The organism is [Micrococcus luteus] ATCC 49442, assembly GCF_010367585.1.
GTDB classification, from domain to species: Bacteria; Actinomycetota; Actinomycetes; order Actinomycetales; family Micrococcaceae; genus Arthrobacter; species Arthrobacter luteus_A.
Genome location: NZ_JAAAXP010000002.1, coordinates 171,181 through 228,176, shown reverse-complemented (window position 1 = coordinate 228,176; position 56,996 = coordinate 171,181). Strand labels below are relative to the sequence as shown.

52 protein-coding genes and 3 pseudogenes (2 of these 55 only partly in view) are annotated in these 56,996 nt (G+C 61.7%); 30 read left to right on the top strand and 25 right to left on the bottom strand.

What is annotated here, in order from left to right; translation table 11 throughout:
- The 3 genes in view from GUV69_RS22785 to GUV69_RS22775 are tightly spaced (at most 36 nt apart) and all read left to right on the top strand, a layout consistent with a single transcriptional unit that may run on beyond the window.
- A protein-coding gene (locus GUV69_RS22785; protein ID WP_244292985.1) for a Y-family DNA polymerase crosses the window boundary here: on the top strand, positions 1-899 show its 3' portion. The gene continues 382 nt to the left of window position 1, outside the view; 899 of the gene's 1,281 nt are visible here — the last part of the coding sequence; the start codon falls outside the window, past its left edge; the stop codon is at positions 897-899.
- 36 nt (positions 900-935) lie between these two features.
- On the top strand, positions 936-1,250 hold the full coding sequence (locus tag GUV69_RS22780) for a hypothetical protein (protein WP_164206953.1): 315 nt from the start codon (positions 936-938) through the stop codon (positions 1,248-1,250).
- Positions 1,251-1,275: 25 nt separating this feature from the next.
- Complete coding sequence (locus GUV69_RS22775) at positions 1,276-2,298, top strand: ATP-dependent DNA ligase (RefSeq protein ID WP_164206951.1); 1,023 nt, start codon at positions 1,276-1,278, stop codon at positions 2,296-2,298.
- On the opposite strand, the gene GUV69_RS22770 is transcribed toward GUV69_RS22775, so the two are convergent.
- The 6 genes from GUV69_RS22770 to GUV69_RS22745 form a co-directional block, all read right to left on the bottom strand.
- Positions 2,295-2,441: a hypothetical protein gene (locus GUV69_RS22770; protein WP_156400164.1), complete on the bottom strand. Its 147-nt coding sequence runs from the start codon at positions 2,439-2,441 to the stop codon at positions 2,295-2,297. The two genes, GUV69_RS22775 and GUV69_RS22770, sit on opposite strands and share 4 nt — an antisense overlap.
- Positions 2,442-2,450: 9 nt before the next feature.
- The gene (locus tag GUV69_RS22765) at positions 2,451-3,167 is read right to left on the bottom strand and encodes an SOS response-associated peptidase (RefSeq protein WP_164206949.1); all 717 of its coding nucleotides are present in this window, start codon (positions 3,165-3,167) and stop codon (positions 2,451-2,453) included.
- A 122-nt stretch (positions 3,168-3,289) separates the two neighbouring features.
- Positions 3,290-4,324: an abortive infection family protein gene (locus GUV69_RS22760; protein WP_167525127.1), complete on the bottom strand. Its 1,035-nt coding sequence runs from the start codon at positions 4,322-4,324 to the stop codon at positions 3,290-3,292.
- 447 nt (positions 4,325-4,771) lie between these two features.
- The gene (locus tag GUV69_RS22755) at positions 4,772-7,849 is read right to left on the bottom strand and encodes a type I restriction endonuclease subunit R (protein ID WP_164206944.1); all 3,078 of its coding nucleotides are present in this window, start codon (positions 7,847-7,849) and stop codon (positions 4,772-4,774) included.
- 108 nt (positions 7,850-7,957) lie between these two features.
- The gene (locus GUV69_RS22750; RefSeq protein ID WP_164206942.1) at positions 7,958-9,277 is read right to left on the bottom strand and encodes a restriction endonuclease subunit S domain-containing protein; all 1,320 of its coding nucleotides are present in this window, start codon (positions 9,275-9,277) and stop codon (positions 7,958-7,960) included.
- Positions 9,274-11,244: a type I restriction-modification system subunit M gene (locus GUV69_RS22745; protein WP_164206940.1), complete on the bottom strand. Its 1,971-nt coding sequence runs from the start codon at positions 11,242-11,244 to the stop codon at positions 9,274-9,276. Before GUV69_RS22745 ends, GUV69_RS22750 begins: the two co-directional genes overlap by 4 nt.
- A gap of 440 nt (positions 11,245-11,684) precedes the next feature.
- Between GUV69_RS22745 and GUV69_RS23555 the strand changes: the two are divergent.
- Positions 11,685-12,206: pseudogene (locus GUV69_RS23555) on the top strand (hypothetical protein); the annotation flags it as partial.
- Positions 12,207-12,391: 185 nt separating this feature from the next.
- On the opposite strand, the gene GUV69_RS22735 reads toward GUV69_RS23555, so the two are convergent.
- Complete coding sequence (locus GUV69_RS22735; protein WP_164206938.1) at positions 12,392-12,979, bottom strand: TetR/AcrR family transcriptional regulator; 588 nt, start codon at positions 12,977-12,979, stop codon at positions 12,392-12,394.
- Positions 12,980-13,021: 42 nt separating this feature from the next.
- Between GUV69_RS22735 and GUV69_RS22730 the strand changes: the two genes are divergently transcribed.
- The 3 genes from GUV69_RS22730 to GUV69_RS22720 all read left to right on the top strand — a co-directional run bounded on the left by GUV69_RS22730 (position 13,022) and on the right by GUV69_RS22720 (position 16,350).
- Positions 13,022-13,825, top strand: a complete 804-nt coding sequence (locus tag GUV69_RS22730; protein ID WP_280113780.1) for an NADPH-dependent F420 reductase — start codon at positions 13,022-13,024, stop codon at positions 13,823-13,825.
- A gap of 17 nt (positions 13,826-13,842) precedes the next feature.
- Complete coding sequence (locus GUV69_RS22725) at positions 13,843-15,273, top strand: DHA2 family efflux MFS transporter permease subunit (protein ID WP_164206936.1); 1,431 nt, start codon at positions 13,843-13,845, stop codon at positions 15,271-15,273.
- Between the two features lie 90 nt (positions 15,274-15,363).
- On the top strand, positions 15,364-16,350 hold the full coding sequence (locus tag GUV69_RS22720; RefSeq protein WP_164206934.1) for an NADPH:quinone oxidoreductase family protein: 987 nt from the start codon (positions 15,364-15,366) through the stop codon (positions 16,348-16,350).
- A gap of 117 nt (positions 16,351-16,467) precedes the next feature.
- Here GUV69_RS22720 and GUV69_RS22715 read toward each other — a convergent pair.
- The 5 genes and pseudogenes from GUV69_RS22715 to GUV69_RS22695 form a co-directional block, all read right to left on the bottom strand.
- Positions 16,468-16,801 (bottom strand): annotated as a pseudogene (locus GUV69_RS22715) (enolase); the annotation flags it as partial.
- Positions 16,802-16,931: 130 nt separating this feature from the next.
- On the bottom strand, positions 16,932-17,774 hold the full coding sequence (gene catA, locus GUV69_RS22710) for a catechol 1,2-dioxygenase (protein ID WP_164206932.1): 843 nt from the start codon (positions 17,772-17,774) through the stop codon (positions 16,932-16,934).
- A gap of 35 nt (positions 17,775-17,809) precedes the next feature.
- The gene (locus tag GUV69_RS22705) at positions 17,810-18,784 is read right to left on the bottom strand and encodes an amidohydrolase family protein (RefSeq protein WP_164206930.1); all 975 of its coding nucleotides are present in this window, start codon (positions 18,782-18,784) and stop codon (positions 17,810-17,812) included.
- A gap of 67 nt (positions 18,785-18,851) precedes the next feature.
- The gene (locus tag GUV69_RS22700) at positions 18,852-20,138 is read right to left on the bottom strand and encodes an FAD-dependent oxidoreductase (RefSeq protein ID WP_164206928.1); all 1,287 of its coding nucleotides are present in this window, start codon (positions 20,136-20,138) and stop codon (positions 18,852-18,854) included.
- 39 nt (positions 20,139-20,177) lie between these two features.
- Positions 20,178-21,419 carry an MFS transporter gene (locus GUV69_RS22695; RefSeq protein WP_244292947.1) on the bottom strand — a complete coding sequence of 414 codons (1,242 nt, stop codon included), beginning with the start codon at positions 21,417-21,419 and terminating at the stop codon, positions 20,178-20,180.
- A gap of 223 nt (positions 21,420-21,642) precedes the next feature.
- On the opposite strand from GUV69_RS22695, the gene GUV69_RS22690 reads away from it, so the two are divergent.
- The gene (locus GUV69_RS22690; protein WP_164206926.1) at positions 21,643-22,554 is read left to right on the top strand and encodes a LysR family transcriptional regulator; all 912 of its coding nucleotides are present in this window, start codon (positions 21,643-21,645) and stop codon (positions 22,552-22,554) included.
- A gap of 395 nt (positions 22,555-22,949) precedes the next feature.
- Here the strand turns inward: GUV69_RS22690 and GUV69_RS22685 are convergent, their stop codons facing one another.
- From GUV69_RS22685 to GUV69_RS22670, 4 genes are all read right to left on the bottom strand, one after another.
- The gene (locus GUV69_RS22685; RefSeq protein WP_244292945.1) at positions 22,950-23,630 is read right to left on the bottom strand and encodes a hypothetical protein; all 681 of its coding nucleotides are present in this window, start codon (positions 23,628-23,630) and stop codon (positions 22,950-22,952) included.
- Positions 23,631-23,653: 23 nt separating this feature from the next.
- The gene (locus GUV69_RS22680; protein WP_164206922.1) at positions 23,654-24,625 is read right to left on the bottom strand and encodes a ParA family protein; all 972 of its coding nucleotides are present in this window, start codon (positions 24,623-24,625) and stop codon (positions 23,654-23,656) included.
- A gap of 1,705 nt (positions 24,626-26,330) precedes the next feature.
- On the bottom strand, positions 26,331-28,172 hold the full coding sequence (locus GUV69_RS22675; RefSeq protein WP_164206919.1) for a helix-turn-helix domain-containing protein: 1,842 nt from the start codon (positions 28,170-28,172) through the stop codon (positions 26,331-26,333).
- A 201-nt stretch (positions 28,173-28,373) separates the two neighbouring features.
- Positions 28,374-28,610, bottom strand: a complete 237-nt coding sequence (locus tag GUV69_RS22670) for a hypothetical protein (RefSeq protein ID WP_164206917.1) — start codon at positions 28,608-28,610, stop codon at positions 28,374-28,376.
- A 497-nt stretch (positions 28,611-29,107) separates the two neighbouring features.
- On the opposite strand from GUV69_RS22670, the gene GUV69_RS22665 reads away from it, so the two are divergent.
- The 4 genes from GUV69_RS22665 (at position 29,108) to GUV69_RS22650 (ending at position 31,833) form a co-directional block, all read left to right on the top strand.
- A complete protein-coding gene (locus tag GUV69_RS22665; RefSeq protein WP_244292943.1) occupies positions 29,108-29,608 on the top strand; it encodes a hypothetical protein in 501 nt (166 codons plus the stop codon).
- On the top strand, positions 29,605-30,606 hold the full coding sequence (locus GUV69_RS22660) for a hypothetical protein (RefSeq protein WP_164206915.1): 1,002 nt from the start codon (positions 29,605-29,607) through the stop codon (positions 30,604-30,606). Before GUV69_RS22665 ends, GUV69_RS22660 begins: the two co-directional genes overlap by 4 nt.
- The gene (locus tag GUV69_RS22655; protein ID WP_244292941.1) at positions 30,603-31,229 is read left to right on the top strand and encodes a phosphatase PAP2 family protein; all 627 of its coding nucleotides are present in this window, start codon (positions 30,603-30,605) and stop codon (positions 31,227-31,229) included. The genes GUV69_RS22660 and GUV69_RS22655 overlap by 4 nt, the downstream gene beginning before the upstream one ends.
- A gap of 148 nt (positions 31,230-31,377) precedes the next feature.
- Positions 31,378-31,833, top strand: coding sequence for a hypothetical protein (locus tag GUV69_RS22650; protein ID WP_164206913.1), 456 nt, complete (start codon positions 31,378-31,380; stop codon positions 31,831-31,833).
- A 264-nt stretch (positions 31,834-32,097) separates the two neighbouring features.
- Here GUV69_RS22650 and GUV69_RS22645 read toward each other — a convergent pair whose 3' ends face one another.
- The gene (locus tag GUV69_RS22645; RefSeq protein WP_164206910.1) at positions 32,098-32,424 is read right to left on the bottom strand and encodes an ArsR family transcriptional regulator; all 327 of its coding nucleotides are present in this window, start codon (positions 32,422-32,424) and stop codon (positions 32,098-32,100) included.
- Between the two features lie 128 nt (positions 32,425-32,552).
- Here GUV69_RS22645 and GUV69_RS22640 point away from each other — a divergent pair, with 128 nt between their 5' ends.
- The 11 genes and pseudogenes from GUV69_RS22640 (at position 32,553) to GUV69_RS22590 (ending at position 43,975) form a co-directional block, all read left to right on the top strand.
- Entirely contained in the window at positions 32,553-33,629 is a 1,077-nt protein-coding gene (locus GUV69_RS22640; protein WP_164206908.1) for a CHAP domain-containing protein, read from the top strand.
- Positions 33,626-34,141: a hypothetical protein gene (locus GUV69_RS22635; protein ID WP_164206906.1), complete on the top strand. Its 516-nt coding sequence runs from the start codon at positions 33,626-33,628 to the stop codon at positions 34,139-34,141. Before GUV69_RS22640 ends, GUV69_RS22635 begins: the two co-directional genes overlap by 4 nt.
- Positions 34,142-34,182: 41 nt before the next feature.
- A complete protein-coding gene (locus tag GUV69_RS22630; protein WP_164206904.1) occupies positions 34,183-35,688 on the top strand; it encodes a ParA family protein in 1,506 nt (501 codons plus the stop codon).
- Between the two features lie 33 nt (positions 35,689-35,721).
- A complete protein-coding gene (locus GUV69_RS22625) occupies positions 35,722-36,333 on the top strand; it encodes a DUF6668 family protein (protein WP_164206902.1) in 612 nt (203 codons plus the stop codon).
- Positions 36,334-36,344: 11 nt separating this feature from the next.
- Positions 36,345-36,611 carry a hypothetical protein gene (locus GUV69_RS22620; RefSeq protein WP_164206899.1) on the top strand — a complete coding sequence of 89 codons (267 nt, stop codon included), beginning with the start codon at positions 36,345-36,347 and terminating at the stop codon, positions 36,609-36,611.
- A 27-nt stretch (positions 36,612-36,638) separates the two neighbouring features.
- A pseudogene (locus GUV69_RS23730) lies at positions 36,639-37,393 on the top strand (DUF8175 domain-containg protein).
- 1 nt (position 37,394) lies between these two features.
- Entirely contained in the window at positions 37,395-38,666 is a 1,272-nt protein-coding gene (locus tag GUV69_RS22610) for a TrbL/VirB6 family protein (protein ID WP_164206897.1), read from the top strand.
- Complete coding sequence (locus GUV69_RS22605; RefSeq protein WP_164206895.1) at positions 38,653-40,161, top strand: SCO6880 family protein; 1,509 nt, start codon at positions 38,653-38,655, stop codon at positions 40,159-40,161. The genes GUV69_RS22610 and GUV69_RS22605 overlap by 14 nt, the downstream gene beginning before the upstream one ends.
- Before the next feature lie 27 nt (positions 40,162-40,188).
- Positions 40,189-41,757 (top strand): helicase HerA domain-containing protein, encoded by a 1,569-nt coding sequence (locus GUV69_RS22600; protein WP_431197136.1) that lies wholly within the window; start codon positions 40,189-40,191, stop codon positions 41,755-41,757.
- Positions 41,754-43,523, top strand: a complete 1,770-nt coding sequence (locus tag GUV69_RS22595) for a type IV secretory system conjugative DNA transfer family protein (RefSeq protein WP_164206891.1) — start codon at positions 41,754-41,756, stop codon at positions 43,521-43,523. Before GUV69_RS22600 ends, GUV69_RS22595 begins: the two co-directional genes overlap by 4 nt.
- An 11-nt stretch (positions 43,524-43,534) precedes the next feature.
- Positions 43,535-43,975 carry a DUF4913 domain-containing protein gene (locus GUV69_RS22590; RefSeq protein ID WP_164206889.1) on the top strand — a complete coding sequence of 147 codons (441 nt, stop codon included), beginning with the start codon at positions 43,535-43,537 and terminating at the stop codon, positions 43,973-43,975.
- Between the two features lie 90 nt (positions 43,976-44,065).
- Here GUV69_RS22590 and GUV69_RS22585 read toward each other — a convergent pair whose 3' ends face one another.
- The 6 genes from GUV69_RS22585 to GUV69_RS23495 form a co-directional block, all read right to left on the bottom strand.
- Positions 44,066-44,398, bottom strand: a complete 333-nt coding sequence (locus GUV69_RS22585) for a histone-like nucleoid-structuring protein Lsr2 (protein ID WP_164206887.1) — start codon at positions 44,396-44,398, stop codon at positions 44,066-44,068.
- Between the two features lie 320 nt (positions 44,399-44,718).
- On the bottom strand, positions 44,719-45,588 hold the full coding sequence (locus GUV69_RS22580; RefSeq protein ID WP_164206885.1) for a UvrD-helicase domain-containing protein: 870 nt from the start codon (positions 45,586-45,588) through the stop codon (positions 44,719-44,721).
- Positions 45,589-45,806: 218 nt separating this feature from the next.
- Complete coding sequence (locus GUV69_RS22575; protein ID WP_164207137.1) at positions 45,807-47,408, bottom strand: ATP-dependent nuclease; 1,602 nt, start codon at positions 47,406-47,408, stop codon at positions 45,807-45,809.
- Between the two features lie 737 nt (positions 47,409-48,145).
- Complete coding sequence (locus GUV69_RS22570; protein ID WP_244292933.1) at positions 48,146-48,775, bottom strand: hypothetical protein; 630 nt, start codon at positions 48,773-48,775, stop codon at positions 48,146-48,148.
- A 7-nt stretch (positions 48,776-48,782) separates the two neighbouring features.
- A complete protein-coding gene (locus GUV69_RS22565) occupies positions 48,783-49,337 on the bottom strand; it encodes a DNA-binding protein (protein WP_244292931.1) in 555 nt (184 codons plus the stop codon).
- Positions 49,334-49,456 (bottom strand): hypothetical protein, encoded by a 123-nt coding sequence (locus tag GUV69_RS23495; protein WP_280113779.1) that lies wholly within the window; start codon positions 49,454-49,456, stop codon positions 49,334-49,336. The genes GUV69_RS22565 and GUV69_RS23495 overlap by 4 nt, the downstream gene beginning before the upstream one ends.
- Positions 49,457-50,071: 615 nt before the next feature.
- Between GUV69_RS23495 and GUV69_RS22560 the strand changes: the two genes are divergently transcribed.
- From GUV69_RS22560 to GUV69_RS22535, 6 genes are all read left to right on the top strand, one after another.
- Positions 50,072-50,395 (top strand): 2Fe-2S iron-sulfur cluster-binding protein, encoded by a 324-nt coding sequence (locus tag GUV69_RS22560; protein ID WP_164206883.1) that lies wholly within the window; start codon positions 50,072-50,074, stop codon positions 50,393-50,395.
- 88 nt (positions 50,396-50,483) lie between these two features.
- Positions 50,484-51,764, top strand: a complete 1,281-nt coding sequence (locus tag GUV69_RS22555; RefSeq protein WP_164206881.1) for an aromatic ring-hydroxylating dioxygenase subunit alpha — start codon at positions 50,484-50,486, stop codon at positions 51,762-51,764.
- 3 nt (positions 51,765-51,767) lie between these two features.
- On the top strand, positions 51,768-52,289 hold the full coding sequence (locus tag GUV69_RS22550) for a 3-methyl-2-oxobutanoate hydroxymethyltransferase (RefSeq protein ID WP_164206879.1): 522 nt from the start codon (positions 51,768-51,770) through the stop codon (positions 52,287-52,289).
- Positions 52,286-53,092, top strand: a complete 807-nt coding sequence (locus tag GUV69_RS22545; protein WP_164206877.1) for a 3-methyl-2-oxobutanoate hydroxymethyltransferase — start codon at positions 52,286-52,288, stop codon at positions 53,090-53,092. The genes GUV69_RS22550 and GUV69_RS22545 overlap by 4 nt, the downstream gene beginning before the upstream one ends.
- Positions 53,093-53,104: 12 nt before the next feature.
- Positions 53,105-53,953: an alpha/beta fold hydrolase gene (locus tag GUV69_RS22540; protein ID WP_164206875.1), complete on the top strand. Its 849-nt coding sequence runs from the start codon at positions 53,105-53,107 to the stop codon at positions 53,951-53,953.
- Positions 53,953-54,609, top strand: a complete 657-nt coding sequence (locus tag GUV69_RS22535) for a 2,3-bisphosphoglycerate-dependent phosphoglycerate mutase (protein ID WP_164206873.1) — start codon at positions 53,953-53,955, stop codon at positions 54,607-54,609. The genes GUV69_RS22540 and GUV69_RS22535 overlap by 1 nt, the downstream gene beginning before the upstream one ends.
- 150 nt (positions 54,610-54,759) lie before the next feature.
- On the opposite strand, the gene GUV69_RS22530 is transcribed toward GUV69_RS22535, so the two are convergent.
- Positions 54,760-55,029, bottom strand: coding sequence for an RpiB/LacA/LacB family sugar-phosphate isomerase (locus GUV69_RS22530; protein ID WP_280113785.1), 270 nt, complete (start codon positions 55,027-55,029; stop codon positions 54,760-54,762).
- Between the two features lie 23 nt (positions 55,030-55,052).
- Positions 55,053-56,000, bottom strand: a complete 948-nt coding sequence (locus GUV69_RS22525) for a substrate-binding domain-containing protein (protein WP_164206869.1) — start codon at positions 55,998-56,000, stop codon at positions 55,053-55,055.
- 99 nt (positions 56,001-56,099) lie between these two features.
- Between GUV69_RS22525 and GUV69_RS22520 the strand changes: the two genes are divergently transcribed.
- Positions 56,100-56,996 carry the 5' portion of a zinc-dependent alcohol dehydrogenase gene (locus tag GUV69_RS22520; protein WP_164207135.1) on the top strand. The gene runs 252 nt beyond the window's last position, so only the first 897 of its 1,149 coding nucleotides appear in the window; its start codon is at positions 56,100-56,102; the stop codon falls past the right edge of the window.

Sequence of the window (56,996 nt, the reverse complement as noted above, 5' to 3'; positions counted from 1 at the left end):
CGGCCGTCCGGCGGAACGTCGGCGTGCCGGTCTGCGTCGGGATCGCACCGACGAAGACCCTGGCAAAGCTGGCCAATAAGTGGGCGAAGAACAACAAGGCCTTTGCGGGGGTGTGCCACTGGGACTCCGTCCCCGCATCGGAGCGGGAGGCACTGCTGGACCGGCTGTCGGTAGACGAGGTGTGGGGCATCGCCGGTCGGCTGACCAGGCGGTTGAACGTGATGGGCATCTTCACCATCGCTGACTTGGTCCGGGCCGATCCGGTCGCGATTCGGGACAAGTTCAACGTCGTGATGATGCGTACCGTCCTGGAACTGCAGGGAACCCCCTGTATCCCCATGGAAGAGGAACGGATCGGGCGGGACCAGTTGATCTTCTCCCGCTCGTTCGCCAAACCCATCACTACCGCCGCTGGGATTCGGCAGGTGATGAGTGTGTATGGGCAGCAGGCCTCGGCGCGGCTGGCTAAACACGCGCTGCAGGCCAAGGTCCTGACCGCGTTCGCCGGAACCTCGCATTTCAACCCCAAAGACACCTCGTACCCGTCGGTGTGCGTGCCGTTGCCGATGCCCACCGCTGATCCGGTGATCCTGACCAAAGCCGGCCACGCCCTGCTGCCCCGGGTTGTCGAAGGCGTCCGGTACGCCAGGGCGGGAATCATGGTCACCGACCTGCGCCCCAGCGGCAACCAGGCCCCGCTGTCACTGTTCGAGAACCCCCACGAGGAGCGGCACATCGGAACCCTGCTGGAGGACGTCACCCGCCGGTACGGCCGCGGGTCCATCGGCCTGGGCCACGGCGGGATCCGCGGCGGACCGGACTGGACCATGAAACGGGACATGCTCTCCCCCCGATACACCACCCACTGGGACGAACTCCCCCTCGTCAAAGCCTCCTAGCCAAACCTCTGCACCACCCAGGAAGACACCAAGCACATGACCATCACCCCGGAAGCCCCCACCCTCAACGCCCCGGTGGACGTCCGCTTCACTAAGGCCGGCACTCCCCTGGCCGTCCGCTACGACGGACGCATCTGGGCCGTCACCGAAGAACCTGTCCACTGGTTCACCAGGGACTCCTGGTGGGAGACCCGCCGCAGCGTCCCCGTAGGCGTCGGGAACGTCGTCGATATTGAACACTGGCGTGTTCAGGTTCGTCTCGGCGGCTCGGACTCGCAGCTGCGGACCTTTGAACTGCGCCGCGAACCCCTCGCTGAACAGTGGGTGCTGGAGGCCATCACTGACAGCTAAGCAAGGTCCTGCGTAGCGTAGGGCCATGGACCACATAGCCGGGCTGCCGGCTGGGCTCGCCCCGCCGGTGAAAGTCGCGCTGGCCCGCTCTATCGCCAAGATGCCACCCGGTGACGCATCACACGGAATTCTGCTGTTTGAGCCCAAGTGGGATGGGTATAGATGTGTTGCAGTCAGGGATGACCACGGCGCCACACTGTGGTCCCGGCAAGGGAAGGAACTTTCGGGGTACTTCCCTGAACTCTGCTCAGCGGTCGCTGCGGCCGTCCCACCGGGATGCGTGATCGACGGCGAAGCCGTGATCTGGAGCCAGGGCCGGCTGAACTTCGACGCCCTGCAGCAGCGCCTGGGGGCAGGACCAAAAACCGTGCCAGGGCTGGTCACGGCAGCGCCTGCCAACTACGTTGCCTTTGATGTCCTGGCCGTGGCCGGGCACGACGCAAGGGACCTGCCTCTGAGCGGCCGGCGGGCGCTCCTGGAAGAACTCGCCACGGGCTGGGAACCGCCGTTGTCCCTCTCCCCCACCACCACCGACCGCGAGGTAGCGGAGCAGTGGCTCGAAGAGCTGCCGCATACCGGGATCGAGGGGCTGGTCATTAAAAGCCTCAACCAGCCATACACGCCCGGCGTCCGTTCCTGGTTGAAGCTCAAGCACAGAGAAACATTGGACATCATCTGCGGTGCTGTGATCGGGCCGATCACCCAACCTTCAGAAGTCGTCGCCGGCCTGATCCTGGACGGCGAGCTGCGAATCGTCGGGCGGTCCACACCACTAAAGACGAGGGAAAGCCGGGAACTGGCGCGATGGCTGCAGCCACCGAAGGATCAGCATCCTTGGCCGGCCATCGTGAAAGGTACGGCCCTGGACAGGTTCAACCGGGACAAGGAACCCGTGGCCCTGACACTCGTGGAACCCATGGTGGTTGAGGTCTCCGCCGACACCGCATGGTCCGGGAGGTCCTTCCGCCACACCTTGCGCATACTCAGGGCTCGGCCGGAGCTATCCCCAGCCGACGTCGTCCTGCCGGACCGGCTTGACGCGGGTTAGCGGTCCGTGCGGATCACTATGAGGTTTTGCCCCTCCTCCAGAAGCGCGTAGAGGTTTTCCCGCGCTTCTTCGTAGGTGTCGCCTTCGGCCTCGATGTGGTTGTAGCTGCCATCCGGGTTGGTAATAGTGCCGGTGAGTATCACCGCATGAGTCTATTTGGCCGCAGGCTCGGCCGGCTCGATGAGCTCCGGGCCATTGTTGCGCACGCTGTTGACCCGAGGGCTGACAATCCGAGGTGTCAGGGTCGTTTCCGGCAAAGAGTCCAGCAAGTGCTGGATGTCGTCCTTGTCAGTAAGATCCGGGTCCAACCATTCCGCGAACCGGTCCCTCGGGATGATGACCGGGGAACGGTCATGGACATGACCCAGCGCGTCCTGCGTCGTCGTAGTAAGCAGGGTGCAGCTCAGCAGCCATCTTTCCGGGTCATCCTCCGGCAAGGACGGGTCAGCCCACCACTCGTACAGGCCGGCGAAGCCCAACAAGGGCTCCTTCTCCGAGTACAGGTAGTTTGGGATCTTCTTCCCATCCTCGGTCTTCTGCCACTCGTAGTAGCCCTCGGCCGGCACGATTGCCCGGCGCTTCACGGCAGCCTTCCGGAAGGATGGCTTCTCCAGGATTGACTCGCTGCGGGCGTTGATCAGCTTGGAGCCGATCTTGACGTCCTTTGCCCAGGACGGGACCAGACCCCAACGGGCAATGAGGAGATGCCGGTCAATTGTGCCCTCATTCAAACGCTCAGCAACAATGGGCACACTCTGGGTCGGCGCCACATTCCAGCTCGGCGGCGGCAAGCTCCCCTCCACCTCCTTCGCCTCAAAGTGGCTCAGAAGGTCCCCCGTGGCCTTGGACATCACGTATCTGCCGCACATGCAGCCCATTCTGCCGGAGAAGGGCCGATGAAGATGTCAACCCTATTTGGCCCCGGGGAGAAGGTTGTCGCTGGTCCCACTCATCCTCGCCGGTGCGCCCGCCCTTAAACGATTCATCACTTTCAATGGATCAGGACGCGGCGTTTTCCAATCCTTGGACCGAAGTCGACGCTTACGACTGTTCCATGGCGGGTGGCTTCGGAATTCAGGACTTGTCCCTCTCCATATGTTTCGTGTCGGATCGTCCCGCCGACTCTTGTGGCAATCACGGGTCCGCTGTCGGCCAGGGGCGGCTCGGACGGCATCGCCGCAAGAGCTTCCCAACTCTCAATGAGAAAGATCACCGCTGGCAGCACGACGCCGACAGCCATCCGAGCGACAGATGCATTAACGAGATCGGCCCCGCTGCGGCCGTGACCGGTTCCGCGTGCGTTTCGCAGCTCGGCAGCGCCGGTCAGGATGCTTGCAACCCCGCCAAGAAGGCGTTTTGCAGCCCGTTCATCTGGACCTGAGACAACTTGGCTCGGGTCCAGCCCAAGGTGCAGGAGAGTCTGTTTCACCAGGGCGGGGACGTCATGTTTTTCGTCACTGTCACCTGTGATATCGAGAATCGTTTTGCAGGTACTCTCGATCAACTCCTTGGCTTGGCCGATCGCCGCTTCCGGGTCGCTGGCATAGTCGCGTCTAATACGTTCGACTTGCCTTCGCATCTCTGCGACACCTAAACGCACAGCGATCGCTTCGGCCTCGGACAGTACCGTTCCGTCCGGCAGAGTTGCTTCATTGCCATCGTCAGAAAACAACCTCTCGTAGAGGTCGGACTCGTTGAGGGCTAGCCATGCTGGCAGGTCGAGGAAGTCGGTGACCATTGCGAGCCTTGGAAAGCGTGTCTGAACGTCCTGAGACGAATGTGGCTCGCCCCAGGTCACCTCAGCACCAAGGATTATGGGAACCATGTCGTAGACATGTCCGTCGTAGTCATCGTCACCGAAGCGCAGCGCTCGGAGCAGCCGGGGATGCGTGTAAATTTGGTCTTTTGTGCCCGTAAGCTGCGCGAGAGTAGTCCAGCGATCTTGGTCCATCTCCGCAATGAGGCACTTCCCGACAGCGAGTTCTACGAGGTTCGCGGGCGCGTCTGGTCGCCAATAAGATGTCATGCCTTAGCTTTCTGGGTTCGCGGCTTGACGCGTGCCGGCAGTCCGAGACCTAGACCTTTAGGTATCACAAGTCGACTCCTCATATTCTGTCCGCTCGAAGCTACCGCTCCCGATTCTAGGGCCACTGGTACGCCCGTAAGCCGGCGGGTATTCGGTAGAATTATCAATGGAAGGATGCCTCGACCTGTTCAGATCAGGTGCGGGGCATTCTTCTGTTGTCAGTCAACGCGAATCACCCATGGATCAGTGCGTCCGGTTTCCGCGGCCGTGGCCTGCTAGCTGCGGGGCCGGGTAGCCCGGCAGCCTCCGCGGCTGGCAGCGGTCAAAGGTGCAGGGTCGGAGTGACGCTCACGCTCGTGGTGGAAGTCGCGGCCGGGACGGCCTACTCCGGCCGCGACTTCCAGACAGGCACTTAAATTCCGAGGTGTCCGGCCAGTGCCGTCCGTCCTACCCCTGCAACTCCTCGTAAACTAACTCGCTTAGCATTTTGAGCAAGGCCTGCATCTTGGTCTTATCTCCCAGAGCTTGGAGACTCAGGTTGTAGTGGCTGTCCATGGAGTTGGTAACGGCGTCACTGACTGCCTTCTCCAGATGAGGGCTGCTGCCGAAGTGGCTGCGGGAGTTGTTCTGGGCTTGCTTTTGCAACGTCTCGTTCTTCACGAGCTCCCGGCGGACGCCCTCAACGAAGTGGGCTACGGCGTCGAGTTCCTCACCTTCGAAAGGAAGGTTTGCCTGCTGGATAACCTCCTCCCAGGTAACAAGAACGGGATCCTTTGCCTGGCCGGTTCCCGGGTCCGTCAGCGGCTTCAGCAGCTCGCCTTCGCCGGAAAGCTGGAGTTGCGCTTCGCCCTTGTCCTTCAGCGCGTACTTAGCCAGCACAACGCCAGAGAGGTCTAGCGCAACTTTGGCATCGTTTACCCGGAGCACCGGCAAGAGGTGCTTGTAGTAGATCGCGCGCTTTTCCAGATCGCTGTCGGCGTAGTCGTAGATCTGGGAGAGGAAGTCGTAGGCGCGGACGAAGGAGCCGAGATCTTTCCTGAACAGGTCCAGCTCGTCCTGGGCGGCCTTGTCAGCGCCGGCGACGGCTTCGTTGTAACGGGTGTTGAAGCGAGATTTCGCGGGGGCTACCCAGCTGGACAGTGCGTTGTTTCCGGCCTCCAACACGTATGACTTCACGAGCCCGTCCACCTCAGACTCCAAATAGATCTGGGCGGCGTCGAGCTTGGCCTGTAGGTCGTGCACCACATTTGGATTGGAAACATCTTCTAGCGCAGCCTCACGGAAGTACGGCTGGAACGAAGCGAGTATCTCGGCCGGCTCGTTAACGAAGTCCAGCACGAACGTCTGGTCCTTGCCGATGGCCGTCCGGTTCAGCCGGGACAGCGTCTGGACCGCTGAGACGCCCGAGAGCTTCTTGTCCACATACATAGCAACCAGAAGCGGCTGATCAAAGCCAGTCTGGAACTTGTTAGCGACCAGCATGATCTTGTACTCGTCGGTGGAGAACGCCTCAGCGAGTGTCCGGCCTTTCAGGCTCGGATTCATATTCAGTTCAGTGAACTGTTCGGGTCCGGACTCGTCATCGGTTACTTCGCCCGAGAAAGCGACCATCGTTCCCAATCCGGTGTAGCCGGCGTCGCTGATGTACTTGTCGATAGCGATTTTGTACCGCACGGCTTCCTTCCGGGAACCGGTAACAACCATGGCTTTGGCTTTGCCGGCCAGTCGCCAGGAGACGTTCTCGCGGAAGTGCTCCACGATCACCTGGACCTTCTGGCTGATGTTGTACGGGTGTAGTTTCACCCACTTCATCAGAGACTTCAGTGCCTCTGACTTTTCCACCTGGGTATCGTCCGAGTCGTAGTCTCGACCCTCGTGCGTGAGCTGGTAGGCCACCTTGTAGCTGGTGTAGTTCTGCAACACGTCCAGGATGAAACGCTCCTCGATGGCCTGCTGCATGGAATACAAATGGAAGGGCTGTGGCGGCCCGTACGGGCCCTGGCGGCCGAACAGCTCCAGGGTTTTGGCTTTTGGTGTGGCGGTGAAGGCGAAGTAGCTAATGTTTTTGGCGTCCGCACGCTCGGCCATTTCGGCGGCCAGGAAGGCCTCAATGTCGAACTCGCCGCCGTCGTTGACGTCCGCTAGCTCCTCTGCGGAAAGCACCTTCTTGAGTTTGTTGGCGGTGGAGCCGGTCTGCGAGGAGTGTGCTTCGTCCGCGATTATTGCGAAGTTGCGGCCCTTCAACGCTTGGGATTCGGCGATCGCTTTCAATGCAAACGGGAAGGTTTGGATAGTGACGATGATGATTGGTGTCCGTGCGACCAGCGCCGCGGTGAGCTCGGCAGACTTCGAGCCGGCATTGCCACGGATTGGGACAACGACACCGGACTTGTGCTCAATCTGGTAAATCGCGTCCTGCAGCTGGGAGTCCAGGACGGTCCGGTCCGTCACGACGATCACGGAGTCAAAAATCTTCTGATCATGAGCGTTATGCAGGGCGCTGAGCTGGTGCGCGGTCCAGGCAATGGAGTTGGTCTTTCCGGAACCGGCAGAGTGCTGAACGAGGTAGCGGTGCCCGGGCCCCTCAGCTCGTGCGGCCTCGATGAGCTGGTTGACGACGTCCCACTGATGGTAGCGAGGGAAAAGCAGTGACTTGCGGACTTCTCGCTCTCCCGTGACCGGGTTGGTCTTGTCGCTGATCTGAAGGTGCAGGAACTTGCCGATGATGTTCAGCCACGAGTCGCGCTGGAGCACCTGCTCCCAAAGATAGCTGGTTGCCGACCCCGTGGGGTTGACCGGGTTTCCCGCGTGGCCATCGTTACCGAGGTTGAACGGCAAGAAGTAGGTTTCTTTGCCCTTGAGCTCCGTGGTCATCTGGATTTCGTCATTGCTGACAGCAAAGTGCACCAAGGCACGCCGGCCAAAGGACAGCAGCGGCTCGTCCTTGTTCTTACCGTTCCGTGGCAGCCGGTCCCTGCGGTACTGTTCGACGGCGTCGTTGATGTTCTGCGTAAAATCCGTCTTAAGCTCTATCGTCGCGACCGGCAAGCCGTTGACGAACAAGACCAGGTCGATGCTCTTCTTGGTGTCGACCGTGGAGTAGTGCACCTGGCGGAGGACGCGCAGGCGCACTTTGCCGTACCGTTCCAGAGTTTCGGGATTCAGACCCATGGCGGGCTTGAACTGACACATCTCGAACTTTGCCGCAACGTCCTTGAACCCTGCGCGCAGGACGGACAACATGCCCGCTTCCTTGGTCGCAGGCTTGTCTAGAACCTTGCAGAGCCGGTCAAGCAAAAGCCGTTTGGCGGTTTCCTGCTCGCCAGGAGATTCTTTTGATTTCAGTACCTTTGTCAGTTGCTCCGGCTGGGTGTCGGCGAGCCAGGCGAAGACGTCTTCCGGGATGAGCGCGCGAGTGGCGTCGTACAGCTCATTGGATTTACGGTGAGGCTCGTAAATCCAACCCGCGGCTGCCAGGGCCTGACACATCTCTTCCTCAAATATCACTTCTTTGTGCTGCGCCATATGGTTTGCTCTCCCCCAAAAATTGCTTGCGCCGGGCTGCACAAGGATGTGGTGTGTTACCTGCTTCTGGAATCCTATTAGTGCAGGTGGATGGCCTTTCGGTCTCGACTAAAGGCCAACGACTACTTTGCCCGTAACGGCGGCAGAGATGAGGGCCCCGCGTCGTTCATGCAGGAGATTGATTGTCTTTCGTGCCGCACTATCCAGCCGGGCTAGCACATCGGTCTTTAGACGAAGTTCTCGGGCGATTCTAGCTTGTTCAGTTTTCGGTGGACGGGGAAGCTGAATGTTCTTGAGAGCGGTCGTTGAGATGTTATTCGCGAGCCCATCGGCTCCGCTAATGCTGCCTTCAACCTGCTCCCGGTACGGGTGAGAGTTGAGAAACCATTCGAGGAAGTCGTCGTCCATGTCTGGCTCTAACGTAAACCGGAACGTCTTGTCGGAGAGAATCAAATTCGAATCCAAGCTTCTGACTCGTGCGGCGGAACCAACGAGTTTCGGCGATCCGCATGCGCGCGAGACCAGCAGGTCTCCGACTTTAACTACGATGGCCGGGTCGATTACGAAGTCGCCTGGAAGCTGCTTGTTCTCATTCTCCTTGAAGACTCCACCGTTCACGCATCCAGACTTGAGGACGCCCCAGGAGCCGGAGCTGGCCGGGACTCCATCCGCTTGAGGACTAACCCCCTGCTGGATGCGTCTGACGGCAAATTTCAGGCGGCTGGCGGTCCAGTGGGCTGGTATGTCGCCGAACCAAGGGATCCCTGTCGGCTTTGTGGAGACAGCGGGGTCTAAACCTCGGGTTACCGCGTGCGTGATGAGGGCCTGTCGTTCCTCGCTTAGCAGTTCGATGAGCTGCTGCTGTTTGACGATGAGATCATCGATCTGGGCTGTTTCTTGGTCGAGATACTCTGTGATTTTTTCCTGTAATGGCTCCGGAGGAAGAACTACCGGAAGCCACTTCATGTCAGAGAACTTCATGGACTGGCGCAGACCACCGCCCATTGCGTAGAACACCTTTTGCAGGTCGTAAGCTCTCAGGAGATAACTCAAGAAGCCGGGCCTTATATGTGTTGGTGTCACCGCCAAGTAGGCGGATGTGATGATTCCGCGTTCCGGCGAGATGGCGGAACGAAGACTCCGCTTATCGTTCTGAAGATCCGTTAGACGGAGGACGAGGTCGTTACGGTTGATGATCTGGTAGGTATCGAAGGAAGCTGGTAAAAGCCCGTCAGTGCCCCCAATGTCTTTACGTACGATTCGTCCATAACTGAGAGATAACAGGTTGTCTTCAGCACCAGCCCTGTTGGAAGCAACATTTTCACGTACCACGGCGAAGAGCGGACGCGTCTCCCAGTCCGCCGGGATCCGCCCCACCCACTCGATTCCGGACTCCTTATAGTGGGCGTACGTCTTGAGTCTGGTCACTTTTCAACCTCAACGAGAAGTGCACTAATTTCTGCAATGAGCCTGTTGAGGTCGGTATCTATTTCGTCAAGAGAACGCGGTGCGACGTACTTGTAAAAGTGCCGCGTGAAGGGGATTTCGTAGCCGACCTTTGTCTTAGATTCGTCGATCCAGGCATCGGGGACATAGGGGAGGACTTCCTGTGCGAAGTAGTCCTGTATGTCCACACCAAGCGGCACGTTTTCGGTGTCACGAAGGTCTGTGTCAGCCTCGGGCGTTCCCCTCGGTCCTTTGCAAACGTCTGCCGATTCGTCGCGTTCGGAAAGGCCGGCCAGGACAGCCTTCAGGACCGGAGCCCCAAGCTTTAGGTCCGCACTTGCCAGCGCCGACTTGAGGACCTTGAGGAACGCTTCGCGGTTCTTCCAGAGCTTGGAGTCGCCTTCGCCCACTCGCATCAGGGTCTTCTCCAGAAGCTGCCGGGCGTCATCAGACAGCTTTTCCACCGGCTTCTGCGCCATCACGGCGTCGATGCGCTCTGGAGTGCAGGCAAAGTTAAGTTTTAGCGGCCGCTCAACTGCGATGGTGGAGTAGCCGAAATCCTGGTTGTGGAAGATCTTGGATGTCTCGCCGTCGTCCTGGAATGCCCCATAGAGCTTGACGATGCTCGCGATGTCCTTGGCGCCAAGTTCCTTGCGCTTCGAGCCAAGGCTCTTGCGCATCTTTTGGAAGAAGTCGACGCCGTTGATGAGTTGGATTTTGCCGACGCGCTCCGGGTGTTTCTGCTTCTTGCTGTTCGAGAGGATCCAGACATAGGTAGCGATACCGGTGTTGTAGAACATGTCCGTGGGCAGCGCGATGATGGCCTCCACAAAGTCGTTCTCGACCAAGTACTTCCGGATCTCTGACTCGCCCGAGCCCGCGCCTCCCGTAAACAGCGGCGAGCCGTTCAGGACGATGCCGATGCGGGATCCGCCGTCAGGCGCCGGGCGCATCTTTCGGACCAAATGCAGGAGGAACAGCAGCGAGCCGTCGCTGACCCGGGGCAGGCCGGGGCCGAAGCGGCCGTCGAAGCCGTGAAGTTCGTGCTCCTTCTGGATCTGCGGCTGGATCTTCTTCCATTCCACGCCGAACGGTGGATTGGAGAGCATGAAGTCGAACTGCTGGCCGATGTTCTGATCGTTGGCGAGGGTGTCGCCAACGGAGATCTTGGAGATGTCCTGGCCCTTGATGAGAAGGTCCGACTTGCAGATGGCGTAGGACTCGTCGTTGATTTCCTGGCCGTAAGCGACCAGGGAGGCGCTGGGGTTCAGGCCGTGAAGGTGTTCTTGGGCGACAGTGAGCATGCCGCCCGTGCCGGCGGTGGGGTCGTAGATGGACCGGACGATGCCCTCCTTAGTGAGGACGTCGTCGTCGTAGTTCAGCAGGAGCTGGACCATGAGCTGGATGACCTCGCGCGGAGTGAAGTGCTCACCGGCGGTTTCGTTGGAGGCTTCGGCGAAGCGGCGGATGAGCTCCTCGAACATGAGGCCCATCTCGATGTTGCTGATCGTCTCCGGGTGGAGGTCGATCGCCGCGAAGTCCTTGGTGACGTGGTAGAGCAGGTCGGCGCTGTCCAGTTTTTCGAGTGTTTTGTAGAACTCGAAGCGCTCGAAGATGTCGCGGGTGTTCTCAGAGAAGCCCTGGATGTAGTTGAGGACGTTGGCCTTGATGTTGGTGGGGTCATCGAGGAGCTTGGCGAAGTCGAATTTAGAGGTGTTGAAAAAGCTGTGGCCCGATGCTTTCTGCAGGAAGGTGTCCAGCGGGATGTTGAGGTCCTTCTTGGCCTCTGCTTCCTGAAGTACAGCGTCCTTCGTCTTTTCAAGGACACAGTCCAGGCGTCGGAAGATAGTGAAAGGGAGGATCACGGAGCCGTACTGGGCGGGTTTGTAAGTGCCCCGCAGAATGTTCGCGATGCTCCACACCAGATTGGCGTTGTTGTTGGCTGCCATTGTTCCCACTCTCGATCCGCGGGCAGCGGGGCGCTCTTGCGCACGGCTGTTAGAGCCAGGCCTACGGTCCCATTGCCGTGCAGCGTTCATTGTTCTCGCACGTACTCGCCTTGAATTGTATGGGCAGGCCGGACAAATCTTGAGCAGGGCCGGGCGGCCTTGACCAGTAGACAGGGCAGCCGGCGGTTAGGCGAGCCGCCGAATGACAGGTCAGGACAGATCCGAGAGCAGCACCGCAATCAATCCCGGTACAAGGTTCCGGATGTTGCCCTGCTACGGGGTAAGTCCGGCGAGTTCTCGGGCAAGATCTGGATCTGCTGCTGCCAGTTCCTGTTCGAGCTTCTCAAGGTGCTGGGTTCTTAATCCGACAGCGCACGGGAACCTTCGGAAGTACAGCCGGGAAAAGAATCTGGAACAACCCAAACCTGCCCCAAGGGCGAATGCCCCCTGCACCATGTTCAACGGCTACTAACAGGAGCTTCAGGCCGGGCGGCGGGCTGTTTGAGCTGAGGCGCGCGCGGGTCCGCCTGTGGGCTCGGCCCGTCGCCGGCCTATCCCACTTTACGCTTTGGGTCTGGTCGCAGCAGTCTCGCCGACACAAAATGGTCTCATCAACGGATCCTTTGACAGGACTCTGCCCACCCAGTCGCCCGGTCCCGCTGACGCTACGAGAACCCCTTGGTACCCGGGTTTTCGCGCTCCCCCACTGTCCCAGTAATGTGTCTCAACCTACTCTTCCCAGAAACAAGGGAAAATGCCCTTTGATAAGACAATTCGGGAGGGACATCGTACGAGGCGCCTCGGACACGCCCTTTGAGCTCGGCCGAGGAGGACACCGCCCTGCCAATCCGGGACCTGTAGGCCACGGCGTGCGAACGTATCTATCGAGACCATGGAATCCGGGCACGCGAACCAGCCGCCCCGAGCTGGACAAGATGATCGATCGCCTCAGCGGAGGGGACGAGGTCGTCGTGTGGAAGCTGGACAGGCTCGGCCGCAGCACACTTCAAGTCTGCCCGCTAGGCTCACTCCCCCACCAATGGTCCAGACGTCCCTCCGACATTGTGACCGACTTGGATTCCGGCAACGAGCCCCAAACGGTCGTTTGTGATCAAAGGCGGAACCTGAGACATGATTCGCCGCGTGGTCAGGCTGTGCCTTTCGTCGCCCACCCGGCTTGGAGGATGTCGAGCATAGCGGCGGCGGAGGTGCGGTCGGCCACCGCGGCTCCACGCGCCCAACTAACGGCAAGAGCCATGAGGAAGAGGTCTCGGCCGCGGACATCGCGACGTGCATGCCCTTCGTTCTGTGCGCGAGAGAGAAACTCATCGGTGACGATGACGTATCCCTCACAGGTGGAGGTCAGGGGTGAAGTGATCTCTCCCAGCGCGGCGCGGAGAGGTTCAGGGAGGCCGTTGTATGCTCCAGCCCATTCGATTAGTGCGTCGAGCCAGCGCCCGAGTGCGTCACCTGCATCGTCTGCACTGCTGGTGATGGCTTCTCTGCGGACGCCGATCTCTTCGTCTCGAGCACTGAGAAGTGCCGCCAGGAGCGCGTCTCTCGAAGGGAAGTGGCGGTAGAGGGTGCCGGGACCCACTCCTGCCTCCTTGGCAATGGCGTCGAGAGAGCCGGTAACGCCATGCTCGGCGAAGTGCCTGCGCGCGACGTCCAGGATGTGCTGTCGATTACGCCGAGCGTCGGATCGCGGGGCGCGAGTTCGGGGGGTCACAGTCATAGCAGAAAGCTCCTGTCGTGATGTGGAGACAATCTCCGTGTAGTGTTAAGCGGAGAGAGTCTCCTTGCTCTCTCTACTCTCTCACGACGCGAAGGATCGAGTATGAAGATTGGCATTATCGGAGCAGGCAACATCGGACGGATCCTCGCTGAGCGACTCGCCCGGTCAGGACACGACGTGTCGATCGCTAACTCGCGCGCACCGGAGACGGTGGAGGCGTCCGCGCTCAGCACCGGTGCGAAGGCGGTGTGGGCGGCTGATGCCACGAGGAACGCTGATGTGGTGATTGTCTCGGTCAACTTCGGCCAGCTGCCAGATGTGGCCGATCTGGTGGCGACAGCGCCAGCGGATGCGGTCATCATCGACACCTCGAACTACTTCCCGCTCCGTGACGGTCGGATCGAGGCAGTCGAGGACGGGCAGGTGGAAAGCGAGTGGGTTCAGCAGCAGTACGGGCGTCCGATCGTGAAGGCGTGGAACACGATCACCACCGCGTCCTTCCGTGACAAGGCGTACTCGAAGGACCTGGCGACCCGGATCGCACTGCCGATCGCCGCGGATGACGACACTCAGCGCGCCATCGGGATGCGCCTGGTCGAGGAGACCGGGTTTGATGCGTTCGACGCAGGCGTGATCGCGGACTCCTGGCGCCAGCAGCCTGGCAGCCCCGTGTACACGAACGACCTCACTGCGGACGAGCTTCCTGCCGCGCTGGCTCGCGCCCAGCGGGACCGCTCCGCGTTGCGGCGTGATCTGATGATGAAGGTTTACCTGGAGCGCATCGAGGCGGACGGTAAAGAACCCGATCCCGAGCGACAGCTCGCCCTGACGCGCGCCATCTTCTGAGAGAGATCCGGGACATCATGACCACCACCGCACCCGTCGCTACCGCGGCGCCCGAGAAGCTGACCGCCAGCCAGTTGACGACGATCGTCGTACTGGCCGCTTCCACGTTCTTCGCCCTCGTGTCCGAGCTCGTTATGGGCGTCGCCCTCCCGACGATCATGACCGATTTCGGCGTCACCGCGAGCACAGCGCAATGGCTGACCACCGGGTATGCCCTGACGTTGGCCGTCATCATCCCCACGACCGGCTACCTCCTGCGGCGATTCCGGATTCGCTCTGTCTTCGTCGTGAGCATGTCGCTGTTCAGCATAGGAACGGCCATCGCTGCTGCAGCGCCCACCTTCGAGGTGCTGCTCACCGCCCGCGTCGTGCAGGCGCTCGGCACTGCGGTGCTTCTGCCGCTGCTGATGACCACCACGTTCGGGATGGTCGCGCCCGCCAAGCGCGCGCAGATGATGGCCACAATCACAGCGGTCGTCTCCCTCGCCCCCGCAGTCGCACCGGCGTTCGCCGGGTTTGTCATGGCGCAGCTGGACTGGCGCTGGCTGTTCATCACCGTGCTGCCGCTCGCCATTCTCGGACTCATCTTCGGCGCCCTGAAGATCCCCTCGTTGAACGAGCCCAAGCGCGCCCCCTTCGACCTGTTGTCACTGGTGCTCGCCGCGATCGGCTTCGGTGCGGTCGTGTTCGGGCTCAGCGCGGCCGGCGAGGGAGCGCACGGGGAGATCCCGGCATCCTTCTGGATCGCTGTTCCGCTCGGAATTCTTGGCGTAGGTGCGTTTGTGGTGCGCCAGAGGCGGCTGCAGAACGACGGCACCCCGATGATGGATATGCGCATATTCACGCGCCGAGGCTTCAGCGTCTCGATCCTGCAGTTCGTCTTCCTCGTATCGAACTCATTCGGCCTCGCCGTGCTGCTCCCGCTCGTCCTGCAGAACGCGCTCGGCCTCGGCGTGTTCGAGACCGGCCTGTTCATGGCTCCCGGTGGCATCGTCATCATCCTCACCTCGCTTCTGGTCGGCAAGCTTTACAACCGTCTGGGTGCTCGAGCCCTCATGCTCAGCGGTGCCGTAATCGTCGTGGCCGGGTGGGCCGCGATGCGGACGTTCGATCAGACGACGCCCGTCTGGGTGGTCCTCGCGACCTTCTTGATCCTCACCATCGGGCAATGCCTGAGCTGGGTGGCACTGTTCACCCTCGCGCTCGATTCGCTGCCCGATGACCTCCACGCACACGGCAGCGCCGCGCTGAACACCATGCATCAGCTCGCCGGCGCCGCCGGTCTCGCGATCCTCGTCAGCGTCTTCACCCTCAACTCGCCAGGTGACACCCCCGCTGCGGTGGCAGCAGGTGGGCAAGCGGCCTTCACAGCGGGTGCCGTCATCGCGCTCTGCAGCCTGATCGTCTCCTTCTTCGCGCCGAGGCGCCAGCGAGTCGACCATGGCTGAACCAGCCGCGGGACGACCTCCCGCTCTTCAACGACCCGAGAGCATGCTCGTGCGGTGCGAGCACCTAACAACAAGAACGGAGAACGAACGATGAGACGATGGCAGGCAGCGCGGTTCGGGGAGGTGGCGGACGTCCTCCGCCTCGAGGACGTGGAACTTCCCGAGCCGGGGCCAGGAGAGGCACGCGTGCGTGTCCTCGCCGCAAGCCTCGCGCTCCCCGACCTCATGATGGTGCACGGCGACTACCCCTTCGTGCCCGAGCCGCCCGTGTCCCCGGGACAGGAAGTGGTCGGCATCGTCGACGCCGCGGGTGCGGGGTTCCCGCACCCGGTCGGAGCACGAATCATCGGCAACAGTCGCGCCGATATCGGCATCGGCGGGTTCGCCGAGTACACACTCGTCCCCGGGTGGAGCGCGATGCCGGTCATCGACGGACTGAGCGACGAGCAAGCGGCGGGCTTCCCCGGATCCTTCCATGTCGCGCACATCGGCCTCCAGCAACGTGCCGCGCTGCAGCCCGGCGAGACGCTGCTGGTCCTCGGCGGCGCCGGGCGCACCGGGTCGGCAGCGATCCAGATCGGGAAGGCGATGGGCGCGACCGTCATCGCGACAGCGCGCTCTGAGGCGAAGGCCCGCTTCAGCCGGGAGCAGGGCGCGGACCACATCCTCGACATCGGGGGCGCCGACGCGACCGAGGAGATCCGCCGCATCACGAACGGTCGCGGAGTCGACGTCGTCTACGACACCGTCGGCGGATCAGCCGCAGCCGCCGCGACGAAGACGCTGGCGCGAGGCGCACGATTCCTCATCGTCGGCTTTGCAAGCGGCACGCCGGCCCGCATCGACGCACAAGAGCTCCTCATGCGCGATTACTCCGCAATCGGCGTCATGTCCTCGTTCCGCAACGACGACGAGAAAGCCGCCACAGTGGATAGCCTCACGGCGATGCTCGCGGCGAAGCAGATCGATCCGCCCGTCACCGCGGTGTACCCGTTCGACCAGGTACCGGAAGCCCTCACCGAACGAGCCGCGGGAGGTGCCGGTCAAACAGTGATCGCTGTCGGCGGTCACGGTTGACGCGAGGGTAGCTTGGCTGATCCCGCCCGGCTTCATCGTTCGTCCTGCATGATGACGAGGGCGCGGATGGGCCGGTCGTTCTTGGACGTTCCCTTGGTCGAATCGCTCATCGGCTGGGTCGGTGTACCCGCCGAGCAGCTTGTGCACAGGTGTTCCAAGGCTTTTACGGACCGCGTCCCATACGGCGATGTCCACCGATCCCTTGGCGACGTGGTTGTTCACGGTTCGGTGCAGAACCGCGTGAATCTGTTCCCGGTCCAGCACCTCGATCCCGAGCAACTGTGGGGCGAAAACTGGTCGATGATCGCCACTATGGATTGCTGGGTCTCCCCATAGGTGTATGGACGGGGAGGAGGACGTGGTCAGCGGTGGCAACCTCGCCACTGGCGAACTTCAAAGGGTGGGTGTAAGGGATCGCATAAGGGATCGCTTCGATCCGTTCAATTTTCACGGGCGGTCCTTCCGGCTAAGGCAATGGGTGTGAGCGGGGGCAGACCTGGCGCAGGTAAGCGGAAAACCGTTGCGGGATTCTGAGAGGGAATCCCGCAACGGTCGCCTGAGTCGCTCAGCATATGAAGTGGTTAGGCGTCGGGGTCCAGAACGAAGTTATAGGTGGTCTGAACACCCTGCCCGTTCGGAGCGGGTTGGATGTCGAGCATCAGTTCCGGCTTGGTCGCGGTGGCGATGTCGTCATCGTTGTGCGGATCCCCGGGGAAGTAGAGCTGTGTGGTGAGGAGCTCATGTCCCGGCGCCCAGACTTTCAGGTGAAGGTGGGCCGGACGCCAGGCGTGCCATCCTGCCGCGGCAATCAGTTGACCGCAGGCCCCGTCGGTTGGGATCTGGTACGGGGCCGGCTGGATGGTGTTGATCTGGAAGTTCCCCTCCTCATCGGTGCTGAAGGTACCGCGCAGGTTCCATTCCGGGATGTTGGGTGCGAACTGGGAGTAGAAACCGTCCTCGTCGGCGTGCCAGAGCTCAATCTTGGCAAAAGGAAGGGGCCGGCCATCTGTGCTACGGACCTGGCCCTGGAAGAGCATCGGGGTGCCCTTTTCGTCGGGGCGCCTATCGATGGTTGCAGGGCTTTTGTGTTCCGGGGAGTTCGGGACGTAGTAGGGCCCCTCGATGGATCCCTTGTTGCCCTTGCGGTGGCTGGTCGCGACGTCCTCGACGGAATGTTCAACCCAGACGTCCAGGAACAGCGGCCATTCGCCGTCCTCGCTGACCTGGATCAGCCATGCTTTGAGTGAGTTGTACTCCTCGTACGTGACCCTTTCTTCGAGGACGATGTCGTTCGCGGCTTTGATCAGCCGCCCGGCGAGCAGGGCCACACGCTCCTGACTGGCGGCTGTACTGGTCTGCTTGTTCTCCCGGAATCGCTGCGTTGCGTTGGCGCCGGAGGAGGCAGCGGTTGCTTGTGCGCTCATATCTGTTGTCCTAATACTTCAGGTGACTTGGTGTGTCAGAGCTTCAGGAGCTTGGCGGCGTTGGTGCGTGCGATCTTGGTCAGATCGTTTTCGTTGAGTTCGAGGTTGTCGAACCAGGTTGCTGCCTCATCCATCCGCTCGAACGGGTAGTCCGAGGAGAAGAGCAGCCGGTCTGCCCCGACTTCCTGGATGGTGTTCAGCAGGGCGGGGGTGCGGAAGTTTCCGCTGGTGGTGAGGAAGAAGTTGTTGCGCAGGTAATGCCCGAAGGTTTTCTCGATGGAGATGCCGCGGGGAGCGACGGCTACGCGGTGGTCGGTGCGCCAGATGTTGAAGGGCAGTAGCTCGCCCAGGTGACCGAGGATGATTTGGATTCCGGGGTGCCGGTCGAACAGCCCGCTGCCCATCAGCCGCAGCGCGTGCGTTCCGGTTTCGACCGAGAATGCCCAGGCGGACCCATACAGCCACGGGTGCCCGTCGTACTGCGGGCTTCGGGAAGCCAGCGGGTCGCGGGGGTGAAGGTAGAGGGGCACGTCGAGTTCCTCGACCGTTGCCCAGAACTCGGCGTACCGTGCATCGTCGAGGTAGACAACAGTGTCCTCAGTGCCGACCTGTGAATAGCCGTTAACCAAGGCTCCGACGAGGCCCAGGTCGGTGACGGCCCGGCGCAATTCCGTTACCGCGGCGTCGGGGTCCTGCATGGGCAGTGCGGCGAAGGAAGCGAAACGGTCCGGATTGTTGGAGACCTGCTTGGCGGCGTAGTCATTCAGCCGCTTCGACCAGTCCACGGCCTGCTCGGGATCGTGCAGGGACTGGATTCCGGGCGAGAGCAGGGACAGCACAGACTTTTCGATGCCGCACTGGTCCATCAGGCGAAGCCGGTCTTCGTGGATGTCCAGCAGCATGTCCCGGCGTGCGGGCCAGGCGTCAGCGGTGAAGTGCTCCGCGGACTGCTCGACGATGTTCGGGTCAGTAGCACCGAAGTGCTCTTCGAGGGCGATCTTGGCAACCATGAAAAGTGTTCCTTTGAGGTAGGTGGATCCGTGGCGGGGCCACGCAGGACTTAGGGTTGTGGCTGGCCTAGGACGCAACCGCTGCGGACGTGATTGCCGCATTTACGGGGATGGGGAGCCGGGCGTCCTGGCGCTGCAGCTCTGCCTGGACGGAGTTCGTGTCGCAGTCCCTGCCAAGGGCGGTGAAAGCGGCGGCGATGCCGGCGGCATGGCCCGTGGCGAATGCTGTGCCCATGACCCTCACCGATGATCCGGCCGCCTGGTCCCCGTCAAGGACGCGGCCGGCTGCGAAGAGGTTGGTCCGGTTTACGCTCTTCAGGCAGTCCAGGGGGATGCCGAAGTAGCCGGGGTCGGCGATGAACTTCCAGACGGAAGGAACACCCGGGCCCGGGTGGTACTCCATCGGCCACGCCCCGATGGCCACGGCGTCATGGCGGGGTTCCGGGAGAAGCACATCGTTTTCTGTCAGACGCAGCGGGGCAACGACATGGCGTGACTCCCTCGTGCCGAGCTCTGGCCCGGTGGAGACGATGTAGGCGTTTTCGCAGCCCGGTACCGTCCTGAGTGCCTGAAGGTAGGCCTGGGCCTGGAGGCGCGCGTGGGCCTCGGCCCGGCTTGTATCGACGGCACTGCGTGCGTCGTAGCCTTCGTCCACGAGGTAGGTGATGATGTCCCCGGACACGGGCAGGCGGGCGACGAGGCCCGTTTCGGCCAGGAGATTCGGTACGCCGGCGGCTTTGCTGGCGGCGACCGCTTTCTTCAGTGCGGCGCGTCCGGCGTCAACGTCGAGGGGGATCCCCCCGAAGCGGACGCCGAGGGTGCCGTTCTGCACTTTTCCGTCGCGGCCGTAGCGCACTTCGGCGCCGCTGTGGCAGGCCAGGTCAGCGTCACCGGTGGCGTCGACGAACGCTCCTGCCGTGAAGTCGTGAAGACCTTCGTGGTCAGCGACATGGACAGCCGTCACAGCTCCGGCTTTGTCTGCTTCTGCGCCCACGATCAGGCTGTGGAGGCGAACGTCCACGCCGGCTTCGGCACACAGCTCGTCGAGGACGAACTTGACGTCCTCGGGCTCGAAGACGACGGTCACGGCGTTGTACTTGCGCGGTTCGCTGACCGCGCCCATTGCCCGCAGCCTTGCGTAGGCGTCTTCCATCACACCGAACACGACCTGCCGCTGTTCTTCCTGGGTGAAGATGCCGGCGTACGTCACCACGTTGCGCAGCGTTGCGGCCCCACCAAGGCAGGGGCCTTTTTCCAGAAGGAGGGTGCGGGCACCGGCGCGGCTCGCGCCAACGGCTGCTGCCACTCCTGCCGATCCTCCGCCGGCGATGATGACGTCGTAATGCTTACTCAAAGTCTTGCCTTTCAAAGTGTTGCTAAGGGGTTCTGGTTGCTAGCGGGCTGCTTCGGAAGCCGCCGCGGGGACGTTCCGCCCATCGGAGGCCTTTGCCGGGCGAATCGCGAGCATGGGAATCACTGCGAGCAGGGGCCCTGCCGCCAGGGCGAGGAATGCGAGCTGGAAGGAGGACGTTGCGCCGAAGACCATGCCGATGACCGTGGGAACCACGGTGCTGCCCAGCTGCCAGAAAGCATTGACGCCGCCGGCGGCGGAACCTGCCAGCTTCTCGCCGGCCAGTGTGGGGATCATGGCGAGCATGACGGGGCTGTAGACGTAAGCGGCGATGCCGAGCACCGGGGCGATCCAGAGGAACTGCACGCCGTCGGTTGCCATGCTGAAGAGAACGAGGGTGGCCGAGAAGGCCAGCAGGATGCATATGGTGAGGTTCCGTCGGGTCATCTTGATCGCGTCGGATACGAAGCCGATGAGGGGCTTGGAGAAGATGGCAGTGGTACCAAAAATGACCACGACGATGCCGGCCTGAACCGGGTCGATGCCGACGCCCTTGGTCATGAGCAGGTTGGACCAGGTCACGAACCCATAGGTGCCCCAGAGGGCGCCGAAACCGGCCAGGCCGATCAGGATGAGGTTTCTGTTGCGCAGGAGCGGCTTGATCTGCGGCAGTGTTTTTTCCTGCGGTTCGTTTTGCTGCTTTCCGCCGCGCAGCAGGATCAGGCAGACGATGCCCAGGCCAATGGAGATGAAGCCGAACAGGTGGTAGGAGGCCCGCCAGCTGGCCTGCTGGACCATGGAAGGGACGACGGCGTTGGCGATAACGAGGCCAAGAGAGGTCGCTGTCATGAAGATGCCCATGGCAGTTCCGCGTTTCTCGGGCCGGAACCAGTTGGAAATCAGCCGGATGCCCCCACCGAATTCCGCACCTGCGCACAGACCGATGCAGGCCTGGAAGACGAGACCCATCGTCTGGGAAGTCGATGTACCGAAGGCCAGCATGAAGGAACCGGACAACAGAATGCTCGAACCGACGATCAGCCGTCCGCCGAGCCAGTCAGCAAGGAAGCCACCAAAGAGGTTGGAAAGGACGTAGCCGATGTAATACGTGGTGGCGAAAAGGCCCAGGCCGGCCACGGCAACGCCGAGGTCCTCACCGACGGAACCTGCGGCAGGGCCCCAAGTGGCGCGGTCTACGGACGTCATAGTGAAAGCAGCCCAGGCCAAGGTCAGGACGACCCAACGGTAGGGGGACTGGCGGATCGCGGGTTGCGAAGTCGTCATTGACTTTCTTTCTTTCAGGCAATTGACAGAAGGGGAAAGGGGCGGGCTGCAGCGGTCCCTGTTTTACGGAACTAAGACGCTTCATCCATAACTAGCGCTGAAGGTCTATGTCACACATCACAATGTAGACCCCCTTGATCACTGGTATCCAATACCCTTTTCCACGAGGGGGCATACCCTGAAGTTATGGACACGTGTTGCCACCTCCACGAAAGGGCGAGACATGGAACTCCGGCAGCTGCGCTACTTCGTAGCGGTTTTCAACCAAAAGTCGATATCCAGGGCAGCTGAACAACTACTCATTTCACAGCCGGCCCTGACCCGGCAGATCCGCCTTCTGGAACACGAATGCGGCGCCACCCTGTTCGAACGGCTACCCAAAGGCACCTTCCCCACCCCCGCGGGCGTGGCACTGCACAAACACGCCCTCACCATGCTCGCCATGGCCGGATCCGCCAGGGAAGTGGCGCGCCAGGCAGGGCCTGCGCGGCAGCCTGTCGCCCTTGGACTGGCACCCGGGCTGCCTCCGGAATGGGTGGACCGATTACTTGTAGCAGTTGCAGAAAAAGCCCCGCTAGCGGAGCTGGAACTCACCGATGGGGACACCACCGGCCAGCTGAGGATGGTCCGCGAGGGACGCCTGGACATCGGCTTGGTTCACCAGGAACCCTCACAGGACCTTGTCGGGGCGAGGGTGCGAAAAGAGTTCTTCGGGCTCGCCTGCCGCCCAGGACTCCCCGAGATTGGCGACGCGACTACCTGCAGACTGGCAGATGTCGACGATCAGCGCGTCCTGATCCACTCCCGGGAACAATTTCCCCTCGGACACGACCGGCTCCTGGCCGCATCGCATGAGCTCGGTGTTGCTCCAGCCTGGAGAATTGCAACCTTCAACGAACATGCCCGCGCCTGTGCAGATGCCACGTCATCCGTGGCCGTGATGCTGACCGAGGCCAGCGCCAGCAGACTCTTACCTGATTGGCAGTGGAAGCAGCTCATTAACCCGACCATGGCGCTGGAGACATGGATGGTCCGCCAACCTGTGTCGCGTGGCATCGTCGAAAAGGTGGCCGAGACCATTCTGGAAACCTTCCCAGTCGCACCAGAACCACTGCCACGAACAAAGCCCCTATGACCACGGGTTGCTTCTAATTCCACCTACGCGGGCGTCCCGACAGTAAAAAGCTCCATCACGTTCTAGGCCCCAGTTCAGATCGAAAGAAGACCTGCAAAAACGCCCATTATTGACACGCCACCTTCGCTCATCAGAACAGCTCTGAAACGAGGGTCCTGTCGGCCTCTCCCCCACTGCGCCTTGGGCGCGTGCCCACAAACGGTCATTTCTGACCACTCTTTAGATCGTGTTTGATCTCCCCCGGGCGAGAGGCCCGGATCCACCCAAACATGAGCAAATTCTCGTGCCTATCAATGAATCAGGAGTCCCTAGAAACCAGGGCCTGGTGTGACTTTTACATTCCGGAGTCACTCACACTAAACGTAACTGGGTACTCGTCTAGGGCCGCCAGATCGTTATTCGTTGTTCTGTTCTTTCCTGTAGGCGGTGAGAACTCCGACGAAGAACGCATTCCTGTTGTCAGCTGTCCAGGTCCGAGCGAGACTGATGATCACCTTCATGTGGTTTTTGCGGAAGCGCAGCGGCCTCGTCTCCGGTTCAACTGATCCACGAGCAGGCTTAGGCGTGGCTGGCGCCCGCCCGAAGATGTCGTTCGCTGGAATCTGGCTGTCATCCGGCGCGAAAATCTGGCCGAACCGGTTCTCGGCCGCGACCCAGCTGATCGCGTTCAGGACAATCCCCGGGTACGAGATTCCTGTGATGTCATGGTGCACTGCCAGCCACTGGTTCAAGTCCTTGGGAAGGTAGAGAGTGACGTGGCCTGAGTGTTCCTCTTCTGCTGGTTCGATCTTCGGGGCGACCGTTGCCCCGTCAGATGGCGCGGGCTGGTCAACGGACTGGACGGGTGGAGCCGCCGCCGCGGTTTCCGATTCGAGTTCTTCCACCATGCTTGGTTCCCCGGTAGGAGGGGCAGGTTTAGCAGGTACAGGATCCTGCGCAGGAGAACTCTCGGTCGATTCAGCTGCGGGTTCAGGCGTTGTTGCAGGAACCTGCTCGGCTGGAGCCACTTCGGTTGGAGTAGACGGCACCGGCTGGAGCACGCGCCTCTTCAAGCCGCTCAGGGCGCTGAGGTCCATCTTTCCTGGGCTTGAGGGCAGGCTCACTTGGCGGCCACCTCCAGGTTCTCGTCAAGCGCTTCCTCTTGGGACTGAAGCTCGTGGACGATTTGCTCAGTCAGCCGCATGTAATCCTCGGCCAAGTTTCCTGCCGACTGTGCGATACGGGGTTCATCCGAGCTCTTGCCCTTGTTACGCAACCGCTCCCAGAACGGGGATTGAGTCGCTGCCCTGGCGGCCAGCTCATGTGCTGCGAGACCCCGGAAGCTGGCGTCGGCGTCAGCTGCAACAACGTCGCGGATGCTGCCCTCGAACACAGGCGCGATGCCGTCCAGGGACTCCTGGAGCAAGGTGCGGGCCTGTTTGTCCACGTTTCTGGCGTTCGTGGGAATGCCAAAGAGGATGACACCGAGCAGCGATACTGCTGGATTGTCATTCTGGACACTGAGGATGCGACGGGCTAGAGACTCAAGACCACGAATGGATTTCGGCTCAGGCTTCACCGGAGCCAGAATCCAACGGGAGGCCAACATCGCTTCCTCAATAGCGGTCCAGCCGGCCTCTGACGGCGGGGTGTCGATCAGGACGATGTCGTAGTTCGGGGCTATCTTGGCCAAGGTCCGAGCCACTCCCCCACGCATCTTTCCTTGACGGGAGGCGTCTCCCTGGAACGTGTCCATGAGCTGCGCTGTGTGATTGCCACCGGCGAGGACATCCAGGCCGGGCCGCACATCCTTGATTGGCACCGGGACCTTGTCGTACCGGACCGCGATATCCAGCGCTTCGCCACGGTCGTATCGGTCATCATTGATGATGCCCAAATTGGTTGACGTGTCGCCTTGAGAGTCCAGGTCAACGACCAACACCTTGTAGCCGGCTTCAGCGAGAAGAGCAGCGAGATTGGTGGTCACGGTCGTCTTGCCGACTCCGCCTTTGCCATTGGAGATGCAGATGGTGCGTCGCGACGCCAGTTGAACGGCGGGCGACAACGTGTAAGAGGTAGTTGCCGTATCCATAGTGCACATCCTAAACGCGGACAATGCGAGGCAGCTGCACATTCACTGTGGTGTCGCAATACAACACAAGCAAAGCTACTTTTGCAGTAGTAGAACAGTGGTCACCAACTAGCTACCAAGTTGGTCTCTAGTAGAACACAACTAGCTTTGCAATGATCTACCAGTAGCTATACACCTGCTTAGTAGCAGCGCTGCATTACTTAGGAAGCTGACAAAGAGTAGCTACGCACGCGCTTTGCACTAGAAATGCTGCTGCAACTACTACTTATTACAAATCCACCAAAAGCCAGCAGCACACTAAACTGTGCACTTACCAAGCACTAAATGATGCAGTCGCTACACATTTATTGCAGCGTTCCAACAGCGGCCAAAGAGCAGTAGTTTATGCAGTCAACAGAGAGTCAAACAGGCAATAGAAACAAAACACCACCTGCCTCGGGGGAGTCGGGTGCACGTGCCCAGGCGTTGTGCAGCGAGGCCCCGCCACCATTCCTGTCGGCTAGACCCTCCGGCGTCAAGGACGACCCTGCCGATGCTGGCGACGCTGCAGAGACCACTGGCCGCGAGATAAAACCCTGCCGGAGCCAGGATCGACGGTGCCCTAGCGGCGCACTGTTAGCAATCCACCAAGAGACCTGCAGCACAGTAACTAAGCACTTACGAAGCACCAAACGACGCAGTAGCTACACATTTATTGCAGCGTTCCAACAGCGGCCAAAGTGCAGTAGTTTATGCAGTCAACAGAGAGTCAAACAGGCAATAGAAACAAAACACCACCTGCCTCGGGGGAGTCGGGTGCACGTGCCCAGGCGTTGTGCAGCGAGGCCCCGCCACCATTCCTGTCGGCTAGACCCTCCGGCGTCAAGGACGACCCTGCCGATGCTGGCGACGCTGCAGAGACCACTGGCCGCGAGATAAAACCCTGCCGGAGCCAGGATCGACGTAGACGAACCACCGGGCTGACAGGGATGAGCGTTGAGCCAAGTTTGGCGTATTCGACCGTGAACCTCACCGACTCTCCGGACAGGAGGACTTCGTATCCCCGGCTGCGGACACGAGCTAGCGGGGCCCAACCGTATTCACCATAGGTCCCGATAGCTGCGCGATCCGCCCATTTCTATCCAGTCCGTCCGGCGCCGAACGTCGCGTTCATAAATCGCGACGCAACCATGGTTCCGTTTTGGAGAATACTGCGGCCGCCGACGGTCCCTACGGTAAGGAGGGTTGAGTGTGGCCATTTGAAGGCGATGGAGTACAGGGCCGCCGCCACGGCTCAAGGAAGGGCGGCTGTCCTCAGCACGGCGGCGGGTGCTCAGGTGCCGCCTGATCCCTCCTATAGCCAGTCCGGTCTCTACCCAACGGCAGTACATGGCGCCCGCAGAGAAACCTCGCTTACTTAGGCATCAGACCCGGCGTTTACGGAGAAAACCTCTGTAATCCGAGCTGCGTAGCGCACCTACGGTGCTCAGCAGCTCTCCGGCCCGCTCAACAACACGAACCAAGTTGTCATGCAGTGGATAGAACAGTAGAAAGGCAGTAAAACTGCACTTGTAAAGCGTTGGCATGAAGTAGAACAGACACATACAAGAGTGCAACGATCAAACTCGCGAAGATCAGTGGAGCTTGAGTCGATACGTGATCGAACTCCGAATGGCACGCTCGATACTTAGCGGTGGAATGGCCACATGTCTCCCGCCAACGGTCTCTAGCCAGCTCTGGCGAATGCCAAATCCGCCAGTGCCCATTCATCAGGGGGACCCTCGAAGTCCTCCCACGGATAGTCCTCACCGGGGGAGAGGAGCTCGGCGACGGTGGTGACGTTCTTTGACAGCCACTCCTTCCAGAGGATTCTTTCTATCCGGTAGCGATGCAACTGCGCGGCGACAGCTTCCATGACCCCGAAGTACTCGGCAAGGTCCTTTAAGGATGTCGCAGGTACCACTGACCAGGATCTATTGTTGTCCCGCGCGATCATGTTCCAGGCGGCCATTACCTCGAGCGCTTCGCTGACAGCCGTTCTGGAGAGCCTAGTCAACCTAATGATGCCGGCTGTCGACAGACCGGGGGAGTGCTCCAATGCCTCGTAAACGAAAGCCGCGGGCAGGCCTAGTTCGCGGAATATGGGCCTCATCGCATGGATCTTCCCTTTCTGCCAGGTCAAGTCCTCAGCCGCCGCCTTAACATCCTCCGGCACGGTAAGCATGTAGAGATCCCCTTTAGTGCCGCGGCCTTCCTCGACCCGGGTCACCAAGCCGTCGCGCTCTTCCCGCAGCGCTCTCAAATGGGCTCCGACAGTCGTGTGATCGAGTCCGGTAGCGATTGCGATCGATCTGACACCGAATTCCACGAACCTGGAGCCAGTCATGTGTGCAGCCTCCCCAAGCGACCTCAGAACCATTCTGCGAGCCAGTCCGGTCCTCGAGTCCGTGTAGGTGTGCTCCTTTAGTCGTAGCGCGTTGCGCCACGTTCGGATGTTCCGGTGCTCGGCATCGGAATTCGTAGAGTTCAGGGTTGCTTGTTTCCCTTGGGCGTGTGTAGTTGGCTGGCTTGTGGGGGATTTACGGGCATTGTTCTTTCCTGCTTTGGATCCTGGGTTTTTCTTTACGTGAGCAACAGCTTCCAGCCAGTCGCGGCGCAGAGCCTGGCTACGGTGCCGGGAAGCGTAGCGAGCGTAGAAAGAGGCCAACCCTGGCCAGGTGCCCTGCATCATCCGGCGTTCCACATCTGTCAGTTCCATCCCGGCTGCTGCTGCTCCGACGAGGATCGCCTGCCGGGCATCTGAGTCGGTCGCGTAGCGGTTCGCGTCATAAAGTCCTGTTTGTGCCATTTGATGCATAGCCCGGGACATCCGGCCGGTGGGGTGCTGGACTTTGGGTGCCTCGGCGTCCGTCGGTGGGATGGTCTGTTCCAAACGCAGCGCACGCACGGCGCTGATTTCCCGGGCTAGGTCGGCATTCATAGCCTTCCAGACAGAAATTGAGTTGGGTCGGCGGGCGACGTCGTAAGCCATGCTGAGGCTCATGGCCAGTTCTTGATGGCCGCCGCGCTTGTGGGGAGAACCTGGAGTCCGCATGCAGCCGTGCAAAAGGTTCTGGTGAGGGGACTTGTCCAGGCTTCGGTGACGGTTACCCAAGGCCTCTACAAGATCTCGGGCTTCCGAAAAGGTGACTCGCTTCTCCAGCGGGATGTAGACGTGTCGTCCGCCGTTGGGGGAGTAGTCCTCAATCCAACGTGCACCGCATGAATGCAGCCAGGTCTGAACGGCGCGGACATCGGCTTCTACCCGGTCAATGCCCGCGACTGAGGAGTCAAAGTCAAGGAAGATCGCCGCGCACGTGCCGTCCTTGCCGAAGATCCGGACTGCCGCAGGGAAGGCCGGAAGTGCTGGTGTTAGGGTTCGTTCATGTTTCTGTGGATAAGTCTTTCCGGCGTCGCGGGACAGTCGTACGCGGGGCTGGCCGGCCAGCAAAGGTGCTAGCGCCGACCAAACGTTGGCGGGGTCGTCTGGTTGCCTTGACACGCCAATGGCCCGGCGTGCTGGCAGCACGGAGACGTGCTGATGTACGATGTGGGTAATCCTTTCGGGGATGAAGGTACGAAAAAGGGCCGATCCTGCCAGATCGGTTTCATAGCAACACAAAGGATGGCCTGGTTAGGCTCTCCCCGACTTACAATCTGATCCGCCGGCAAGCAATCCAGAGGGTAAGTCTCAAGCTTCGAAGGCCCGCCTAGTGCGGGCCTTCTCTTTTTATGAGGCGATGCGGATGGGCAGCTCCTGCTGGTAGTCATCCTCGTCGAGCGCGGCCAAGTCCTCTTGCAGCTTTGGCTCTACAACGGATAGAACGTATTCCGTGACGGTCAAGCCTTTGTGGGCTGCAACCTTGGCGATACCGTCAGCAGTGTGTTCTTGGGTGCGGAAACCAATGAACTTGCGCAGGCCTTTGCTGGGGCGCCCGCCGCCTCGATTTACTGCTACTGCCGTCATGTGCTGTGTCCTTTGAATTTTGTACCCGCCAAGGCGGTTACAGCTTCATCGTTGTATTGCCTGCCGGTCACACTGACTGGGTTGTCATTGCGACTGCTCTGAAGCTATCACCGGGCCATGAGGTGCCCCGGGATTTGTTTTCAGAAAACGGAAGCGTGTCGCGTTTGTGACTTCGAGCTCTTTGTATATTCCCTTTCAGATTCCTTGGCCGCGCCTGCAGAATGGCTTGGCGAGCTCGGCCTGTCCGGCCGGAAGGCTTGAGGAATGCTATTGAGAGCGCATCCTCGGGGACTCGTAAGACAATGTGCAAGCTTGGGGCCAAGAGGTCTTCGTTGCGTTCGCTTCGCCAAAGGCTTGTCTAGCTTCAAGCGGACGTTCATCAAAAGCCCTTCGATGAGTAGGAATGACAAGCGCCGCAGCGGGGACCTTGGTAAGGTAGCCGATTGCCGAGGCGCTTCTGCGCTGATTTCATAGTACACATTACTGAAATTTTTTCAGTGGATTACTGGAGCCGATTGGATATGCAACAGGCCGCACTGACCGCGGACGTCATCGAGACTTTGCATCTACCGGCGTACCCGGACTTGGGCGACGTGGTGACTGCAGTTGAAGAGAAGTACGGTAAACGTCTGGTCTTCGAGGAATGCACACTGGACAGCCTTGGGGAACGCGTCACCGGCCAGTGGATCGATACTCCGACGCATGGCCTTGTCCGTTACCGTCAGGGCGGAAAGGCGTGGAGCGTTCACGTCGTGTTGCATGAACTCAGCCACATCCTCTTGGGCCATAAGGGAAAGCCACTCGACGGGCTGATCGCAGGGGCCTTCTTTTCCGGTATTGGTAAGCGGAACGGTGTGAGCTGGATGTGCCGTGCGGTAGACGTTCCCCTGGACGAAGCCGAAGCTGCGGCCGAGAACTTGGCCTACGGCCTGGCGCGGGCGCTGTACGCTACACCCGAGAAGGAGTCCACGAAAGCCGAGCGAGTGTTCGGCCTATGATCTCTGCTGCCTTCTGGATCTTGTCAACGGTATTTATCTTCCGCCTGTACTTTGTAGCCCGTTGGGGATCCTCAACGGCCTTTCTTGGCGCCATCGGGATCGGTACCCTCGGCCTCTTTTCTACAGGTGTCATCGTGCCCGAAGAAACTCTCGATGCGGCACTTGGCGGCGTTAATCTCCTTCACCTTGTTCGCAATTTGTGTGTCACAGGCGCCGTCTGGCTTGTTCGCGAGGGAATCTTCGCGGCCTACTCACCGGATGATAAGTATCGAGTCCGCTTCAGCCACCGACCTATCGCTGCCGGTCTCGCCGCTCTTGCCATCAGCGCTCCATTCTTGTCCCAGCAGTTCGTTCCGACGACCCTAAGCTACGTGCCGGAGAATGTCGGGCAGATGCCGGTTTTCATCTATGCCAGCGTCTACATGGGCATTTTGGCATTGTTGGCGGTGTCCGTGCTTCGAATATGCCTCCGGACTCAGGAAAGCCTCCCTGTCCGAGTGAGTTCACGAGTTGTCGCATCCGGCATGGCCTTGGTCGCACTCGCGTCGGTCGAAGAGATCGCATACATGACCACTCTGCACCTTGATGTGGGCGGCACGTCACTTCACCAGATCTTGTACGTCTTGTTCAATCCGCTGTTTTACGGTGGGGTTCTACTCACGTCTCTCGGCTTGGGGATCCCCCCGCTTGTTAGGGCGTGGCGCCAGCTGCAGTTTTGGGACCGCGCCGCCTTGGTCTTTCTTACAGTCACCGCGGGCAGAGCATGTTGGGGTCTATCCCGGACAGCTTGGCTGGCGAGCATCGTGAGCAGCTTCTATGCGAAGGATCCCTCCGCACGCCTGTATGAGTACGTTATCCGCTCCAGCGACCACAAGGTCGCTCTCTCCGACCGATCCATACCCCTGCTTGCCGACCGTGTCCTAGACGCAGTCCAAGCCCGATTTGATGGCGGTGTCGGTTCTCTGGAATCTGTGCTGCCGGTAAAGGCCCCTCAGTGACAGCAGAAATCATTACCCGTTCCACCGAAGAGAGGTCCTCATCAGCCATTGGGCGTGTGGCCAGGTCCGCAACTGAGGTCGCGCAGCCGCCACTGGTGTTGTCCCTCCTGCTGATTTTGGCTTCTCTGCTGAGTGACCAGTGGGTGGTCTCTATCTGGTCGGGCATTATCGCCGCGCTTTTCATCTGTCTGGTGCCTTTTGCTGTCGTACTGTTGCTGGCCAAGAGGGGGCAGCTGACTGACCATCATGTTGGAGACAAGAAACAACGCCGACCGGTCATGCTCTGGACTTTGGGATCGTCACTGCTTGGCTGCGCCATCCTCTCAATCCTGGGGGCACCCCAATCAGTCTGGGGCCTAATTGGCGGGATTCTCTGCGGGATTGTGGCACTCATTTTGGTGAGTCCGATCTGGAAGATTTCGGGGCATGCAATGACACTGGGCGGCGCGACCGTGTCAGCTGCATTGATGTTCGGCTGGCTGGGGCTTCCGTTCGTTGTGGCGGCCCCGCTTGTCTGCTGGTCCAGGGTCTATCTCCGGGACCACTCAGCTCCTCAGGTCATTGCCGGGTTCATAACCGGCGTCATCGCTTTCGGAGCCTCATATACTCTCATTGTCGGCTGATTTTCATGTGGCATCTCACGAAGCCGCCAAGGCCTAACAAGAGGCCTCAACGATGACGGAATTAAAGGGGGGCTGTGACTTCGCTACTAATGGCAGGCCGCTGCCCTCGGGGTGTGGCCGCCCTCGCTGGCCGGGAGCAGGATCACGCGTGAATTCGAATGACAAACCTATAGATCCTCGCAGCGATAAAGAGGTTCTCGCATCGAAAATCCAGCTTCTTCTGGACATCGTTCATGCCAAGGACGCCGACAGCTTCACCTACGAAGATGTTCGACAGGGCCTGGCGGAGCAGGGGCTCACGCTCACAAGAACGCGCTGGCATCGGCTGCTGGCCGGCTCTCCTGATAACCGCTGGGATCCGGCGCTACTGAAGGCACTGGCGTACTTCTTTGACGTTGACGAGAACTACCTGCTTCAACGCAGCGGTCCCATCCCGGAGCGGGTGGAGGCCGAACTCCGACTGATAGAGGCTTACCGCATTGCCGAGGTAGAGCACTTCGCGGCGCGGGTTCTGGGCGAAGTGAACGTGGATGCTCTTCGTGCCGTGACTGAAGCTCTCCGAAACCTTCCACCCAGACCCGAGAAAAAAAGTCCTCCTAACTGAAAAATTTTCACTACTGAATTTTTTTCAGTAGACTTGGAGCATGACATGCTCCAAGCGCCCACCACGGCCTGACCATGCACATTGAGTGGCATCTCAGGTGTAGGCCCTACGACAGGCTTGGGGGGTAGTAGGGGCTACGCACGCGCAGAGTCCGCACCTCAGATGTGCGCTCACGCCGCCGCCCCCGAATGCTCAACTCTCGATACTCCCGCCTGTGCGAAAAATCTCGGCGTGCGCTTCATCGTCGCGTGCTGCGGCACTCGCCTATTCTCCCGACAGATATCTCATGTAGACGAGGCCGCGCTCCCGCAGCCTGCCCAGGTCTATCGAGTAGTGAACGCGCTGCCCGTTGCGGACACCGACGTCGCCGGCAGCGGAGACCAGCCCTTCGGCTTCAAGTATCTTGATATGCGCGTAGACCTGCCGGTAGTCCACGCCGATGCGCTTAGCGATACTTCCCGTCGTATCGCCGTCAAGATGCTGGGCCAGATCCCTGATAACAGCCGCACGCAGGGCGTTGGCGTTGAACACATTCAAAGCCCGTGCAGCCTCTTGCGGCTGCCCGGGGAGTGGCTTGTAGGTGCGGGGCATTCGTCAATTCTTACCCACCGCCACACCCTCATGAAGCACCAACATATTTTTGGTGATGCTAGCATCACGTTAAAGATGATGCTTGTGATGGCAGGTGTCCGCCAGGACAGCCGAGAGGGGAAGCGGCCGTGAAGCAAAAAGGACTTTTGATCGGCACTGCGGTTATTGTGCCAACGCTCTTCCTGGGCCTGATCCTGTCGATCCTTCTGCTCTTCGGGCCGACGCCTGCTGCGGCCGGCTGTGGCCCGGCCGTTTCCGTCGTCATGGACGGCAACACCAAGGTCGAGGGCTACACCGAGGAACAGCTGAAAAACGCCGCGGCGATCATGGGCGCCGGTAAGGCACTGGAGTTGTCCGGCAAGGGTCAGATGATCAGCATCATGGTCTCCCTGGGGGAGTCAGGGCTGCGTGTCCTCGACTACGGCGACGGACCGGGCCCGGACTCCCGTGGATTGTTCCAGCAGCGCGACAACGGCGCATGGGGTGCCTACCAGGACCGCATGGACCCGGCCATCAGCGCCACGAATTTCATTAAGGCCCTGCAGGCTGTTGAAGGTTGGGAGCTGTTGGAGCCGACCATCGCCGGTAACAAGGTCCAGCGCAATGCCGACCCTTACCACTACCAGAAGTACTGGCCCGAGGCCGTCAAAATCGTCCAGGCACTCTCGAACGGCAAGTCCGCCCTTGAAGGCGGCGATTGTGCCGTTCCTGGCCAGTCAGGTGCCGGGGATGACTACCCGTGGAAAGACTCTCCTACCTGGTTGCAGGTCGGCGCAGGCTCAGCAGCCGCGTCACCGCTGGGAATGTTCTACCGCGAGTGTGTGGATTTCGCGCTGTGGCGGGTGAACCAGCAGATGGGTTCCACCAGCGCCCCGTTCAAGGTCCTCAACGGCACCTTCCGCCCGGACGGGCAGGGCCTCGGTTCGGCCCTGACCTGGAAGAGCGGCTGGGACGCCAAGGGCTGGCCCACCGGCGGGACCCCCCGCGTCGGTGCGGTCGTCTGGTACGCGCCCGGTGCCGGGGGAGCGGACCCGAAGTTCGGCCACGTTGCCGTGGTCAAAGAAGTCAGGGATGACGGGACCTTCGTCGAGGAGGGCTACAACGGCAACCCGCCCCCGGATGACCACACCTACTACACCCGGACCGTCAGCAACAACGTCCCGTCAGCCTTCCTGTACCTGCCCACCCAAGAGGAGAAGAAGTGAAAAAGCCCCTGGCCCTGCTCGCCGCGGTCCTGCTCTGCGCGGCGTGCGCCCCGGCAGCGAACACCACGCCGGCACCGGCAGAATCAACCACCACTACGCCGTCGGCCCCCGTGTCCCTGAGCGCCAACAGCGGCCCCCAGGCACCCGGTGGCACCGTCCCCGCCACTATCGGCATCTCCTGGGATCAGGCCAGCGAGGATCAGGCGGTGGACGTCGCCGAGAAGGCCATGGCTGACTTCGCCCGCCCGGCCGTGGAGGAAAGGCAGTGGGCCAACGATCTTGCCCGCTGGCTGACGCCCCAGGCCACCGCCGACTACTCGGCCGTCGTGGACCCGGCCAACATCCCGGCCAGCCGCGTCACCGGCCCGGCAGCACTGGCAGTCGATGAAGCCAACGGCTACGGAGTCATGGCAGAGGTCCCCACCGACGCCGGGACCTACACCGTGCAGCTGCTCCGCACGGGCAAGGAAGCCGCATGGAAGGTCAACCGCCTCACCCCACCCTTGTCCTAAGCGCCGCACCTCTCCATCTCACACACGTAAGGAAGAAGTTCATGAGTACTACGACATCAACCGAGGTCATGGCCTTTCCGAAGATCAGGGCCATCGTCCGCGACAACGGGACCGCTGAGGTCGTCGTCGCCGGGAATTCCCGCAGCGTTCCTGACGGGGAGTCCCTGCAGGATCTTCGCAACAATGCCCTGGCCCTCGTGGTGGGCGAGGCGCAGACGCTGCAGCGCCCCGTCAGGGTCCAGATCGAGGATCCCGAAGGGCACGGTGAACTGATTGTGCACCCGGACAACAAGATTGAATCTGTCTCCTATGAGGCCCGCCCCGCCCGCCGCCGGGTAGAAGCTCCGGAAACCACGCCCGAGACCGTCGCTCCGACCATGATTGATACCGTCCCGGTTCCTGCACCCGAGCCAGCCGCCCCCGCAGAACCCACTGCGGTCCCGGCCCCTGCCGCGACCGCGGACCTGCAGCCGTGGCCGCCCACCCGGGTCGCGTCCGACATCACCCCCGTGCCGGCCAAGCCGGATCCGCAGACGGCTGCCGCCACAGCAAAACCGCACACCGCCGTTGTCGCTGAGGAGACACCGCCGACCCGGCGGAGTTTGAAGGACACCTCGTTCCTGGTCAGCGCCCCGGTGCTGGAACCGGCCACACAGGGTTGGCGGGGGGCGCTGACGCGCCTGGGGTTCCGGATGGACCCCTCCACCGAAGAGCTCTCCGAGCGGGAGGACATTCGCACCGTGAGCCAGCACTGGCCCGGTCCCCGGACCATTGCCGTGGTCAACCGCAAGGGCGGGGCGAACAAGACGCCCACGGTGGTCATGCTCTCGGCCATCCTTGCCCGTTACAGCGGGGCCGCAACCGTCGCGTGGGACAACAACGAGTCCCAGGGCACCCTGGGGTGGCGGACGGAAAAGGGGTCCCATGACCGGAGCGTCCTGGACCTGATCGATTCCTCGGCCGAACTGCTCTCCCCGGCAACGAACGCGGCAGAAATTGCCAAGTTCGTTCACCACCAGACCGCCGACAAGTTCGATGTCCTGCGCTCGGATGAGAACGAGGAAGGCGACCACGAAGTCACCGCTGAGGAAGTCGACATCGCCCACCAGGTCCTCACCCGTTATTACCGGCTGGTGGTCATGGACTCGGGCAACACCGCACGGGCAGCGAACTGGCGGCGGATGATCGACCACACCAACCAGCTCGTCGTGCCTGTGACAGCCATCGAGGACCGCGCCGAAGCCGCCCGGCTGACGCTGCAGACCTTGGAATCCCGTGATGGACACGACGCCGAGCTCGCCCGCAATGCCGTCGTGATCGTCTCCGAATCCACGGACGCCAAGCGCAGCATGACCGGGGATGCCTTGAAGCGGGCCAAAGATGAGGCGCAGCGGATCGCGGACGGCTTCGAGCCGTTCGTCCGGGCAGTCGTCCGGATTCCCTACGATCCGGCCCTGGTCAACGGCCCCATCCGCTATGAAGCCCTCCAGCCCGCCACGCAGCGGGCGTGGCTGGCTGCGGCGGCCGCCGTCGCCGACGGCTTCTAAGACACTCACCAACGGACTCTGGAAGGAGGAACCATGCAACAGTCTCTGAACCCTTGGATCACCAAGCCAGCCGCCGACAGCGCGGCACAGGAAGCCCCGGATGCGCACAGGCCGCCGGCGGCCGTCATTAGTTCACCGCTAAGGGGCATGGTTGAACCCGACGCTGCAGACCGCCTGGCACGCCGCACCATGACCGGTTCTGCCGCGTTGTGGATCACCGGCACCCACGGGGGATCCGGCGAAAGCCGAATCGCTGACCTCCTTCACGGGGCACGCGTCACCGATCACTGCTGGCCAGTCCTGCAGGACTGCAGTGAGCCGAGAGTGCTTCTGGTTTGCCGGGCAGATATCCGCGGCGTGACAACCGCCAGGAGTGCACTGACCCAATGGGCCTCCGGCGCCTCACCGGAAGTTGATCTGCTCGGCCTCGCCATCCTCGCGGACGCGCCCGGGAAGACGCCCAAAGCGCTGCGGGACTTCGCCACCATCGTCGGCGGGGGAGCGCCCCGGCTCTGGACCCTGCCCTGGGTAGAGGCCTGGCGCCACGGTGACTCCACAGCCCGACCACCGGCCCGCGAGTACCAACGCTTCATCACTGACATAGCCGCTCTGGCCAACGACACCACACCACGCACCACCCACTGAAAGGTCTCACCATGAACCCCCTCGTACTTGCAGCCAGCGTCATCCCCAACCCCACCCCCACCCTTCCTCCCGAAGCCGACGGGCTGCTCCTGGTCCTGAACTGGGCCTCCGGCATCGGCCTGGTCCTCGGCGTGCTCGGTGTCATCATCGTCGGCATTGGCATGGTGATCCAGCTCCAGCGCGGCGAGGGCGCCCAAGCCATCGGCAAACTCGGCTGGGTCCTGATGGGCTGCATCATCATCACCGGCGCTTCCGGCATCGTCCGCGCCTTCGTCTAAACCAACACCAACAACGGGAGGTTCACCATGAGCCAGTCAACAGAGAGCACCACCGAAAGCAATCCGTTCACCAAACCCGGATTCATCATTGCTGCCGCGCTGGTGGTAGCGCTGATCGCAGCAGCCCTCGTCATCTTCCTGCTTCCTAAGGGACAGGACAACGCACAGCCGGCTCCCGCCCCGGCGGAGCCCAGCAGCACCTCGTCAGCCAGTCCCAGTGCTTCGGCTGCAGCTGGCGCGAGTGTCTGCGGACTGCCCGCCTCGTCGGAGACAGCCCTGGGAACAGCACCGAAGACCAAGTGGGAACTCGTCGGGAAGATGGCGGCACCTACCGATCCCAAGACTTTCGGCCCGGCGTGACGGGCGAGGACGGGTTCCGGTCTTGCTTCGCTAACTCACCCACGGGCGCACTCTACGCCGCCGCCAACATGATCGCCCTTGGCTCATCCGGAACACAGGATGAGCTCAAGCTCGCCGAGAATTTTCTGGTGCCGGGCCCCGGACGTGATGCGGCTATTAAGGCGGCCAAGACGCGGACTTCAACTGCGGGAAGCGGTGAGACCGCTCAGGTCAGCGGCTTCCTAATCAAGTCTTACAGCCCGAGTGAGGCAGACGTCGATCTGGCTATCAAACTCCCGAACGGTGCGCTGGCACATTCAGTTCTTTCGCTTCGATGGGTAGCCGGAGACTGGAAGGTGAAGGCTTCCGATGACGGCCAAATATTCAATGGTGTCGCCCAACTCAGTGATCTGAGCGGATTCATTCTCTGGTCAGGCGTCTGACATGGCTGAGTGCAGTTTGGGGGACATGACGTGCGTCGCCGGCAACGTCGTATCCGACCTAGCCGACGACGCTATGGGCAACATGGCCAACGCCATCTTGGATGGCATGAGCCAGATGGTGACGGCACTGTCTACGTTCTGGGTTTCCATGCCCACGGTGAACCTTGCCAGCGGCGACGGAACGGAACCGAGCCCTGTCGTCGCAATTGTGAACAGCGAATTGATGCCCTGGACGCTGGCTCTGGCGGTCTTCGCCGTCATTCTCGGCGGCATGCGGATGATCTGGGAACAGCGCGGGGCACCGCTGAAAGACCTGCTCCGTTCATTGCTCACGCTCACCCTGGTGTCCGGCCTTGGCCTGGGCGTCATCTCAATTCTGGTAATCGCGGCTGATGCTTTCTCTGCCGCCATCGTCGAGCGTTCGACGGACGGTAAGGGTTTCGCTGAGGCGATGAGCATCCTCGTTATGACCAACCAGACCGGTGTCGGAGTATTTATTCTCATTGTCCTGGGCTTGATTGGCCTGATTGCTTCCCTCGTCCAGATCGTGCTGATGGTGGTCCGCAGCGGCATGCTGGTGATCCTGGCCGGCATCCTGCCCACCACGGCCGCTTTCACGAACACGGAGATGGGAAGGCAGTGGTTTCAGAAGGCAGTTGGTTGGACCATCGCCTTCATTCTCTATAAGCCAGCGGCCGCGATCGTGTACTCGGTCGCATTCCTGCTCATGAGCAACAAAAGTCAGGTCCCCCTGATCGGTTCCATCACGGGTTTCACACTGATGGTCGTTGCCTTGTTCGCACTCCCGGCGTTGATGCGGTTCGTCACGCCGATGGTGGGGGCTGTTGCCTCCGGCGGGGGAGCAGGGGCCGGGGCAGCCGTTGGGGCCATGGCCACCGGTGCTGTGTCCATGGGCCGCAGTGGCAGCGGGAGGGGCAACGCCTCACCGACGCCGGCTACGACGCAGAGCAACCAGCCAGGCGCGTCCCCGAAGGGCAGCGCCGGAACGTCGGGTCCCCGAGTCGGGGGAGGTCAGCCTACACCGGGCGCTACCGGTCCGGGTGGAGCCGCTGGCGCTGCGGCAGCAGGCAAAGCGGGCATGGCAGGGGCCGGGGCAACCGCCGGCACTGCAGGAGCGGCGACTGGGGCAGCAGCAGCTTGGCCGGCCGGGATGGTCGTAGCTGCCGGGGCACAGGTGGCCTCCGGGACGTCGCAGGCAATCGCAAAGACCGCGCAGGATTCAACCGGGGAGGGCCCCAGTGGCAGCAATTAATACCGAATACAAGGAACCGTCCTACGGCAACTGGCGCGTACCGCGCTCAGCCGGTCTGGGCAACCTTGGTGCTATCGGCACCGGGATTGTCATGGCCGGGCTGTTGCTGGGCATCATCAGCTTCGCCATCTGGGGCCTCTTTGTTGGTCTTGGTGTGCTGGCCATTGCCGGGGCCTGTGCCTTGTTGCTGACGGTCAAGGACAAGCACGGCCAGTCCGTCGTGGACCGCTTCGGAACCCGGATGAGCTTTCGGCTCGCCACGTCCTCCGGAACGAACCTCTACCGTTCCGGGCCCCTGGGTGTGACGGAGTGGGGCATGTACCAGCTACCCGGGCTGGCGGCGAAGTCGACCCTGTACGAGTTCACCGACTCCTACAAGCGCCCGTTCGCCCTCCTGCATTTCCCAACCACCAGCCACTTCACCGTGATCTTCTCCACCGAACCTGACGGAGCCTCCCTGGTTGACCCTGAACAGGTCGACGCGTGGGTGGCGAACTGGGGCGGCTGGCTCGCCGGCCTCGCCGATGAAGCTGGCCTCGACGCCGCAGCCGTGACGGTCGAGACCGCCCCCGATTCCGGCTACCGGCTGCGGAATGAAGTGGAAATGAACATCGACCCCAACGCCCCGGCATTCGCCCAGGCCATTCTGCGCGAGGTCGTGGACACCTACCCGGAAGGATCGGCCACGGTCCGCGCCTGGGTGTCCCTGACATTCAACGCCTCCCTGCGGGTCGGGTCGAAGAAGCGCACACCCGAAGATGTTGCCCGCGACCTCGCTTCACGGATCCCGGGTCTGTCGGCCCGGTTGCAGTCCACGGGCGCCGGTATTGCCCGGCCGATGTCGGCGCAGGAACTCTGCGAAGTCGTCCGGGTCGCCTACGACCCGCCCGCTGCTTTGATCATTGATGAAGCGCACGCCGCCGGTTCTCCGGTGTCCCTGACCTGGGGTGAGGTCGGTCCCACCGCGACGCAGGCAAGCTGGGACGATTACCGGCACGACAGCGCCTTCTCCGCTTCGTGGACGATGACCGGTGCCCCGCGTGGGTCTGTGAACTCCTCGGTCCTGTCCCGGTTGCTGGCCCCGCACGGGGACGTTGACCGGAAGCGGATCTCGCTGCTGTACCGGCCGATGGACTCCGCCCGCGCCGCCGCCGTGGTCGAGCGGGACCAAAACAACGCCAACGTCCGCATCACCTCCGGCAACCGGCCGTCCGCCCGAGCCCTGGTCGATGCCCGCTCCGCCGTGCAGACCGCGCAGGAAGAAGCCCAAGGCGCCGGGCTGGTGAACTTCGGCATGGTCGTCACCGCCACCGTCACCGATAAGGAACGGCTCCCTGATGCGGTCGCGGCCATTGAACAGACCTCCGGTACTGCCCGGGTGCTGTTGCGCCGGGCCTACGGCGCGCAGGACACCGCGTTCGCGGCGTCCCTGCCGCTGGGACTGGTTCTGCCCAAACACAGCATGGTGCCCTCCGAGATCAAGGACGCGCTGTAAATGGCCATTAAAGAGTTTTTGACGTCAATGACCGCAAAGACAGTAAAGCCAGCAAGGAGTGCGCCCACGGGCAAGGGTGGGAAGCAGCCCCGGGAGGCCGGCCCGGGTGCCCGTGGGTGGGCCGGGCGTGGCGGGGGAACGGCCGCGCTCGTTCCGTCCGTTACGGAGTACCGAGGAACGACGGTCCAGGTCTGCGGGCTGTGGCCGTTTTCCTCCGGGGCGTCCTCGCCCATGATCGGGGTTCCGCTGGGACGCCACGAGGAAACCCAGGCCACGGTCTGCTGTGACCCGATCAGCTGGTTCCAACGGGCACGGCTCATTTCCAACCCCTCAGCCTTCATCCTGGGCAAGCCCGGGCTGGGCAAGTCCACACTGGTGCGGCGCATGTTCCTGGGCCTGTCCGCCCAAGGCGTTCACCCACTCATTCTGGGCGACCTCAAGGGCGAGCACATCAAGGCGGTCAAGGCCCTCGGCGGGCAGGTCATTTCCCTCGGCCGCGGCGTGGGCTACCTGAACATTCTTGATCCCGGCCAGGCTGTCGAGGTCGCCCAGCTCCTCGAGGCGAACGGCCACCGTGAGGCCGCCACCCGGGTCCGGGCTGACGCGCACGGCCGCCGCCTGAACATGGTCGTCTCCCTCATCACGATCAGCCGGAACAACCCGCCCACCGACCAGGAACAGACGATCCTGGACCGGGCGCTGCGGGTCCTCGATGACCGGTACGAGGGCATCCCGGTCCTGAAAGACCTCCTGGACGTCATTGTCTCCGCACCGGACGAACTGCGGCAGGTCGCACTGGACCGCGGCGACATGAACGTTTACCTGCAGGAGACACGCGCGCTGGAAGCAACCCTGCTGGGCCTGACCGGGGGAGGGAAACTGGGAGAAATCTTCTCCCAACAGACCACCAACCCCATGAAACGGGACCGCGCCGTGGTCTTCGATGTCTCCAGCATCGACGAGACCGAAACCGACCTGCAGGCCGCCGTGCTGCTCGCGTGCTGGTCCTACGGATTCGGCACCGTCAACGTCGCCAACGCCCTGGCCGACGCGGGCCTGGAACCGCGCAGGAACTACTTCGTCGTCCTGGACGAACTGTGGCGGGCGCTGCGCTCCGGCAAAGGAATGGTCGACCGGGTGGACGCCCTCACCCGGCTCAACCGCTCCGTAGGCGTCGGGCAGATCATGATCTCCCACACCATGTCCGACCTGCTCGCCCTCCCAGCCGAAGAGGACCGGATGAAGGCCCGCGGCTTCGTCGAACGCTCCGGCATGGTCATCTGCGGCGGATTGCCCGCCTCGGAAATGCCCCTCCTGACCGCAGCCATACCCCTCTCCCGGCAGGAACAGCAGAAACTCATCTCCTGGCAGGACCCACCCGCCTGGGACTCACGCGGGCTCGACGTAGAACCCCCCGGACGGGGGAAGTTCCTCATCAAGGTCGGCGGCCGCCCCGGCATCCCCGTCCAGATCGGGCTGACCTCCATCGAGAAGACCGACGGCCTGAACGACACCGACACCCGCTGGCACGAACCCGCCGTAACACTCATGGACCCGGCAGCCCCTGCGCTGCCCACCGAAGGAGGAACACTGTGAGTGCACCAAACCGCAAAGGAATGGGCCTCGAGGACGCCCTGCTGGTCTGGCTGGCCATCGGCTTCATCATCGTTTTCGGCGGCGGGACCTACGCGGCCGCCCACCTCGGCTCCTGGATGGCCGGCATCGACGCACCACCTGCCCATCCCATCGATCTGGTTGCCGGGCTCGTTAAGGGCCGGGTGCCCTGGCCCACCCAGGCCACTGTCGCCGCAGGCCTCATGGCGGGCCTGATCCTGGCGCTTGCCATCGTCGTGTTGGTGGCCTGGAAACAAGGCGCGTCCAAACGTGCCCGCGTGGACAAGGCCGCCCGCTACCTGGGGCGTGGGAAGTCGCTGGCCGCGTTCTCCGAGAAGGGCGCCAAAGCCACGGCCGAACGTCTCGGTGTGACGGACACCCCCGGAATCATCGTGGGCAAGGTCGTCTCCACCGGCCAGAAGTTCATTCAGCCCTGGGAAGACCTCAGCCTCGACATCTGGGGACCACGCACCGGTAAATCCACCTCCCGTGTCATTCCCGCGATCCTCGACGCACCCGGTGCCGTTGTCTCCACCTCGAACAAGCGCGACGTCGTGGACGGCACCCGCGGCGTCCGCGAGAACACGGCCCCAGTATGGGTCTTCGATCCGCAAAAGATCGCCCAGGAGGAACCGCACTGGTGGTGGAACCCGCTCTCCTACGTCACCGACGAAGAAAAGGCGTACAAACTCACCCAGCACTTCTCGGTCGGTTCACGGGTGCCAGGGTCAAAGCCCGATGCCTACTTCGATCCGAAGGCCGAGGATATTCTCTCCTCGTACTTCCTCGCGGCCGCACTCGGCGGGCTGCCCATCACGCAGGTCTACGTATGGGTGACAGAGCAGGTCAGCCAGGAACCCATTGAAATCCTCAAAGAGCATGACTACGAGCTGCAGTACAAGGGCCTGGAGTCCACGTTGAAGCTGGCCGACAAGCAGCGCGACGGTATTTTCGGCACGGCCGAGAAGATGATTCAGTGCCTCAAGTCCAGGAACACGCTGCGCTGGGTCGCCCCGACAGGCGGCGCAACGGTAGCCACGGATGCCCGCCGGCAGTTCAACCCGCACGCCTTCGCCGCTTCACAGGAGACGATCTACATCCTCTCCAAGGAAGGCGCCGGCTCCGCCGCCCCGCTCACCACGGCGCTGACCGTGGCCATCGCCGAGGCCATGGAAGAACGCGCCGAGCGCAGCGGCGGCCGCCTGACCAAACCTGCACTGTTCGCCCTCGATGAGCTGGCAAACGTGGTCCGCTGGGCCGCCCTCCCGGACCAGTTCAGCCACTACGGCTCCAAGGGCCTGATCGTCATGGGCATCCTGCAGTCATGGTCCCAAGGCGTCGAACTCTGGGGCGAGGCGAACATGCGGAAAATCTGGTCCGCCGCCAACGTCAAGGTCTACGGCGGCGGCGTCGCCGAAGAAGGATTCCTCCGCGCGCTCTCGGACCTCATCGGGGATTACAGCTACACCAACGTCTCCATCTCCTCCGGCAAAACCGGCTCCAGCCGCTCACGCCAAGAGGGCAAGGAACGCATCTTCGATGTCTCCAACCTCGCTGAGTTGGACCGCGGCCGCGCGGTCGTCCTCGCCTCCGGTGCGCCGGCCACGTTGGTCCGCACCATGCCCTGGTACACCGGACCCCACAAAGAAGCCGTAGAGGCATCGATCAAAAAGTACAGCCCGCAGCCCGAAGTTGAGCCAGTTCCGGTCTCGGCCGCGCCGACCGCTAATCCCTGGGTAACCGGGTAGGAGGAGTTGAAATGACCATCGACATCGGCAGATTCAGCGAAGCCCCCAGCACCAGTGCGGACGAGCCTGCCAGCCCGGCAGGGGAGGAGCAAAAGCCGCCGGAACTCGTCTACGGCTCAACCGAAGCATTCCTGCACGAACAGCTGCTGCCCACCTACGTCCGCGACGTCGACGGCCGCGCCGCAAAATGGTGCCTCGAATGGTACTTCCACCCCGAAGCAGTCTCCCGAATAGAAGCCCTGTGGCGAGCCTGGGAACACCTACGACTCGACGGAGCAACCGGCATCAGCGTCTGGTTCAAAGACCACGCAGACCACCACATGAGCGTGCTCCTCGACCCACGCGGACCGTTCTACAAATGCGACATGCAAAAACACCGAGACCCCGAACACCTCGAACCAAAGAAAGCCCCAGCGGGCTGGTTCCCAGACGTGCGGACTATTCCTGTATGAAGAGGTCAGCACAGGATGCAATATCCCGTAAATAAAAAATCAGGGCCGGAAACAGTAATTAATTCCGGCCCCGATTTTGTTTTTACTGGCCTAGTGAGCCGCTTCGTACTTCTCTACGACATCCGCTTGGATACGACCACGTGTATTTACCTGGATGCCGTTCTCAGCCGCCCACAAGCGTACCCCTTTGGCGTCCGGGCCACCCTGCGAGGAGGACCTGGTGCGGGCTGCCGAACGGCCACGTCCGCCAGCTACTTTGCGGCCAGCATTGGCAAAGCGTGCCAGTGCTTCACGCAGTTCGTTCGCATGACCCTCATTGAGGTCAATCTCATATTCAGTACCGTCTAAGGCGAAAGATATCGTTTCCTTAGCTTCCGAGCCATCAATATCATCTTCCAGCAGCACGACTGTCTTTTTTGCCATGAAATAAGGCTAGCAGTCTAATGAACAAGGGGATGCCCTACGCAACAGGAACGCCCCACGCGAGTATCAGAACCATCAAGACAAGGCTTTTAGTACTCGAATTGAATGGGAGTGAGGAAAGGGGCACACGTCGTAACGGCACGCAGAGAACTGAGCAGTCCGCAGTTGGGGTCAATCCGGGTTATCCACGGCTGGGATCGGGAGCAATTGGAGTAGCTCCCTCAGCAGCAGTAGCGGTGGATAACCCATCAGGATTGTCCCCTGCTGTGGGCAGCGGAACCAATTGTCCAAAGGCCTTTGGACAATTTCGTCGCGTCAGATCAGTTTCGTCTCTGAGTGGCGGTCCAGGGCGTGAGCCTGGTCGCATCTGGTTTTGGCACAACGATCGCAACAGAATGCTTGGCGCGAGTGACCGCCACATACAGACCACATGCGGTTTTCGGCTTGAGGTTCGTCCCTCGGGTCAAGTAGTCGGTGATGGGTTTGGTTGGGAAGATCAGGACACGGTTGAAGGTGAGACCCTTGACCTTGCCGAAATTCCGAAATGGAAGACTGGAGGTTCGGACTGTAGTTTTGCTTTCCCTCAGCGGCTGGGCTTGGAACTGGCGCATGTAGTCGGGGACGTCGGCGGCAGTGATGGCAAACATGCCGTCGTGACCGGTTACCGTATCCTGTCGCGAGATAGTGGAGGCAAAATTGAAATCGGTCGGAAAGAGTTGATCGGAGAAGTCTGCAATGGCTTGGTTTGCACGCCAAGTTTCGACTCGCTGTGAGACGTCGAGTCGGCCCGCCTTTTCATGGAGTGCGAACCACTTCAGCATCGCCACGCCTCGATATTTCTTGAGGTTCGGATCTTCGGGATTTGTATCGAAAACCGACTGCCGAACGTCCCCCACCATATGAAGGTCCGGGGACTCAATCCGCATGAGGCATTCAAGGATGTGAAGGTCGCACCCGGTCAGGTCCTGAACTTCGTCAATGTATATCTCGTCATAAATGTGCGAGAGCCGGCTCATCGCCGCACCTACACTCGCTCTGACGACTTCCAGGGCGAGCTTGGACAGGTGAAGCTTGTATGCGCGACCTCCAGCATCAAAGTAGCGTTCGGCTCCAGTTGCATACCGGCCGCGAACGGGTTTTCCTTCGAAGTTAAGACCTCGAAGCTGCTGTTCCGGGAACAGCAAGGGCAAGTAGGGGCGGACACAATGACGCAGGAGGAAAGCGAACCAACCCAAGACTTCTGGGACGGATCCAGGTGTACATTCCGCTTTGAGTCGACGTTCCAGCTCGGCTTGGCCCGTCTGCGTAAAAGTTACTACTAGTCTCCGGCTCCCGGACGCACCCTGTGCACAGGCGTCAACAATCGATTGAGTCTTACGGGAACCAGCAACCGCGAGAGTAAGCCGATTCATGCGACAAACTCGATGGCGGCCATCAAATAGTCCGGGTACTTGATCCTCGATGGAGACTCGGCCAGCAGTAGTGCGCTCTCTGTTTTGTGATCCGCCATCCACTCAAGCGTGGCCTTCGTCGCGTCTCTGATACCAAAAAAGGAACGCAAAGTTGCCTCGTCGTTGACATGAAGCAACTGAGGCTCGAGAGTCCTCCCGAGGGCAGGATCTCCGATAAAGAGCCGCCGCTTCCCCGGATCGAGGTGCTCGGCTACCTTGCTTTCCCAGTGCGCGGGAGGTTTGCCGTCATTGTCGCGGATACCAGCTACCTGCCGGTCCAAAACGGCAGCCAGCTCCATGGCACGGCCAAGAGCAACTCCAGACATTGACATCACATCGATGCCCGCGTCACTTGGCGTCTTTCCGTACTTATCGATGAACGCTCGTTCGAAGAGCATCTCGTCAGATGGCCCTTCAGCAAGAACCAACTTGCCAGCCAAGACAATCCGCAGAGTGTCGAATCCTGACAAGCGTTTGAAATAACGCACCGTGTCCTGGGAAATGGCGGCGAATGAAGCCGGCGTACCAGCATGGAGAAGCCGGAGCTTGTCCAGTCCAAGACGGTTGAGAACGTATGAGCTGTGGGTCGTGATGAACACCTGACGCCCGCCTGCAAGGGTCTCAATACGAGCTATCAGGCGAGTGAGACTGGTGTGGGAGAGGTGGTTCTCGGGTTCCTCGATGAGCACAAAGGATGTGTCCGCGGCCGAACGATTCATCGCCAATGCGACTTTTATCGCGGCCTGCTGCCCTTGACCCGAAAGTGCGAAGGGAACTTCACCCACGTGGGGCACAACGTTGGTTTCCCATGAAGCGCCCGCCGACTGATCCATCTGCAGTCCAAGGTTCTTGTCATGCAGCTTGGTTCCCTGCTCCGCAATGCGCTTGTTGACGTCAATGAGAGCAGTCGAAGAAATCTCGTGGCGAGCCGTTCGGTGAGCAACAGAAATCGCCGCCCGTTCTTTCGCTTCTACAAAATCACCCAGCATTTCGCGTGTGTGATAGTCAAGGCCCCAACTCGAGCGGATCGTTCGCGCGTCGATGAACGAGACGCCTAAGCCTTTTGGCCTACGCCTAATCGCCGCGCCTGAAAAGTCCTTCCACACCACCTCGTAGTACTCGACAGGGATAATGTCTGGTCGATTCGGAGCTCGAAGGTACTCTGCTAGCTCTTGGGCATAGTCCGGCGACGGCATGATGCGCACGGATAGTCCCGGGGCGTCCTGAGCGCGGGAATTGTAAACAGCCCGAAGCATCTGCACGTCCGGGGTTGTGTCGTTCATGTACAGCTCGACGAGGATTTCAGGTGGTGGAGGAGATTCACCAGCCGCGATTGCCGCGAAATACTCTTTCACCATGTCCCGGTTGAACCAGTAGGGGTTCAACTCTTCCTCGGCACGGCGGCCGTTCACACGGCCGGTAAGACCAAGAGAAATTGCCTCCAGCAAGGTCGATTTTCCAGCTTCGTTGCCACCGACAACGATATTCACACCCGCGTTAGGTTCCAATTCGAAATCGCGGAACAACCGGTAGCCCCGGACGATTATTCGCTCTATCACTTCTCGGTGCGCCCCCACTAGTTTCACTTAACTGGTGGCACCTCAAGCCCTCAGCTCGCAAGCGGACTGCATGTCCGCAAACACGGTGATCTTGGCTTCCGCTACACGCGCCGTCGGTGCCTCCGCAACCTTAGATCACCAACAACCGAGATAAGTGTCCGGCACGCGGGATGTCAGATTGAAGTTTAAGACCATGCCGAGTGAGTGTGGCAAAACGCCATTTCGGGCCCTATTCTGACGGTTTTGGCCGTGCCTCCTGATGTCAGGTTGGGGTGTACCTCAAGATGATCGCCCGCCTAGCGCGGGGAGCCCTGATTTTCATAACCAGAGCGGCGTGAGTCCGGCGCCACCAGCCTTCTGGCCCTGCTGAAGGTGCTGCCGCGGAATTTCATTAGCACCGAAGCCCGCAGGAACGGCCAGGCTAAGCCCCGAGCTGGCCGCCGAGGGGATGCCGCGGCCGACGCGGTCCGGCGTCGTTGTTATTGCCTGTGTGCGGCTGCCGTCGGCCGCGCCGGCCACCACTGCCGGCGGTCGTCATGATCACCATGATGGTGGCCATGCTGCTGTTAGCGGCGCTTGAGGGCGGTTGACCGGAGGCAGGTTGTGGTTGGTGGCCAGGATTCGAAGGGCGTCCATGGTCGGCGTCCTGTTGGGCGATTCCAGCAGTTGCCAGGAGCGGTGCCCCGGATCCGAAAGCTCCTTGTGCAGGGTCAGTATCCGGGATCTGTCGCTGCCCTTCATCTGCACTGCTGTGACGAGGGGTTCCTGATCGTCGCGCATAGGACAACGGCGTCATCGAGGTGGCGGTCCTTGTTGCGTGAGTCTTCCCGGTAGGCGGCACCTTTGAGAACGAGGGCGCCGAGCGCATTGGGGATGCTGATTGGGGCGGGGTCGCCGTCGACGTCGAGACGGCAGTTGACCGTGCGCTGCAGCGCCTGCGTGCCCCCGGCTACCTGGAAGGGCTTGCGGCCGCCAAGTTTCGGGACCTTGGCCGGAGGCAGGTAGTCAGCGACCATCACATCGATCTGCTGCTTGTCCCGCATGAAACGGTGGGCCGGGGCATCCTTGTCGATGGATTTCTGCAGGGTGTATCCCAGCCTGTTCAGGACCGCGGCCACCGATGACGTCGTCGTCGCCCCGGTTTCGATGTGCAGAACGATGTCGACGTCTGCTGTTGGCCGGGAGACGGCCAGGCCGGCGGCGGCCGAATGCAGCTGTACCATGAGTCCGCCAATGAGTGTCCACTGGGTTGATGGCAGCTCTCGCCCGAGCTCCACGCACTGCGGCCAGGGCGTACCCCAGCCGCCCGGCGGCACAGGGACGTCCCAGACCTCGCGGTCGTCGGTGGGTTCGACTGGTATCTCCATCGTCGGCTCAGACGTGGAGGAGCTCGTTGATGACGCGCTGGCCAGCGCTTCGTTCGCGGGTTGAGAGGCTGCCCATCAGGTCTACTGCGATCGCGGCCAGGGGTGCATGGCCCTCAGCGAAGGGCTCAGTGACTCCCACTTCACGGACGATGGCGTTCCCTTCCGGGTCTTCGACCATCCCGAGGGCTTCGGCGAGATGTTCGGCGTCGCCTTGCATCACATAGCCCTCGACTAGTCCACTGCCGCCAGTCAAGCCGAACCTGGCTGCTACTGCTGCACTACGCAGGGCCGAGACGCCACCGGGAATGAGGTGATCCTGAAGGATAGGCACTCCGTCGGGCGTCACCCGGTAGCGGCGGACCCGGTCCTTGTGGCGTGCCAGGGCGGCGACGTCCTCGGCGGTTAGGATCCTGCTTTTGAGGCGTGACTTCTCCGACGGTGAGATCCAACTGGGGTTGCCGCCGGAGAGCATGGTCAGTGCCGCCCAAGCAACCTTGGGGGTCCAGGCACGGCCGCGCCGGCTGCCTGCAGCTGCCCGCCGTTCCACTGAAGAGCGATTCAACAGCAAAGCCCGCCGACCTTGCCCACGACCGTTAGCTGGCCGGAGCCGACGAGCTGGCGGACGGAAGCCTGGGTGATGCCGAGGCGTTCCCCGGCCTCATGGGTCGTCATTTCTTCCATTGAATTCAAACACTAATGCTTTTTTATCGCAGCATATGTGTCAACGCACTAAAGCTGTCTTGAGGCATTATTAGTGTCAATCGTGTCTCGACGTAGGGGCAAGAGGTTGCAGCCGTCACCGCTGTTCAATTGGAGCTTCGCAGGTGGGAGCGGGCCGAGACGGAATCATGATTTCTGCGGCCGCGAGCACATCTGAGTCAGGGCGCCTGTCTAGGTAGGCAAGCGGTCCGCGGAGTGTCTCTGCGCGCCAGGATTATCGGCGTTTAAACCACGGGAGTGCAGTGGATGCCCGGATCGGCATGATCCGCCGCAAACTCATCAATGCCCCGGCAGGATGGCCTGCCTCCAGCACCCTGAAAACACGCGCCCGACTGCGGTGGTCGCGAGCATCAACTGGACTACGCCGGCTTTGTGATTGATTGTCGGGCTCTTCTTGGGCGGCCTGGCTCGCAGTGCTTGCCGTGTGGAAATTCACCGGGGTTGAACGGAGGTGGAACACCATTCTGCCCTCGCCTGCGCGCAAAAATGATGCCCCGGCAACACAGCTCCCTAGAAATCGTTGACACTCCCGAACTTCCAAGGGCATAATGGTTAGACCATTAGTAGGAGGTTTAGATGGTCAAGATTTCGTATGTCAGTGCCGCAGGCGAAACCACTGTTGTTGACGCCGAAACCGGCGACTCGGTCATGTCGGTCGCTCTCCGCAATGGAGTGTCCGGCATCATCGGCGAGTGCGGTGGGAACAACTCCTGCGCTACTTGCCACGTATGGGTACGCGAAGAATTTTGGGACGCCGTCGGCGCCCCGGGTGACATAGAGGCGGACCTGATCGACATGGGTGTCTCCGAGCCGCGCGATTGCAGCCGCCTCGGATGCCAGATTGTGCTCGAAGAAAAGCTCCACGGTCTCGTTGTCGACCTGCCCCCCACGCAGCCCTAAATCTCCCCGTCCGGGCCTAAGTACACATAGACCCCGGACAAGGGTGAGTAACTCTCTACTTCAGTCAGGACGAAAGGATCCTTCGCAAATGTTGCGTACGGACATCAATGAAATGTTGGCCCAGGCGGGTCCGGGAACGCCCATGGGTGACCTCTTCCGCCGCTACTGGCAGCCGGTGCTGCTCGCGGAGGAACTCCCCGAGAACGACTGCCCGCCGGTACGCGTGAAGGTGCTTTCCGAGCGTCTCATCGCTTTCCGCGATTCCGAAGGCCGCTACGGCCTGATGGACGAGTTCTGCGCGCACCGCGGTGTTTCGCTGTGGTTCGGTCGCAATGAAGAAAGCGGCCTGCGCTGCCCCTACCACGGCTGGAAGTACGATGTCACCGGCCAGGCCGTCGAGGTCCCGAGCGAGCCGGCGACGAGCAACTTCTGCGCCAACGTCAAGCTGAAGTCCTACCCGATGGTCAAGCGAGGCGACGTTCTCTTCGCTTACCTTGGCGACCCTGCCGCTCAGCCGCCGCTGCCTGAGTGGGAAGCCTACACCGTTCCGGACGGCCAGGTCTTCACCTCCAAGCGCCTGCAGGAGTGCAACTGGCTCCAGGCTCTCGAGGGCGGCATCGACTCGAGCCACGTCACCTTCCTGCACGGCGGCAACTTGGAAAGCGACCCGCTCTTCAAGGGCTCCAAGGGCAACGAGTACAACAAAGGCGATCTCAAGCCTTTCTTTGAGGTGGTCGACTCTGAGGGCGGCCTGCTTATCGGGGCCCGCCGCAACGCTGAAGAAGGTAAGTATTACTGGCGCGTGACGCCGTGGGTGCTGCCGAACTTCACCATGGTTCCGCCACGTGGTGACCACCCCGTCCACGGTCACTTCTGGGTGCCGATCGACGACGAAAACTGCTGGGCATACAGCTTCGACTACCACCCCACCCGCCCGCTCACCGAGGCCGAGGTCACTGCGATGCGTGCCGGCAAGGGTGTCCACAGCGCGAACGATGCGTCCTACCGTCCATTGGCGAACAAGGACAACGACTATCTGATGGACCGTGAATCCCAGAAGCGGGGCGAAAACTACTCGGGCATTGAGGGCATCGCGCTTCAGGACTCATCGCTGCAGGAGTCGATGGGCCCGCTCGTGGACCGGACCAAGGAACGTCTCGTCGCCACCGACGCCGGCATCATCAAGGCCCGTCAGAAGCTCTACAAGGCCGTCAAGGCGCTGCAGGACGGCGTCGAGCCTGCCGGCAACCGCGCCAAGGACCAAAGGGTTCGTTCGGTCGCGATTGTGCTCCCGGCCGATCAGTCCTTCGTCGAGGGCATCGGTGAAGCCATGGTCGCCGAGCCTGCCAAGCCGCACACGTCGGTCTGAGCCATGCCTGACCACGATCACGACCACGACCACGCGGGTGGTTCTCGCTCTGTGCCTGCCGGCCCGAGCTCCTGTGCTGAGGCTGCGACCGCCAAGGAAGCGGCGTACCGAATCGACTACCCTTTGACGGCCGCACGGAACACCCGCGTTGTCGCCTTCGACGATGAAGCGGAGCGCATCATCCGCTCCGCGGCTTTGCTTGATTGGGGCCAGGCTCGTTTCTTCTCCGTAACCGACCCAGGCGGGGTGCTGGCTGAGGTAGGCGCTTCGACCGTGCCCTTGGATGAGGTCATGACCGACACCAATACAGTGGTCATGGTGACCACTTCCGGTGAGAACGCGACGGCGGTCGCCGCCATCGGCGATCTCGCCCGTGAACGCGGCATCATGACGGCAGGGCTGGTTGTCGCCCCGGGTGCGCTTACCAGTGATGCCCTCTTCCACCTCCGTCCCCACGCCCGGATTCTGCTGGTTCCGGCGGAAGAAGACGATCTGATTGAGCTACTGAGGGCCACCCGGGCATGAGCACCATGACCATTCCGAAGCTCAAAGCCATGAAGGCGGCCCGCCAGAAGAGTGCCTGCATCGTCGCTTGGGACTACCAGATGGCGCGCATCGCCGACCGCGCTGGCGCGGACATCATTTCGGTGGGCGACTCCGTAGGCGTCAACCTGTGGGGCCATTCGCATCCGTTGGAGATCACCATGGAGGAGATCCTGGTGGCGGCCAAAGCGGTGCGCCGTGGCGTTGACAACGGGCTCCTGAGCTGCGACTTCCCCTTCGGCCCGCTTCAAGAGGGCGTTAGAGAGGCTGTCAGTGCAGCCATCCGCTTGGTGAAAGAGGCAGGCGTCGATCTCGTCAAGCTCGACGGCGCCGCCGACTTCCCCGAGGCGGTTGAGGCAGTCACACGTGCCGGTGTGCCAGTCTTTGCGCAGTTCGGCATCACACCGCAGACAGCACTCAAGTATGGCGTCGAGTACTCGCAGGCCGAAGGCGCCCTGGTCCCGGACGAGATGGTGGAGCAGTTCGTCACCGAGGCCAAGCGGCTTGAATCTGCGGGTGCCGTCGCGCTCAATTTCACGAACTCGGGTCCGGTCGTGGGCCCAGCCGTCGTAGACGCAGTTTCCATCCCCGTGCTCGGCGGTTTCGGCGGCGGTCCATGGCTCGACGGCCGGATCCGGATGTCCACCGCCGCGATCGGCTACAACGCCAAGTGGATCGACAAGGAACCCACCACCTACGCCAATGTGGGGCGCATTGCCTATGACGCCCTGACCGAGTGCATCGCCGATATTCGTGGAGCGCAACATCTCCGCGGCCAAGGTTAAGAGGAGCTAGTCATGCCTGTCGTCGAAATTGACGGAATCGCCACCCGCTATGAAACGGTGGGTGACGGTCCCCCGCTGCTGATGTTCAGCCCGGGGGGATTCGACTCCACCCTGGAAAACTGGACCACTTTCGGCCGCTACCGGGACCTCGGCTTCGTCGATGCGCTCAAGGACAGCTACACCTGCATCGTTTTCGACCGGCGTGAGTCCGGACAGTCCGGCGGTCGAGTGGAGCGCCTCGCTTGGGACCGTTATGTGACCCAGGCACTGGGGCTCATCAATCACCTAGGCTATGAAAGCGTCCACACCATGGGCGGTTGCGTTGGGTGTTCGACGGCGGCCGCGCTGGCCGTCCGGCACCCGAAACGCGTGCGCAGCATGGTCCTGTTCTCTCCTGCCGGTGGACCGCAGTACCGCATGGCTCAGCATCGCCGCTTCGCTCAGCACCTCGCCTTCGCGATGGAGCACGGCATGCATGCCGTCGTCGAACTCGCCCGATCGACCACCGCCGGATTCAGCAAGGATCCACGCGTCGGGCCGTGGGCTGCGCCGCTGCGCAGCGACGAGGATTTCGCCACGGCTTACACCTCTCTGGACGTGAAGAAGTACGAACTGATCGTGAGCGGAACCGTACGGGGTCTGTTCGACCGGGACACTGTGCCGGGCGTTGAAGCCGAGGATCTTATGGCCCTCCAGGTGCCCGGGCTGATCGTGCCCGGCCAGGACAGCTCCCACGCGCCATCCGCGGCGCGCTACCTCGAAGAATGCCTCCCGGTTCACGACTACTGGGACATTCCTGTTGCCGATCAGACTCCGGAAACGGCCCCCGCACGGATCCGAGCCTTCCTCGAGCAGTACTGATGCCCCGCCTGGTGCTGCTGCGCCACGGTGAGAGCGTCGCGAATGCCGACGATGTATTCGCCGGTTGGCTCGACGTTCCCCTCACCGAGCGCGGCCGCACCGAGGCGCGCGACGCCGCCGGGAGCCTCGCGGGGCTGTGTCCCGACGCGGTACACACCTCCGTTCTCAGGCGGGCCGTGGAAACGGCCCGCCTGCTGATCGAGGAAGCCGGCTGGGAGCTGACACCGAGCGCGCACTGGCGGCTGAATGAGCGGCATTATGGCGCGCTTCAGGGCCTGGTCAAAGACGAAGCCCGAGCGCGCTTCGGCGCGGGAAATGTTCAATGGTGGCGCCGCGGCGTGAACGGCCGGCCGCCCCAGGCAGACGACACCGTACTTGCCGCTCAGCGCGCCGATCCGCGCTACGCCGCGCTTCCCGAAGTGGCAGCCACTGCCGGGGAGAGCCTTGCGGATGTCGTAGAGCGTCTGACGCCGTACTGGCGCAATGTCCTGGCCCCGGAACTCGCCGCGGACCGAACCGTGGTGGTGGTGGGGCATGGCAACGCGCTGCGGGCCCTGATACACGTGTGCACGGGGACGTCCCTGGGTGAAACGGGCTGCATCGAGCTGGGCACCGCGGTCCCGGTCACTATTCAGGCGCAGATTCCAGTTCCCTGATTTCGAGTTCGCTGATCATCGCCACGCGGTCTGCGTGCTGCCGGCCCTTGAACGGCGTCCCCACAGTTCCATCAGCGCCAGCGCTTGATCATCGCCGAGGACTTTGGTGCCGAGCATCATGACGTTGGCGTCATTGTTTCCCCGGGAGATCTACACCGCGAAGTGGCTGTAGGCGATGCCCGCGTGCACGCCACGGATCTTGTTGCATGCGATCACCTCGCCCTGCCCGCTGCCGCCGATCACGATAGCCAACTCCACTTCTTCGTGGGTAACACGGCGGCTTACCGCCGCGCACATCGGCAGATATTCGACGACGATGCCGGGCTCGTGAGCCCCGGCGTCGAACGTCTCATGGCCACGCTCGCGGAGCCACAGCAGCAGCCGAGCTTTGAGCATGATGCAGTCGTGGTCGGCGGCGATATGGATACGAGTAGTCTTATTGCCTAGCCGACGAGCCCGCGAACGGACTCCGCGAAAAGCTCCTCCACCTTCACGGTCTTGGTCAAGATGCGCTGCTTGCTTGCCTGTTCGATGAGGTCCGCGAGCACGGCCCGGTTCGGCTCGATGCCATAGGGGAGCGGGTCATCCCAGCCTGTCGCCTCGAGGACCTTGAGGTGGAGGCGGTCAGCGGAATCGGGCTCAGCGATCGCACCGGCCTTCAGATCGGCGACATACTGGCGCTTGGACTCGGCGAACGCCTCGAACACGGCCACGGCTGCATCCGGGTGTGCCCCCAGGACCTCGTCCTTGATGACCACGAGGTGGTTGATCGGGTAGAAGCCCGATGTGCGCAAGGCTGTGAGGGCGACGTCATTCGCGTTCGGGATGAGCGGGACAATGTCGGGGGAGTCGCTCTTGACGCCGATTGCGGCCTCGAGCTCGCCGTCGAGCACCATCTGTTCGAGCGTCTTGCCGGCCGGGGCGGAAATGACGTTCGACGGCGGCGTGTACGCCTCGACGTGCTCGTCGCCGGAGAGGACCCAAGTGACGGAGTCGAGGTCAAGGCCGTACTGATTTGACATAATTGCGCGGGCCCAAACGCCGGTGGTCACGGTGTATCCGCGGTTCACGCCGACGCGCTTGCCCACAAGCTGTCCGGGATCGGTGATGCCGGAGTCGCGGCGGACCACGATCGCGTTGTGGTGGAAACCGCGGACCAGGAAGATCGGCAGGGCGGTGAACTTTACGCCGTGTTCCCTGGCGGTGAGGTAGGTACTGAGCGCTATTTCGCTGACGTCGAAGGCAAGCTCGCGGACCATGCGACGGAATCCCTGGACGAGGACGGGCACCTCCTCGAAGTCGAGCGAGTAGCCCTCAGGGACAACCGTACCGTCCTTGACACGGCTGTTATTCCCTTGGGATCGGCTGAGAGCGGAAAGCTGGACGGACATGTTGCCTCCGATGAGGTCTAGTGATGGCTAACACTTGCATGTTAGATTGGACTAACCATTTTGCCAAGGCCTATAGGCCGTGCTCGAAGGAGCCAGTAGATGTCTGAGAAAGTGCTTGCGGCGGTCCGGGTTGCTCCGGGAACCACCGAAATGCGCGAATTTGACCGGCCGAATATCGACGATCAGTCGGCCCTGTTGAGGATCGAGGTCGCAGGAATTTGCGGCACGGACGTGAAGCTTTATTCACAACCGCCCAGAACCGCGGCCACGCAGGGCCCAGTGATCATGGGCCATGAAAACGTCGGTGTCATCGTGGAGGCCGGCGAAAAGTTCAAGAAGCGCCAAGGACTCGAAGAAGGCGACCGCGTCTTCGTAGAGCATTATGTTGCCTGCTTCAGTTGCGAGTGGTGCCGCATTGGCGAATATCGCCACTGTGAGGCCACCGACTGGCGCACCAACCCGGACGCGCGCCGTTTCGGATACACCTCCGCTGACTTCCCCGGAACTCTCTGGGGCGGATTCTCGGAATACATGTATCTGCCGTGGAACGCGGTGCTCCACAAGATCCCGGAAACCATCACCGCGGAAGAGGCCGGCTTGGTCATGCCGCTATCCAACGGCATCGAATGGGCGCTCCTGACCGCCGGCGTCGGCTACAACGACACCGTCCTGATCCAGGGTCCCGGCCAGCAGGGCCTTGCCCAGCTTGTTGCCGCGAGAACCGCCGGCGCTGCCCAGGTGATCGTCTCCGGCACCACGCGTGACAAAGCCCGTTTCGAGCTGGCCAAGGAACTCGGCGCCGATGAGGTAATCGACGTTCTCACCGAGGACCCGCGCGAGAAAATCATGGATCTGACCAACGGCCGGGGCGTGGACTATGTGCTCGACTGCACCTCACGCGCCGGTACTGCTCCGGTGCTGCTCGGCGTCGACGTCCTCAAGCGCCGCGAGGGCACACTGCTCATCCAGGGCGAGCTGGCGGCGTTCCCGGATTTC

What these genes read in the sequence shown, in the direction of transcription:
- GUV69_RS22780 (WP_164206953.1), top strand. Translation starts at nt 936, where the DNA reads ATGACCATCACCCCGGAAGCCCCCACCCTCAACGCCCCGGTGGACGTC.
- GUV69_RS22775 (WP_164206951.1), top strand. Translation starts at nt 1,276, where the DNA reads ATGGACCACATAGCCGGGCTGCCGGCTGGGCTCGCCCCGCCGGTGAAA.
- GUV69_RS22765 (WP_164206949.1), bottom strand. Translation starts at nt 3,167, where the DNA reads ATGTGCGGCAGATACGTGATGTCCAAGGCCACGGGGGACCTTCTGAGC.
- GUV69_RS22760 (WP_167525127.1), bottom strand. Translation starts at nt 4,324, where the DNA reads ATGACATCTTATTGGCGACCAGACGCGCCCGCGAACCTCGTAGAACTC.
- GUV69_RS22755 (WP_164206944.1), bottom strand. Translation starts at nt 7,849, where the DNA reads ATGGCGCAGCACAAAGAAGTGATATTTGAGGAAGAGATGTGTCAGGCC.
- GUV69_RS22745 (WP_164206940.1), bottom strand. Translation starts at nt 11,244, where the DNA reads ATGGCAGCCAACAACAACGCCAATCTGGTGTGGAGCATCGCGAACATT.
- GUV69_RS22735 (WP_164206938.1), bottom strand. Translation starts at nt 12,979, where the DNA reads ATGACTGTGACCCCCCGAACTCGCGCCCCGCGATCCGACGCTCGGCGT.
- GUV69_RS22725 (WP_164206936.1), top strand. Translation starts at nt 13,843, where the DNA reads ATGACCACCACCGCACCCGTCGCTACCGCGGCGCCCGAGAAGCTGACC.
- GUV69_RS22720 (WP_164206934.1), top strand. Translation starts at nt 15,364, where the DNA reads ATGAGACGATGGCAGGCAGCGCGGTTCGGGGAGGTGGCGGACGTCCTC.
- catA (WP_164206932.1), bottom strand. Translation starts at nt 17,774, where the DNA reads ATGAGCGCACAAGCAACCGCTGCCTCCTCCGGCGCCAACGCAACGCAG.
- GUV69_RS22705 (WP_164206930.1), bottom strand. Translation starts at nt 18,784, where the DNA reads ATGGTTGCCAAGATCGCCCTCGAAGAGCACTTCGGTGCTACTGACCCG.
- GUV69_RS22695 (WP_244292947.1), bottom strand. Translation starts at nt 21,419, where the DNA reads ATGACGACTTCGCAACCCGCGATCCGCCAGTCCCCCTACCGTTGGGTC.
- GUV69_RS22690 (WP_164206926.1), top strand. Translation starts at nt 21,643, where the DNA reads ATGGAACTCCGGCAGCTGCGCTACTTCGTAGCGGTTTTCAACCAAAAG.
- GUV69_RS22685 (WP_244292945.1), bottom strand. Translation starts at nt 23,630, where the DNA reads ATGGACCTCAGCGCCCTGAGCGGCTTGAAGAGGCGCGTGCTCCAGCCG.
- GUV69_RS22680 (WP_164206922.1), bottom strand. Translation starts at nt 24,625, where the DNA reads ATGGATACGGCAACTACCTCTTACACGTTGTCGCCCGCCGTTCAACTG.
- GUV69_RS22670 (WP_164206917.1), bottom strand. Translation starts at nt 28,610, where the DNA reads ATGACGGCAGTAGCAGTAAATCGAGGCGGCGGGCGCCCCAGCAAAGGC.
- GUV69_RS22660 (WP_164206915.1), top strand. Translation starts at nt 29,605, where the DNA reads ATGATCTCTGCTGCCTTCTGGATCTTGTCAACGGTATTTATCTTCCGC.
- GUV69_RS22645 (WP_164206910.1), bottom strand. Translation starts at nt 32,424, where the DNA reads ATGCCCCGCACCTACAAGCCACTCCCCGGGCAGCCGCAAGAGGCTGCA.
- GUV69_RS22630 (WP_164206904.1), top strand. Translation starts at nt 34,183, where the DNA reads ATGAGTACTACGACATCAACCGAGGTCATGGCCTTTCCGAAGATCAGG.
- GUV69_RS22625 (WP_164206902.1), top strand. Translation starts at nt 35,722, where the DNA reads ATGCAACAGTCTCTGAACCCTTGGATCACCAAGCCAGCCGCCGACAGC.
- GUV69_RS22620 (WP_164206899.1), top strand. Translation starts at nt 36,345, where the DNA reads ATGAACCCCCTCGTACTTGCAGCCAGCGTCATCCCCAACCCCACCCCC.
- GUV69_RS22610 (WP_164206897.1), top strand. Translation starts at nt 37,395, where the DNA reads ATGGCTGAGTGCAGTTTGGGGGACATGACGTGCGTCGCCGGCAACGTC.
- GUV69_RS22600 (WP_431197136.1), top strand. Translation starts at nt 40,189, where the DNA reads ATGACCGCAAAGACAGTAAAGCCAGCAAGGAGTGCGCCCACGGGCAAG.
- GUV69_RS22590 (WP_164206889.1), top strand. Translation starts at nt 43,535, where the DNA reads ATGACCATCGACATCGGCAGATTCAGCGAAGCCCCCAGCACCAGTGCG.
- GUV69_RS22585 (WP_164206887.1), bottom strand. Translation starts at nt 44,398, where the DNA reads ATGGCAAAAAAGACAGTCGTGCTGCTGGAAGATGATATTGATGGCTCG.
- GUV69_RS22570 (WP_244292933.1), bottom strand. Translation starts at nt 48,775, where the DNA reads ATGGAGATACCAGTCGAACCCACCGACGACCGCGAGGTCTGGGACGTC.
- GUV69_RS23495 (WP_280113779.1), bottom strand. Translation starts at nt 49,456, where the DNA reads ATGGAAGAAATGACGACCCATGAGGCCGGGGAACGCCTCGGCATCACC.
- GUV69_RS22560 (WP_164206883.1), top strand. Translation starts at nt 50,072, where the DNA reads ATGGTCAAGATTTCGTATGTCAGTGCCGCAGGCGAAACCACTGTTGTT.
- GUV69_RS22555 (WP_164206881.1), top strand. Translation starts at nt 50,484, where the DNA reads ATGTTGCGTACGGACATCAATGAAATGTTGGCCCAGGCGGGTCCGGGA.
- GUV69_RS22550 (WP_164206879.1), top strand. Translation starts at nt 51,768, where the DNA reads ATGCCTGACCACGATCACGACCACGACCACGCGGGTGGTTCTCGCTCT.
- GUV69_RS22545 (WP_164206877.1), top strand. Translation starts at nt 52,286, where the DNA reads ATGAGCACCATGACCATTCCGAAGCTCAAAGCCATGAAGGCGGCCCGC.
- GUV69_RS22540 (WP_164206875.1), top strand. Translation starts at nt 53,105, where the DNA reads ATGCCTGTCGTCGAAATTGACGGAATCGCCACCCGCTATGAAACGGTG.
- GUV69_RS22535 (WP_164206873.1), top strand. Translation starts at nt 53,953, where the DNA reads ATGCCCCGCCTGGTGCTGCTGCGCCACGGTGAGAGCGTCGCGAATGCC.
- GUV69_RS22525 (WP_164206869.1), bottom strand. Translation starts at nt 56,000, where the DNA reads ATGTCCGTCCAGCTTTCCGCTCTCAGCCGATCCCAAGGGAATAACAGC.